The organism is Sphingopyxis sp. CR5, from assembly GCF_059693785.1.
In genome coordinates, this window is sequence record NZ_JCATIE010000006.1 from 1 (window position 1) to 57248 (window position 57248).

At 65.5% G+C, this 57248-nt stretch carries 50 protein-coding genes and 3 tRNA genes (1 of these 53 running past the window's edge); 29 read left to right on the top strand and 24 right to left on the bottom strand.

The window, feature by feature from the left end; all coding sequences use genetic code 11:
- Window positions 1-278: 278 nt before the first annotated feature.
- Window positions 279-2624: a hypothetical protein gene (locus AC58D2_RS10305; protein WP_497389973.1), complete on the bottom strand. Its 2346-nt coding sequence runs from the start codon at window positions 2622-2624 to the stop codon at window positions 279-281.
- A 68-nt stretch (window positions 2625-2692) separates the two neighbouring features.
- Between AC58D2_RS10305 and AC58D2_RS10310 the strand changes: the two genes are divergently transcribed.
- Together AC58D2_RS10310 and AC58D2_RS10315 are read left to right on the top strand one after the other, a co-directional pair.
- The gene (locus AC58D2_RS10310; RefSeq protein WP_497389975.1) at window positions 2693-2998 is read left to right on the top strand and encodes an Hpt domain-containing protein; all 306 of its coding nucleotides are present in this window, start codon (window positions 2693-2695) and stop codon (window positions 2996-2998) included.
- 171 nt (window positions 2999-3169) lie between these two features.
- Window positions 3170-4456: a tetratricopeptide repeat protein gene (locus AC58D2_RS10315; RefSeq protein ID WP_497389977.1), complete on the top strand. Its 1287-nt coding sequence runs from the start codon at window positions 3170-3172 to the stop codon at window positions 4454-4456.
- A 75-nt stretch (window positions 4457-4531) separates the two neighbouring features.
- Here the strand turns inward: AC58D2_RS10315 and AC58D2_RS10320 are convergent, their stop codons facing one another.
- A complete protein-coding gene (locus AC58D2_RS10320) occupies window positions 4532-5005 on the bottom strand; it encodes an Lrp/AsnC family transcriptional regulator (RefSeq protein ID WP_497389979.1) in 474 nt (157 codons plus the stop codon).
- A gap of 167 nt (window positions 5006-5172) precedes the next feature.
- On the opposite strand from AC58D2_RS10320, the gene AC58D2_RS10325 reads away from it, so the two are divergent.
- The 8 genes from AC58D2_RS10325 (at window position 5173) to AC58D2_RS10360 (ending at window position 12305) form a co-directional block, all read left to right on the top strand.
- Window positions 5173-6849: a histidine kinase dimerization/phospho-acceptor domain-containing protein gene (locus tag AC58D2_RS10325; RefSeq protein ID WP_497389981.1), complete on the top strand. Its 1677-nt coding sequence runs from the start codon at window positions 5173-5175 to the stop codon at window positions 6847-6849.
- 4 nt (window positions 6850-6853) lie between these two features.
- Window positions 6854-7879 (top strand): polysaccharide deacetylase family protein, encoded by a 1026-nt coding sequence (locus tag AC58D2_RS10330; RefSeq protein WP_497389983.1) that lies wholly within the window; start codon window positions 6854-6856, stop codon window positions 7877-7879.
- Between the two features lie 51 nt (window positions 7880-7930).
- A tRNA-Ile gene (locus AC58D2_RS10335) sits at window positions 7931-8006 on the top strand.
- A 67-nt stretch (window positions 8007-8073) separates the two neighbouring features.
- Window positions 8074-9549, top strand: coding sequence for a M20 family peptidase (locus tag AC58D2_RS10340; protein WP_497389985.1), 1476 nt, complete (start codon window positions 8074-8076; stop codon window positions 9547-9549).
- 62 nt (window positions 9550-9611) lie between these two features.
- Window positions 9612-9688: transfer RNA gene (locus AC58D2_RS10345), tRNA-Pro, on the top strand.
- 91 nt (window positions 9689-9779) lie between these two features.
- Complete coding sequence (locus AC58D2_RS10350) at window positions 9780-11639, top strand: CshA/CshB family fibrillar adhesin-related protein (protein WP_497389987.1); 1860 nt, start codon at window positions 9780-9782, stop codon at window positions 11637-11639.
- Window positions 11640-11763: 124 nt separating this feature from the next.
- Window positions 11764-12135, top strand: a complete 372-nt coding sequence (locus AC58D2_RS10355) for a PRC-barrel domain-containing protein (RefSeq protein ID WP_497389989.1) — start codon at window positions 11764-11766, stop codon at window positions 12133-12135.
- 2 nt (window positions 12136-12137) lie between these two features.
- A complete protein-coding gene (locus tag AC58D2_RS10360; RefSeq protein ID WP_497389991.1) occupies window positions 12138-12305 on the top strand; it encodes a hypothetical protein in 168 nt (55 codons plus the stop codon).
- 89 nt (window positions 12306-12394) lie between these two features.
- Here AC58D2_RS10360 and AC58D2_RS10365 read toward each other — a convergent pair whose 3' ends face one another.
- A complete protein-coding gene (locus tag AC58D2_RS10365; RefSeq protein WP_497389993.1) occupies window positions 12395-12673 on the bottom strand; it encodes a hypothetical protein in 279 nt (92 codons plus the stop codon).
- Between the two features lie 146 nt (window positions 12674-12819).
- A complete protein-coding gene (locus AC58D2_RS10370) occupies window positions 12820-14193 on the bottom strand; it encodes a M20/M25/M40 family metallo-hydrolase (protein ID WP_497389995.1) in 1374 nt (457 codons plus the stop codon).
- Window positions 14194-14338: 145 nt separating this feature from the next.
- On the opposite strand from AC58D2_RS10370, the gene ettA reads away from it, so the two are divergent.
- Entirely contained in the window at window positions 14339-16018 is a 1680-nt protein-coding gene (gene ettA / locus AC58D2_RS10375) for an energy-dependent translational throttle protein EttA (RefSeq protein ID WP_497389997.1), read from the top strand.
- Between the two features lie 5 nt (window positions 16019-16023).
- A complete protein-coding gene (locus tag AC58D2_RS10380) occupies window positions 16024-16488 on the top strand; it encodes a PaaI family thioesterase (protein ID WP_497389999.1) in 465 nt (154 codons plus the stop codon).
- Between the two features lie 4 nt (window positions 16489-16492).
- On the opposite strand, the gene AC58D2_RS10385 is transcribed toward AC58D2_RS10380, so the two are convergent.
- From AC58D2_RS10385 to AC58D2_RS10400, 4 genes are read right to left on the bottom strand one after another with little or no spacing between them, the layout of a single operon-like run.
- Entirely contained in the window at window positions 16493-17833 is a 1341-nt protein-coding gene (locus AC58D2_RS10385) for a chloride channel protein (protein WP_497390001.1), read from the bottom strand.
- 60 nt (window positions 17834-17893) lie between these two features.
- Window positions 17894-18592 carry an NYN domain-containing protein gene (locus AC58D2_RS10390; protein WP_497390003.1) on the bottom strand — a complete coding sequence of 233 codons (699 nt, stop codon included), beginning with the start codon at window positions 18590-18592 and terminating at the stop codon, window positions 17894-17896.
- Window positions 18585-20018 carry a sodium/proline symporter PutP gene (gene putP / locus AC58D2_RS10395; protein WP_497390005.1) on the bottom strand — a complete coding sequence of 478 codons (1434 nt, stop codon included), beginning with the start codon at window positions 20016-20018 and terminating at the stop codon, window positions 18585-18587. The genes AC58D2_RS10390 and putP overlap by 8 nt, the downstream gene beginning before the upstream one ends.
- Window positions 20019-20067: 49 nt before the next feature.
- Window positions 20068-20706, bottom strand: a complete 639-nt coding sequence (locus tag AC58D2_RS10400; protein ID WP_497390007.1) for a carbonic anhydrase — start codon at window positions 20704-20706, stop codon at window positions 20068-20070.
- Window positions 20707-20768: 62 nt separating this feature from the next.
- Here AC58D2_RS10400 and lipA point away from each other — a divergent pair, with 62 nt between their 5' ends.
- Together lipA and AC58D2_RS10410 are read left to right on the top strand one after the other, a co-directional pair.
- Window positions 20769-21704 carry a lipoyl synthase gene (gene lipA / locus AC58D2_RS10405; RefSeq protein WP_497390009.1) on the top strand — a complete coding sequence of 312 codons (936 nt, stop codon included), beginning with the start codon at window positions 20769-20771 and terminating at the stop codon, window positions 21702-21704.
- 2 nt (window positions 21705-21706) lie between these two features.
- Entirely contained in the window at window positions 21707-22186 is a 480-nt protein-coding gene (locus tag AC58D2_RS10410; RefSeq protein ID WP_497390011.1) for a type II toxin-antitoxin system RatA family toxin, read from the top strand.
- Here the strand turns inward: AC58D2_RS10410 and AC58D2_RS10415 are convergent.
- Entirely contained in the window at window positions 22129-22692 is a 564-nt protein-coding gene (locus AC58D2_RS10415) for a CinA family protein (protein WP_497390013.1), read from the bottom strand. The two genes, AC58D2_RS10410 and AC58D2_RS10415, sit on opposite strands and share 58 nt — an antisense overlap.
- Window positions 22689-23867, bottom strand: a complete 1179-nt coding sequence (locus tag AC58D2_RS10420; protein WP_497390015.1) for a bifunctional 2-C-methyl-D-erythritol 4-phosphate cytidylyltransferase/2-C-methyl-D-erythritol 2,4-cyclodiphosphate synthase — start codon at window positions 23865-23867, stop codon at window positions 22689-22691. The genes AC58D2_RS10415 and AC58D2_RS10420 overlap by 4 nt, the downstream gene beginning before the upstream one ends.
- Window positions 23868-23965: 98 nt before the next feature.
- Here AC58D2_RS10420 and dusB point away from each other — a divergent pair, with 98 nt between their 5' ends.
- The 7 genes from dusB (at window position 23966) to hflX (ending at window position 33208) form a co-directional block, all read left to right on the top strand.
- Window positions 23966-24964 (top strand): tRNA dihydrouridine synthase DusB, encoded by a 999-nt coding sequence (gene dusB, locus AC58D2_RS10425; protein WP_497390017.1) that lies wholly within the window; start codon window positions 23966-23968, stop codon window positions 24962-24964.
- Window positions 24961-26055 carry a two-component system sensor histidine kinase NtrB gene (locus AC58D2_RS10430; RefSeq protein WP_497390019.1) on the top strand — a complete coding sequence of 365 codons (1095 nt, stop codon included), beginning with the start codon at window positions 24961-24963 and terminating at the stop codon, window positions 26053-26055. The genes dusB and AC58D2_RS10430 overlap by 4 nt, the downstream gene beginning before the upstream one ends.
- Entirely contained in the window at window positions 26052-27470 is a 1419-nt protein-coding gene (gene ntrC / locus AC58D2_RS10435; RefSeq protein WP_497390021.1) for a nitrogen regulation protein NR(I), read from the top strand. Before AC58D2_RS10430 ends, ntrC begins: the two co-directional genes overlap by 4 nt.
- Before the next feature lie 121 nt (window positions 27471-27591).
- Entirely contained in the window at window positions 27592-29877 is a 2286-nt protein-coding gene (locus AC58D2_RS10440) for a sensor histidine kinase (protein ID WP_497390023.1), read from the top strand.
- Window positions 29867-31246 (top strand): nitrogen assimilation response regulator NtrX, encoded by a 1380-nt coding sequence (gene ntrX / locus AC58D2_RS10445; RefSeq protein WP_497390025.1) that lies wholly within the window; start codon window positions 29867-29869, stop codon window positions 31244-31246. The genes AC58D2_RS10440 and ntrX overlap by 11 nt, the downstream gene beginning before the upstream one ends.
- Before the next feature lie 115 nt (window positions 31247-31361).
- Window positions 31362-31859 carry an RNA chaperone Hfq gene (gene hfq, locus AC58D2_RS10450; RefSeq protein ID WP_497390027.1) on the top strand — a complete coding sequence of 166 codons (498 nt, stop codon included), beginning with the start codon at window positions 31362-31364 and terminating at the stop codon, window positions 31857-31859.
- Window positions 31860-31867: 8 nt separating this feature from the next.
- A complete protein-coding gene (gene hflX, locus AC58D2_RS10455; protein ID WP_497390029.1) occupies window positions 31868-33208 on the top strand; it encodes a GTPase HflX in 1341 nt (446 codons plus the stop codon).
- On the opposite strand, the gene mazG is transcribed toward hflX, so the two are convergent.
- The 10 genes from mazG to AC58D2_RS10505 all read right to left on the bottom strand — a co-directional run bounded on the left by mazG (window position 33186) and on the right by AC58D2_RS10505 (window position 42418).
- The gene (gene mazG, locus AC58D2_RS10460; RefSeq protein WP_497390031.1) at window positions 33186-33911 is read right to left on the bottom strand and encodes a nucleoside triphosphate pyrophosphohydrolase; all 726 of its coding nucleotides are present in this window, start codon (window positions 33909-33911) and stop codon (window positions 33186-33188) included. The two genes, hflX and mazG, sit on opposite strands and share 23 nt — an antisense overlap.
- A gap of 120 nt (window positions 33912-34031) precedes the next feature.
- The gene (locus tag AC58D2_RS10465) at window positions 34032-34208 is read right to left on the bottom strand and encodes a hypothetical protein (RefSeq protein WP_497390033.1); all 177 of its coding nucleotides are present in this window, start codon (window positions 34206-34208) and stop codon (window positions 34032-34034) included.
- The gene (locus tag AC58D2_RS10470; protein ID WP_497390035.1) at window positions 34205-34972 is read right to left on the bottom strand and encodes an MBL fold metallo-hydrolase; all 768 of its coding nucleotides are present in this window, start codon (window positions 34970-34972) and stop codon (window positions 34205-34207) included. The genes AC58D2_RS10465 and AC58D2_RS10470 overlap by 4 nt, the downstream gene beginning before the upstream one ends.
- A gap of 13 nt (window positions 34973-34985) precedes the next feature.
- Window positions 34986-35762, bottom strand: coding sequence for a TatD family hydrolase (locus AC58D2_RS10475; RefSeq protein ID WP_497390037.1), 777 nt, complete (start codon window positions 35760-35762; stop codon window positions 34986-34988).
- Between the two features lie 79 nt (window positions 35763-35841).
- Window positions 35842-37422 (bottom strand): methionine--tRNA ligase, encoded by a 1581-nt coding sequence (gene metG / locus AC58D2_RS10480; protein WP_497390039.1) that lies wholly within the window; start codon window positions 37420-37422, stop codon window positions 35842-35844.
- Window positions 37423-37460: 38 nt separating this feature from the next.
- The gene (locus tag AC58D2_RS10485) at window positions 37461-38450 is read right to left on the bottom strand and encodes a DNA polymerase III subunit delta' (protein ID WP_497390041.1); all 990 of its coding nucleotides are present in this window, start codon (window positions 38448-38450) and stop codon (window positions 37461-37463) included.
- Window positions 38438-39067 carry a dTMP kinase gene (gene tmk, locus AC58D2_RS10490; protein ID WP_497390043.1) on the bottom strand — a complete coding sequence of 210 codons (630 nt, stop codon included), beginning with the start codon at window positions 39065-39067 and terminating at the stop codon, window positions 38438-38440. Before tmk ends, AC58D2_RS10485 begins: the two co-directional genes overlap by 13 nt.
- The gene (locus AC58D2_RS10495; protein WP_497390045.1) at window positions 39061-40284 is read right to left on the bottom strand and encodes a D-alanyl-D-alanine carboxypeptidase family protein; all 1224 of its coding nucleotides are present in this window, start codon (window positions 40282-40284) and stop codon (window positions 39061-39063) included. Before AC58D2_RS10495 ends, tmk begins: the two co-directional genes overlap by 7 nt.
- A gap of 39 nt (window positions 40285-40323) precedes the next feature.
- On the bottom strand, window positions 40324-41376 hold the full coding sequence (locus AC58D2_RS10500; RefSeq protein WP_497390047.1) for a septal ring lytic transglycosylase RlpA family protein: 1053 nt from the start codon (window positions 41374-41376) through the stop codon (window positions 40324-40326).
- Window positions 41360-42418: a lytic murein transglycosylase gene (locus tag AC58D2_RS10505; protein WP_497390049.1), complete on the bottom strand. Its 1059-nt coding sequence runs from the start codon at window positions 42416-42418 to the stop codon at window positions 41360-41362. The genes AC58D2_RS10500 and AC58D2_RS10505 overlap by 17 nt, the downstream gene beginning before the upstream one ends.
- 153 nt (window positions 42419-42571) lie before the next feature.
- Between AC58D2_RS10505 and AC58D2_RS10510 the strand changes: the two genes are divergently transcribed.
- The 7 genes from AC58D2_RS10510 (at window position 42572) to AC58D2_RS10540 (ending at window position 51841) form a co-directional block, all read left to right on the top strand.
- Window positions 42572-42661 (top strand) — tRNA-Ser (locus tag AC58D2_RS10510).
- Between the two features lie 13 nt (window positions 42662-42674).
- Window positions 42675-43571: a hypothetical protein gene (locus AC58D2_RS10515; protein ID WP_497390051.1), complete on the top strand. Its 897-nt coding sequence runs from the start codon at window positions 42675-42677 to the stop codon at window positions 43569-43571.
- A gap of 78 nt (window positions 43572-43649) precedes the next feature.
- Window positions 43650-46859 (top strand): autotransporter outer membrane beta-barrel domain-containing protein, encoded by a 3210-nt coding sequence (locus tag AC58D2_RS10520; protein ID WP_497390053.1) that lies wholly within the window; start codon window positions 43650-43652, stop codon window positions 46857-46859.
- Window positions 46860-47045: 186 nt separating this feature from the next.
- Window positions 47046-47815, top strand: a protein-coding gene (locus AC58D2_RS10525; RefSeq protein ID WP_497390055.1) for an IS5 family transposase whose coding sequence is annotated in 2 segments (ribosomal slippage) — window positions 47046-47360 and window positions 47363-47815 — 768 coding nt in all. Because the reading frame shifts where the segments join, the coding sequence is not laid out codon by codon here.
- 196 nt (window positions 47816-48011) lie between these two features.
- Complete coding sequence (locus tag AC58D2_RS10530) at window positions 48012-48533, top strand: RNA polymerase sigma factor (protein ID WP_497390057.1); 522 nt, start codon at window positions 48012-48014, stop codon at window positions 48531-48533.
- On the top strand, window positions 48523-49440 hold the full coding sequence (locus AC58D2_RS10535; protein WP_497390059.1) for a FecR family protein: 918 nt from the start codon (window positions 48523-48525) through the stop codon (window positions 49438-49440). The genes AC58D2_RS10530 and AC58D2_RS10535 overlap by 11 nt, the downstream gene beginning before the upstream one ends.
- Before the next feature lies 1 nt (window position 49441).
- Window positions 49442-51841: a TonB-dependent receptor gene (locus AC58D2_RS10540; RefSeq protein ID WP_497390061.1), complete on the top strand. Its 2400-nt coding sequence runs from the start codon at window positions 49442-49444 to the stop codon at window positions 51839-51841.
- Between the two features lie 333 nt (window positions 51842-52174).
- Here the strand turns inward: AC58D2_RS10540 and AC58D2_RS10545 are convergent, their stop codons facing one another.
- Window positions 52175-53314: an acyl-CoA dehydrogenase family protein gene (locus tag AC58D2_RS10545; RefSeq protein ID WP_497390063.1), complete on the bottom strand. Its 1140-nt coding sequence runs from the start codon at window positions 53312-53314 to the stop codon at window positions 52175-52177.
- A gap of 98 nt (window positions 53315-53412) precedes the next feature.
- Window positions 53413-54606: an acyl-CoA dehydrogenase family protein gene (locus AC58D2_RS10550; protein ID WP_497390065.1), complete on the bottom strand. Its 1194-nt coding sequence runs from the start codon at window positions 54604-54606 to the stop codon at window positions 53413-53415.
- Window positions 54607-54781: 175 nt separating this feature from the next.
- Between AC58D2_RS10550 and AC58D2_RS10555 the strand changes: the two genes are divergently transcribed.
- On the top strand, window positions 54782-55858 hold the full coding sequence (locus tag AC58D2_RS10555; RefSeq protein WP_497390067.1) for an MBL fold metallo-hydrolase: 1077 nt from the start codon (window positions 54782-54784) through the stop codon (window positions 55856-55858).
- Here AC58D2_RS10555 and AC58D2_RS10560 read toward each other — a convergent pair.
- Both AC58D2_RS10560 and AC58D2_RS10565 read right to left on the bottom strand, forming a co-directional pair.
- Entirely contained in the window at window positions 55855-56709 is an 855-nt protein-coding gene (locus AC58D2_RS10560) for a PAS domain-containing protein (protein ID WP_497390069.1), read from the bottom strand. The two genes, AC58D2_RS10555 and AC58D2_RS10560, sit on opposite strands and share 4 nt — an antisense overlap.
- A gap of 144 nt (window positions 56710-56853) precedes the next feature.
- Window positions 56854-57248, bottom strand: partial view of a pilus assembly protein TadG-related protein gene (locus AC58D2_RS10565; RefSeq protein ID WP_497390071.1) — the 3' end only. It continues 1231 nt past the right edge of the window; only the last 395 of its 1626 coding nucleotides appear in the window; the start codon falls outside the window, past its right edge; it ends in the stop codon at window positions 56854-56856.

Sequence of the window (57248 nt, forward strand, 5' to 3'; positions counted from 1 at the left end):
TAGCGGCCCGATCACTTCCCATTCTTCGTCTGTAACGCCAATCCGCTCGCCCAAGGCAGCCTCCAAAAGCCAGCCTTGAATCAAGGTCCGAGTCCACAGTCAAGCTTTGTCCACGAAGCCTAGTTAACGTCCGCAATCGGTCGTTCACGGGCATTCGTCATCCCGGACTTGATCCGGGATCCATTCTTCCAACGTTGCGCCTAGTGGACCCCGGATCAAGTCCCGGGTGACGAGGAAGGAAAGTCCCCTTCGGTCGCAAACCCCCGCGAGCTGCACCATCACCCCCGCAGGCGGTCGATCGCCTGGGCGAGTGCGACGTAGAGCTTGCCGATGTCCGAGGAGAGCAGGGTAACGCTGATCGCCGAGCCGTCGCGTGCGCCGATGAGCAGGCGCAGCATCGCCTCGAAATCGTGGATGAACTGGTTCACCGCGGCGTGGAAGCCGTCGTCGTTCTGATAGAGGCGCAGGATTTCCTTCGCCTCGCTGTTTTCGACCAGCTTGACGGCGCGGCGCGCAAAGACGCCGCGATCGCCCTTCAGATACGCATCCCAGGCGGTGTCGCTGACTTCGCTGGACAGGATTTTGGTGACATCGATCGCAGTCGATTTGAGGGCTTCGGTCAGCAGGCCGACCTGCTTGGCAAGCGAATCGCGATCCGACGCGGCGATCGCCTGTTCCGCTTCGACCGCCCGCTGTTCGACGCTCGCGCTGGTATCCATGATCGTGATGAGCTGGCGCATCAGTCGGTCGGCAGCACCGTTTGCCGCCTCGACCGCGCGTTGCGATGCGTTTTCGATCGCCGCGAGCTGGGTCATCACCTCGGTCTTGAACGCCGCGTCGACGGCTTCGCCGGCGGTCGCCTCCATCGCCTCGCGCGCACCCGCGACGAGGGCATCGAGCGTCTTGCGCGCGTCGGCGGCAGCGGCTTCGGCGGTCGAGCGCACCTCGTCGAGGGTCGCGGCCATCCGCGCGCCGCCCTGTTCGGCGAAGCTGTCCGCACCGCTGTGCAGCCTGGCGAGCGCGGCGTCGGCTTCGCCGAGCGCAGCGTTGATCCGGTCGACCAGCGCCTGCTGACGCTCGCCGTGAGCGGCCATCTGCTCCTCATTGGCGTGGAGCGTCGATTTCACGGCGTTGACGTGCGACAGGGTCGACTGCGCGACAAGTTCGGACGCTTCGAGCATCGGCTTCATCTGCGAAAGCGCGGTCTGAGTCGTCTTGCCATGCGCCACCATGCGATCGAGCGCATGGGGCAGGGTCTCGTCGAGTTCGCGGGTCACCGCATCGAGCGCGAGCAACAGCGATTCGGCATGGCCGATCAGTTGGTGCGCAGCGCCGTTGCCCTTTGTCACCTCGTCCATGAATGTCGCAAGCTGCGCCTTGGTGTCGGCGATCGCCCGGCCGATGACGCCGGTGCTTGCCGACACGCTGATGTCGAGAAGCTCCAGCTGTTCGCGCACACGTCCGGCATCTTCGCCAATGCGGGCCGTCAGTGCGGCGCTGGCTTCGCTGTGACGGGCGATGTCCGCACCGATCGCGTCCCCGGCATCGCACGCCGCTGCGAGGCGCGCGTCGAGCTCGGCGGTCGCGGCCTCGACGCCCTCGCGAAATGCCTGCCAGCCTGCCGTGCTGCGTTCGGACAGTGCTTCCACCGTCGCGGAGAGATCGTCGCGTATGGTCGCCGCGGAACCCGTGATCTGCGCCAGTGCCTTGCCGTGCGCCCCGGTGACCTGGGCCGACGCCGCCAGCAATTCGTTTTCGGCATCCTTGCTCTGCGCGCGCAGCCCTCCGATAGCCTCGTCGAGTGCCGCCGCCGAATCCTGACCCACCTGTGCGGCCTTCGCCGCCTCTTCGGCAAGTGCGGCCAGCCGCGCTTCGAGGTTGGCGCCCTGCTGGTGCGCCACAAGGCCTGCCTCGCGGAAATTGACCGCGAGCCGCTGGGCGACATCGTCGATCCGCGGCAGGCCGGCGAGCAAGCCGTCCATGCGCTGCATCGCCACGTCGCCAGAGCGAGCGAGCTGGTCGTGCGCGTTCGCGATCACCGAAGCATTACTGGCCAGCTTGTCGCTGCTTTCGTGCAGCCGCGCCACGGTGTCGAGCCCGAGTTGCTGAACCGTGCCGGCCTGATCGGACAATTGCCTCTGCGCATCGGCCAGATGCGCCGCCAGACCGCGGATCGAATCGTTGAGCGCCGCATTCTCGGCCCGGAGCGCCGCCGCGACCCGGGCGAAGCGCGCCTGCTCCGACCGGCTCGAGCGCAGCCACACCATCCAGACCATCCCGAGCAAGGTCAACGGCATGGTGATCGTCGCCATGAGCGCCGGCCATTCGTCAAGCGGCAGGGTTCTGGCAAATCCCTGCGTTGTTGTCGCGAGTGCGAAGGCGGTCCAGCCGATCGCGACAAGCACGAGCAGAACTGCGGGAAGCTGGTCGCGCAGCGTCGGCCGCGAATCCTCGTCCGGAGCCACCGGGGCATCGGCCGCATCGAGCGCCGACATGTCGAGCCAGTCGCGTTCGGACTCGGCCCGTGCCTCCGGTTCGACGCCATCACCCGGCGCCGACACGTCCGTTTCCTGGTTCGTCGCGGAATCCCGCCACAGACCGACGATCTTCTTATGCCCCGTCATAATCGCATATTAGCAGCAAATGGCGACCATGAAACGGAAACTTAACCACAGCATGACAAGGCTGTGGAATGTCGTTCGATAGCGGCCCCCTCGACCGGTACCTGACCGCCGCCGTCGGTAACGACCCGGCGGCCGCGCTTGATTTGCGCGGCGCCTTTACGGGGGGAGCGCGCGAACTGGCCGACCTGATGCGCCGGTCGCGCTGCGACGCCAACTGGAATATGGCGGCGTTGCGCCTGAAAAGCCTGTCGGCGACCTTTGGAATTGTCGCGCTGATCGAATTGTCGGAAGAGGCGATGAACGGGGTGCCCGGCGACCCCGCGGTCCTGCGCCGCATTCACGCGGCGATCGACGCGATCGACGGAAACGCCTGATCTTCGGCGACGACGAACCGGGTTCAAATCCCGTTCAGCCGCCGCTGTCCATAAGGATAACGACGAAGGCCGTCTTGCCTTGGCAACGCTAGCCGTTTAGCCGCGTTATCGAAACGCGGCCGCGGGTTGCGCATGTCCGGGCAGGGCGGCCGATTCAAAGGAGAGATTTGCATGGTCAACCGTTTTCGCTCGATGCCCGCCACGGCTATGGCCGCGCTGCTGGGCTGCGCGCTGATGACGACCGCGGCGGCCCCGGCGGCTGCCAAGGAAAAACAGAAGAAGGAAGAATCGCAGGGCGCGCAGATTTCGCCCAGCAAGGGCTTCGCCCCCTCGTTCAAGGGGTTGAACGAAGCGTTGAGCAAGAAGGATGCGGCAGCACTGCAAGCCGCGCTTGCCGAAGCGCAGCCCAAGGCGACGACCGAGGACGATAAATATCTCGTCGGCTTCTTCACATTGCAGCTCGGCATCCTGAACAAGGACAAGGCGTTGCAGGAGCAGGGGCTCGACACGGCGCTGGCGACCGGGAAGGTGCCAGCGAGCGAAGCGCCGGTCTATAACCTTTTCTCGGGCCAGTTCGCTTATGAGAAAAAGGATTATGCCAAGGCGGCTCAACGCTTCGAAGCCGCGAAGGCCGCCGGGTCGACCGAGCCCAACCTGCCGCTGCTGCTGGTCAACAGCTATGTGAGCGGCGGCCAGGTCGACAAGGGCGTGGCGCTCGCAAAGGAAGAGATCAACCGCATGCTTGCGGCGGGGCAGCAGCCTCCCGAACAATTGTTTGTGACGCCTGCGCGTGCTTTGCAGGAAGCCAAGCGCACGAACGAAATGCTCGATCTGTTGGCGCTCCGCGTCCAGGCGTATCCGAACGCGGCGACCTGGAACCAGACACTTCGCCTGGTGCTGGGAACGACCGGCGGAAACAAGGCGATGTCGCTCGACGTCTTTCGCTTGATGCGGGCGACCAATGCGCTCCTCGAGCGTAGCGAATACGCCGAATATGCCCAGCTGGCGACCGAAGCGGCGTTGCCGGGCGAGGCGGTTTCGGCGATCGAAGCCGGCAAGCGGGCGAAAGTCATTCCCGCCACCGACACCGCTCTCAACGAAGTACTGAAGGCGCAGACCGATCGGGCCGGCGACGAGGAATCGACCATCGGAGCCTATGCGAAGAAGCCTTCGACGCTGTCGAATCCCAAGGTCGCGGGCGCGACCGGCGATGCGCTCGCCGGCTATGGCCGCTATGCCGACGCAATCCCGTTGTATCAGGCGGCGGCGAACGGGGGTGCGGACAAGGAGATGTGGACCTATCGCATGGCCGTCGCGCAAGCGATGTCGGGCGATGCCGCTTCGGCAAAGACGACCTTTGGCCAGATCACGGGACCGTATCAACTGCTCGCGAAATTCTGGCTGGCCAAGCTGAATGCCGCGCCCGCTGCGGCGCCGCAGCCGGCAACCGCCAGTTGATCCGGCTTCACTCGATGTACGAAAATGAGGCGCCGGCCTTGCGGTCGGCGCCTCTTTCCTGATCGACGGCCGCGGTCAGAGTTCGACGGGAATTCCCGCAACCTGCTTCGCGGTGCGAATCGTCAGAGATGTCTTCACGCTGGTGACGTTCGGCGCCGACGTCAGGTGCGCGGTCAGGAACGACTGAAAGCTCTGAAGATCGCGCGCGACGACCTTTAACAGAAAGTCTATTTCGCCGTTGAGCATGTAGCATTCACGCACTTCGGGCAGGTGTCCGACATAGTCCTCGAACGCCTTCAGGTCGGCTTCGGCCTGACTGCGCAGGCTGACCATCGCAAAGACGGTGATGCCATAGCCGAGCTTCGCCGCGTCGAGGTCGGCATGATAGGCGCGGATCACCCCCGATTCTTCGAGGGCGCGAACCCGGCGCAGACAGGGAGGGGCGGTCAGCCCCACCATCTGCGCCAGTTCAACGTTGGTAATCCGCCCGTTTTTCTGCAGCTCGTCCAGGATCTGCAAATCGATCTGATCGAATTTTTGGCTCGCCATTTTGTAACTTCCGCTTTCCAAGCATTGAACGACCATAATATTATTTCAGCCGATTGCAATTGTCCCACAATGCGACGCGATGGTTAAGGTGCTTTCCTGCCGCCGCGATTCACGCTAGCCGGTAATGAAATGCTAACCAATGAAGACGGGTGTGGGGCCGGTGCCAGGTGACTGCTGACACGATGATCGCGACGATCCTGCGCCAGGCGCCCGCCGATGGGCGGGCCAGCATCGCCGCGTGGCGACAACTCTCCGATATTCTGGCGCAGCGCGGGAATCAACTGGCGGATTCGGATATCCGGCGCGCACTCCATGCGCTCGCCGTGCTGCGGACCAAGGTTCCCGAAGCGGTTCGCGGCGATTGCGCGCGGGCGATCGCGCGGCATTGCCGTTTTGCGCCCCTCGTCGCCTTTTATGCCAACGACGTGCCGAGCGTATCGGCCGCGATGCTCCGCGAGGCGCGGCTCGCGGACGCCGACTGGCTGGCCCTGTTGCCTGCGACGGGCCCGATCGCGCGCTCGATCCTGGCGGGGCGCGGCAATTTGTCGCCGATGCTGCAAAGGGCCCTTGCTGCACTGGGAAGCGCTTCCGTCGCGTTGCCGCATTCCTCGCACGGTCGGGACGAGGTGGCCATCGAGCCCGACCGTCCGGAGGCGCTTTCCGCCGTTCACCGGTCTTCCGCGGCTGAGCAGGTGCCGGCCGGGTCGAGCCAGATCAGCGAGCTCGTCCGCCGGATCGGCCAATTCCAGTCGACTCGCAACCAGCCGCCTTCCGACGCAAGCGCCGCGCCGGTCAGCAAGGCATTCCTGTTCGAAACGGGCCCGGACGGCATCGTTCACTGGGTCGACGGAATCGCGCGCGGGGCGATTATCGGCCTGTCCATCGCCGATGCGGCGATCGGCGGCGAACCCGGCGTCGACGGCGTTGCGGCGGGCGCCTTTCGGCAGCGCGCCGAAATCCTGAATGCTCGCATGACCATCGAAGGCATGGCGAGCGAAGCCGGCGAATGGCGCTTTTCGGCCTTGCCCTGGTTCGACCCGGCGAGCGGCCAGTTCCGCGGCTATCGTGCGAGCGCGCGGCGACCGTCGCGGAACGAAATACCCTATGGGCACCCGGCATCGAGCGATGCCGGCGATTCGATCCGCCAGCTCATCCACGAATTGCGGAGCCCGCTCAATGCGATCTCGGGCTTTGGGCAGATCATTTCGGGTCAGATGTTCGGGCCTGTCAGCCAGTCCTATCGCACGATGGCCGAAACGATCGTCGCCGACGCCGCGGCGATCCAGGCGATCATCGATGACCTTGACACCGCGACGAAGGATGATGCGAAGCTGGCGGAGGACATGCCTTCCGACGTCTCCGACCTTGGCGTCATCATGGCCCAGGTCGAGGGCGATCTGGCCGAACTGGTGGAGGACCAGCAGATCGACCTGACGATCGCCCGGGTGGGTGGTCCGTTCCGCGCCGTCGCGAGCGAAACCGATGCCCGACGGATGATTGGCCGGTTGCTGACCGCTCTGGTCGACATTTGCGAGCCCGGCGCGGCGCTGGTCGGCCAGCTGGTTACCGAAAACGCGCACGACGACATGCTGCAATTGCGGATCGTCCGTCCCGCGGCGATTCGCTTCGCCAGCGCTGCGGATCTGCTCGATCCGGGCTACAGCCCCGACGGCGAGGCGCCGGGGGCCGCGGTGCTCAGCCTCGGTTTTTCGTTGCGGCTCGTCGACAGGCTGGCGCGCGGGGCGGGCGGTCGGCTCGATATCGGGCATAACGCCTTGACCTTGCACTTGCGCTCGGCCAACCCGAAGGCCGATGCCGACCGGGAGGTCCGGCAGGGCGACTAAGGCCGTGAAGGGGGATGGCGTGCAGGCGGCGGGCAATCTGTTCGACTTTCCCGCGGCAGCGGACTGGATCCGCCTGTCCGACGACGAGGCGCCGCGTTTTTGGGTGACGGTCGACACCGAAGAGGATTTCGACTGGTCGGCGCCGTTCACGCGCGATGGCTTTCGCCTCGATTCGGTCCCTGCGCTTGCAGCATGCCAAGCCTATTTCGAAAAGGCGGCCGTCCGCCCGATCTATCTGGTCGACTGGCCGATCGTCGCCGACGATCGCGCCCACGCCATCCTGGGTGATGCGCAGGCCGGCGGACGCTGCGACGTGGGTGCGCAGCTCCACCCCTGGGTGACGCCGCCTCACGAAGAGGCAGTGAACGACCGCAACAGCTACACCGGCAATCTGCCGATCGCGTTGCAGCGCGCGAAGATGACGGCGCTGCGCGACGCGATCCGCGATCGTTTCGGGTTGGCGCCAACCGTCTATCGCGCCGGACGCTATGGCCTCGGCCCGCAAAGCGCAGCGATGCTCGCCGAACTCGGCTTTCGGTGCGATACATCGGTGCGCTCGGGGTTCGACTATCGCGCCGGGCACGGCCCCGACTATCGCGCCGCCCCGCTCTATCCCTGGCGCGTGTCGACCGCCGCCGGCAATTTGCTCGAAATGCCCGTCACCACGGTATTCGGGGGGCTGCTCGGGCAGGCCGGGCAGGGGCTATACCATCGCTTGACGCGCGAGGGGACGCGCGCCCGTGCTCTGCTCGCGCGGCTTGGGCTTGTCGAGCGCATCGCACTGACTCCCGAGGGCATCCCCGCCGAGCGGGCGTGCCGGGCGATCGATATCGCGGTCGACATGCGGCTTCCCGTGCTGAACTTTTCCTTTCATTCGCCATCGCTACGACCGGGGAACACGCCCTATGTACGCAGCGCGGCCGATCTGGACCGTTTCTATCGCTGGTGGGATGTCGTGCTCGATCATCTGGCGCGGCGCGGTGTGGAACCGACCGACGCCGCCGCCGTTGTCGCGCTGGCCGATCGCTGAACCTCCTTGCCAATAGGGCGCCCGCTCCGCTATCGCCGCCCGGCCCCTAGGGGGCCTGTAGCTCAATGGTTAGAGCTGGCCGCTCATAACGGCTAGGTTGCGGGTTCGAGTCCTGCCGGGCCCACCATTTTCCTTGCCAACATCGCTGTAAGTTGGTCCAAAGGCCCAAGCGGGAAAACCGAAAGAGAGGGGACATGGCGAAGACGCGCGCAATTCTGCTGGGAGGACTGGCGATCGTCGCGGTTGCCGCGGGCGCGGTTGCGGTCGAAACGGCGACCTTTGCTCCCCGCGATGTCGCGGACGGCAGCGACGTCACGCTCGCTGCCGCGCCGGCCTATAGCCTGGACGATGCGGTCCGGCATCTGAGCGCGGCGGCGCAAATTCCGACGATTTCGCATCAGGATGCGACTGACAATCAGCTCGCCGAGTGGGACCGGCTGCACGCGTGGCTGGCCGCGGCCTATCCGGCCGCGCACAAGGCGATGACGCGCACGATATTGCCGAACCGCACGCTCCTCTATCATTGGGCGGGGAGCGACGCGACGCTCGCACCGATCATCGTGATGGCGCATCAGGACGTCGTTCCGGTCACCGAGGGAACCGAAGGCGACTGGAAATATCCGCCCTTTTCGGGGCGGATCGCCGAAAATGCGGTGTGGGGTCGCGGTACCGTCGACGACAAGGGATCGCTGGTCGGCCTGTTCGAGGCGCTGGAGGCATTGGCAAATGCGGGCTTCCAGCCCAGGCGCGGCATCTATCTGGTGTCGGGCCATGACGAGGAGGCGGGCGGATCGGGCGCCATTGCCGCCGCCGCCAGGCTGAAGGCCGACGGCGTAAAGGCGATTTTCGCGATCGACGAAGGCAGCCTGGTTCTGACCGATACGCCCGTCATCGATGGCCCTGCGATCATGATCGGGATCGGCGAAAAGGGGTACGGCACGCTGAAGGTGACGGCGGCCGCGCCCGGGGGTCACAGTTCGATGCCGCCCGCCGAAACCGGCGTGACCACGCTGGCAAAGGCGGTGCTCGCAATCGCCGATAATCCGTTCCCGCTGGAGATCCGCGGTCCGGGTGCCTCGATGCTCGAGGCGCTGGCAGCCAAAAAAGGCGGTACGACCAAGATGGCGGTCGCCAATCGCTGGCTTTTCGCGCCATTACTCAAGCGCCAGATCGCGGCGTCGCCCTCGACCGCGGCGGCTTTCCATACGACCATCGCGCCGACGATGCTGGAGGGCAGCCCAAAGGAAAACGTCCTGCCGCAATCGGCAAACGCGCTGATCAACTATCGGATCGCACCGTGGAACAGCTCGGCCGACGTCCTGGCGCGAGCGCGGGAGGCGGTGGGCGATCTGAAAGTCGAGCTGTCGTGGGTCAAGCCCCCGCGCGAGCCCTCGCGCATCTCGTCGACCAGCTCCGAGGGCTGGAAGTGGATCGCCGCCGCAGCGCGCGCCGATGCTCCCGGCGCGACGCTTACTCCCACGCTCGTCGTCGCAGGTACCGACAGTCGAAGCATGGAGCCGGTGTCGAAGGACGTTTACCGATTCATGCCGATGCACCTGTCGCTCAAGGAAGCCGGCATGATCCACGGAACCAACGAGCATATGGCGGTCGACAGCTTCAAGCGGATGATCGATTTCTACGCGCGGCTGATCCGCACCTCGACACAATAGCGTTGTCGTCCCAAAGCGGGGATAGACTTCGCGCGCCAGACTGATAAAGGCGCGCGCAGGGTCGGGGAGTAGCGCAGCCCGGTAGCGCGCCTGCTTTGGGAGCAGGATGTCGCAGGTTCGAATCCTGTCTCCCCGACCAATTTCGCCTGTCCCGATATGGGACAGGCTTAACTCCCCGCTAAGCAATTGCGATTATTGGGTTCGGCAAAGGGACCAAGGCGATTGCAGCGATGGCGGGGATTGGCTGGAAAAACTGGCTTTGGGCGTTGGGCCTGTTGGTTGCGCTGTTCTGCGGTGCGGCTCCGGCTCACGCGGCCAACTGCTATTATGCAACGGCGCAGGGTGCCACCGGTCCGGCCGATTGGCAGACTTATTGCTGGCTGGACCTGTCGGCCTATAACGACGCGACCGCGCGCTCTTCGGATGGGCAGAGCTTTTCCTTCACCTTGACCGACGGCACGGTAATGAGCTTTCAGTTGAAGGTGTCTGGAGCCACGGCGACGTCCGCGGCGGCGCCGTCCTGGTCGGGCGCCGCGGTCGGCAACACGGCCTTCACCGGTATCGCAGGACGTCCGGTCCTCTATCAGACCGCTGGCGGCACCACGACGGTCACCATCAGCAGCATCACGCTGACGCCGCCGACGTCGGGAACGATCAGCCAATACATGTTCGTCGGGGCCGATGGTGAATCGTCGAACGGCGGAGAAAGCCTGAGGTTTCAGACCAACGGCGGCGGCTGGCAGATCCTCGATACGGTGGGACCCGTGAGCGGATCGACGTACCCGACGGTTTCGGGCGCCGGAACGACGAGCTTTACCGAAACCGGGGTCAACGGGACGGTTGGGGCCTATATCGTCGGCTCGACCTCTCCGACCCAGGTTACGACGACGCTGGTCGGTAGCGGCCTTCAGGGCGCGATGTTCGCGGTGCGCTTCGCATCGATCCGGCTGACCACTCAAATCGCGCCCACCCGGGTCTCGGTGGCCGACCAGTTCGCCTTTTCGATCCGGTCGACGGGTACGGGGACCGCACTTGCCACGGGCGCCACGAGCGGAACCGGCAACGGCCCGTTCACCGCGGCCGCGCTGTCAAGTTCAGCGGCCTTGCCGCTGACGCTCGTGCAGTCGATGGCGAGCGGCAGCGGCAACAGCCTGGCGCACTATCGCTCGGTGCTGAGTTGCTCCAACGGCAACAGCGGGTCCGGCACCCCGCTTCCGACCGGCGTCGTAACGACCACCTATAATTTCGGCGCGCTGCAATTCGGCGATGCGGTCAGTTGTACCTTCACCGAAACACCCTTTCCCCATCTGCAACTTGTGAAGGCGCTCGCGGCGTCGGGGCGGCAATTTGCCGGCGATCAGTTCACGGTCCAGATCGATCAGGGTGGGACAGTGGTGGCGACGGCGACGACCACGGGAACGGGGGCGGCGGTCGCGAACGGATCGACCGGACAGGTTCAGCTTGCAGCGGGAGAGACCTTCAACCTCGGCGAAGCGGCGGCGGGCACGACGCTCCTCGATCAATACATCGCCACCATGGCCTGCACGAACGCATCCGGGTCTTCGACGGTTCTGCCAACGATCCCCGGTGGCGGCGTGACGCCGCAGATGGGCGACGTCATCACCTGTACGATCACCAACAGCAAACGGGGTCCCAATGCTGCGCTGACGATCGTCAAGACATCGGCTCTCGTGTCGGATCCAGTGAATGGCGCCAGCAATCCCAAGGCGATTCCCGGTGCCATCGTGCGATACAGCTTTGCGGTGCAGAACAGTGGCCCGACGGCCGTCGACAACAATAGCGTGCTGATCGTCGACACGCTGCCGCCGGGGATCGTGGTAGGCAGCGCCGCGACGCCGATCTTTGTGCAGGGTACGCCGACGAGCGCGCTGACCTTTAACAGCGGCACCGACATCCGCTACTCGAACGCAGCGACGCGTCCGACCAGCTTTTCGGGTTGCAGCTACACCCCGGTAGCCGCTTATGACCCCGCGATACGCCATATTTGCCTGCGCCCGCGCGGCGCCATGGCCGGATCGACGGGAACGCCGACGAATTTCGTCCTCAGCTTTCAGGCAAGGATCGACTGACGATCCGCGCAGCCGTGCCGGCCCCGCGACCGGTCGAGGAACATCGGCGATGCTGGCTCGTTGGTTGGAAAGGTGGCGGTGCCACCCTGTGTCGCCGCCCTCATCCAGCAAAGGAGAAGGAGCCATGACCGACACACTCGACAGACCGCAAACGCACCGCCTGATCGCGTCCGACAAAGTCGAAGGGACCGCAGTCTATAACCCCGAAAATGAAAAACTGGGCACCATCGTCAACATCATGATCGAAAAGCGCTCGGGCAAAAGCGAATATGCCGTGCTCGAATTCGGGGGCCTGTTCGGCCTCGGCAGCGATCATTACCCGATCCCTTGGGACATGCTGACCTATGACGTCGACAAAGGCGGATATGTCGTCAATCTGACGAAAGCGCAGATCGAGGGTGCACCGCGTCACGAGCGTGAGAAAACGCCCGAATATACCGATGACTACGGCCGGACGATCTATGGCTATTACGGCCTCAGCTATCCGATGCTTTGATCATGGCGCGGCCAGATACACATCCGGATAATCAGACGGACCATCGCGCGCGCGACGTTCGCGGCGGGGAGATCATTCTGACGTCGCGGGCGCGCCGGTTCGTCTTTCTCGGCGGGCTTGTAGCCTTCGCGATCCTCGCGCTTCTCGCCGCGATCCTCGCGCCACATTGACGTGCGGTACCGGACCAAAAGAAAAAGGCGGCCTTCCCGAAGGAAGACCGCCTCTTTTCGGTTCGGTCAATGCCCCGAAGGGCCGTGACTTACTTCGTTTCTTCAGCCGGAGCGGCAGCGGCGTCGGCCGGAGCAGCAGCGTCAGCAGCCGGAGCAGCGTCGGTCGCAGCAGCGTCGGCGGCGGTTGCAGCAGCTTCCGCACCTTCGGCAGCGGCGTCAGCGCCGGCAGCAGCAGCGTCGGCACCAGCTTCCATGGTCGCGTCAGCGGCCGGAGCTTCGGTGGTGGTGGCTTCGTCAGCAGCCTTTTCACCGCAAGCGGCGAGGGCGAACATGCTGGCAGCAACGGCGATAGCAGCAAACTTCTTCATGATGTGTGGGCTCCCTAAAATGCCTTTCCGCGCTTGGGAAATTTCCCGCGGCGCGAGCGGCGGGATTTAGACGTTCCGCGTGAATCGTCAACAAAAATAATTGAGATGTCACGCGAGCGCGCAAAACGGCGTTTTCCGGTTAAGTGCTATGGTAACTCGCTGTCGGAGCTGTTCGCGAGAATCGCCAAGGTCGCGCTCCAGACCACGACATTCTGACGCAATTGCGCAGGATCGATCTTGTCGAGCGTGTCGTCTGGGGTATGGTGAATGTCGAAATAGCGCGTTCCATCCTGCCCCAGGTCGACCGCCGGGACACCCGCCTGAATCAATGCCCCGACATCGGCGCCGCCATGCGCCTCGTCGCGGCCCGTTGCGACCCCGAAAGGTGCGACCGCGGCCCTGATCCGCTTTTCAAGGTCGGCTGCGCTTTCGGGCAGCTTGAATTCGACACGCCAGATGCGATCGGCGCCAAAATCCGATTCCATTGCAACGGCGTGCGCTTCCTTGCCATGCGCATCGAAATAGGCCTGCCCGCCGAAAACGCCCACCTCTTCGGCGCCGGCCCAGAGCAGGCGGATGGAGCGACGCGGCCGCCCGGCCTCCATCACATGCTTCGCGGCCGCGGTGATGATTCCGCAGCCCGACGCGTCGTCGATTGCCCCCGTGCCGAGGTCCCAGCTATCGAGGTGGCATGCGACGATCACCGGGCTCGCACCCGGATCGCTGCCCGGGACCTCCGCTATGACGTTGCCAGATGCCTGCTCGCCTATCGACTTGGGGGTCAGGAGGAGTTTCATCGTGAGCGGACGAGCGCTGCGCTGGCGCTGCCGAACAAGCTGGTCGGCATCGGGGTTCGAGATCGCGCCGGCCGGAATCGGATTTACGCCGGCTTCGAAATTCGTCACCCCGGCGTGCGGGTTGCGATGGCCGTCGGTGCCGATCGAGCGGATAACGATCGCGGCGGCGCCTTTTTTCGCCGCAACATTCGGCCCGACGAAGCGTCCGCGGCCATAGAAGCCATAGCCGCTGCCGTCCTGCGTCGGTTTCATCTGGTTGTCGATAAAGACGATCTTGCCCTTCACCGCTGCGTCGGGGGCCGCGGCGAGGGCGTCGAAGCTCGCGAAATAGGCGACTTCGCCCTCCAGTCCCTCGGGACCGGTCGAGCCGCTGTTGCCGAGCGCGGTGATCGCCAGTTTTTGCGGCACGAACGGACCGGTCAGCCACGCCATTTCCTCGCCGCGCTGCCACACCGGCATAGTATAGGATTCCTCGCGGACTTTCGCGAACCCCATAGCCTTCAGTTTGGCGACCGCCCATTTGCGGGCGGCGGCTTCGCGCTCGGTTCCGGCGGGGCGCGGTCCAATCTCGGTCGTCAGCCCTTCGGCAATTTCCCACGCGGGGTCGGCACCCTTTTGGGCAAGGTCCACCGCGGTCGGAGCCTGATAGGCCAGGGCGCCGGTAGCGGCGAGGGCGGCGGCCGCGAGGCCGGCGAAGCGGGCGGGAGCATAGATGTTTCTCATGGCCGCAGTCCTAGCGATAACGGCGCATGGGGAGCAAGCGTCGATTGCCAAGTGCGCGCCCATTCGCTAACCGGCGCTCGATTCAACGTCTCCCCGCCGCCGCCCGCCAGAGGGCGCGGCTTCACCCGGATTTCGGAGCATTTCGATGGCGGCCCAATATAGTTTCGTGATGAAGGGTCTCTCCAAGACCTATCCCGGCGCGCAGAAGCCGGTGCTGAACAACATCAGCCTGCAATTCTACCCCGACGCGAAGATCGGCATCGTCGGCCCGAACGGTACGGGTAAATCGACGCTAATGAAGATCATGGCGGGCATCGACAAGGATTTCACCGGCGAAGCCTGGCCGGGCGAGGGGATTACTGTGGGCTATCTGCCGCAGGAGCCAGAGCTCGATCCGACCAAGACGGTGAAGGAAAATGTCATGGACGGCGTGCGCGACGTCGCGGACATGATGGACCGGTTCAACGAGATCAGCGCGCTGATGGCCGACCCGCCCGAGGATGCCGATTTCGACACCCTGATGGCGGAGATGGGCGAGCTTCAGGAAAAGATCGATGCGGTCGACGGCTGGACGCTCGACAACCAACTCGAAATAGCGATGGAAGCGCTGCGCTGCCCGCCCGGCGACTGGAGCGTCGAGAACCTGTCGGGCGGCGAAAAGCGTCGCATCGCGCTCACCCGCCTGCTTCTTGAAAAGCCGTCGATCCTGCTGCTCGACGAGCCGACCAACCACCTCGACGCCGAAAGCGTCGCCTGGCTCGAAAAGCATCTCGTCGACTATCCGGGTAACGTCATCCTCGTCACCCACGATCGCTATTTCCTCGACAATGTCGTGAACTGGATCCTGGAACTCGATCGCAGCCGCTACTTCGTATATGAGGGCAATTATTCGACCTATCTGGAAAAGAAGGGCAAGCGGCTCGAACAGGAAGCGCGCGAGGACGCCGGCCGCCAAAAGGCTATCAAGGACGAGCTTGAGTGGATTCGGCAGTCGCCGAAAGCGCGTCAGGCGAAATCGAAGGCACGCATCAAGAGCTTCGACCAGCTCGTCGAGGCGCAGGAAAGCCGCGCCCCCGGCAAGGCGCAGATCGTCATCCAGGTTCCCGAACGCCTTGGCGGCAAGGTGATCGAGGTCGAGAATGTCTCGAAGGCCTATGGCGACAAGCTGCTGTTCGAGGACCTGTCCTTTACCCTGCCGCCGGGCGGCATTGTCGGGGTGATCGGTCCGAACGGCGCGGGTAAGTCGACGCTGTTCCGCCTGCTGACCGGGCAGGAGCAGCCCGACGGGGGTTCGATCGCCTTGGGCGATACGGTGCGCCTGGGATATGTCGACCAGAGCCGCGACGCGCTCGACCCCAACAAGAATGTCTGGGAGGAAATCTCTGGCGGCCACGACATGATGACCGTTGGCAAGCACGAGATGCAGACGCGCGCTTATGTCGGCGCGTTCAACTTCAAGGGCGTCGACCAGCAGAAGAAGGTCGGCATGTTGTCGGGCGGCGAGCGCAACCGCGTCCATATGGCGAAGATGCTGAAAGCCGGCGGCAACGTCCTCCTGCTCGACGAGCCTACCAACGACCTCGATACCGAAACGCTGGCGGCGCTCGAGGAGGCGCTGGAGAATTTCGCAGGCTGCGCCGTGGTGATCAGCCACGACCGCTTCTTCCTCGACCGGCTTGCGACGCACATTCTGGCGTTCGAGGGCGATAGCCACGTCGAATGGTTCGAAGGCAATTTCGAAGCCTATGAGGAGGACAAGATCCGCCGCCTCGGCGACGAGGCGACGCGTCCGCACCGGACCTCCTATAAAAAGCTCACCCGGTAACCCCGATGAGCGAGGGGAACGGCGCGCCGCCCACCGAGCAGCCGGTTTCGTCGAGCGCGCTCCGCCTGGATGCGGAGGCGCTGAACGACTTCATGGCCGACGCCTTTCCCAATTCGGCGCCGGGATCGCGCGGGCGCGTCGTATCGGTCGAACCGGGCCGCCTCGTCGCCAGGCAGGAGCCCGCCGAGACCATGTTACGGCCCGGCGGCCTGATTTCGGGGCCGACCCAGATGGGGCTAGCCGACATGGCGGCCTATGCGCTCGTCCTCGCACATATCGGGCCGGTCGCGATGGCGGTCACGAGTGCGCTCAACTATCAGTTCCTGCGCCCGTGCCTGCCCGAACCGCTCAATGCAGAGGCTACGCTGCTACGCCTTGGTAAGCGGCTCGCGGTGATGGACGTGCGACTTTATACCGACGATGCGAGCCGTCCCGTCGGGCAGGCAAACGTCACTTACGCCATCCCGTAACCGGTCAGGGGACCGCCACCGCCGGCGGCTTGCCCTTTTGCGGCATCATCCGCCGGGCGAGGCCGTGATAGAGACGCGTCGGGCAAACTTGCGCGCTCGTCCAGTCGGCGATGAGGGCGGTCAGGAACAGGGGCAGGATAACGCCGCGCGCCGCGGTCGCCTCGATCAGAATGATGACGGCGGTCAGCGGTGCCCGGACGACGCCGACGAAATAGGCGACCATGCCCATCATCACCACCGCTCCGACCGGGCTTTCCGGAAAAATCGGGGTCAGCAGGTTGCCGAAGCCCGCGCCGACCGCGAGCGAGGGCGCAAAGATGCCGCCCGGTGCGCCGCTGAGTGTCGAGGCGAGGGCGGCGGCGAACTTCGCGGGGAAGAACCACAGTTTGCCGTGATTGCCTTCGACCAGGAATTTGGTCACGTCATAGCCCGTGCCCCATGTGGCACCCTTGGTCACCACCCCGACCACCGCGACGACGAGACCGCAGCCGGCGGCAAAGAGGATCGGCCGCTTGGCGACCCGGCGTGCCCAGTCGGCGGTCTTGTCGCTCGCGGCGAGAACGATACGGGCGAACAATCCGCCCGCGAGCCCGCCACCAAGACCCGCAATCGGCGCGATGAGCAGCGTGTCGCTGACCGGCAGCGTGTCGCGCATGACGCCGAAATAGACATAGTCGCCCGCCAGCGCGAGGCTGACGAGGCCCGAGATCATCACCGCGCCCATCGTCAGAACCGCGACGCGCTGTTCATAGGCGGAGGCCAGCTCTTCGATCGCAAAGGCGATCCCGGCAAGCGGCGTGTTGAACGCCGCCGCCACCCCCGCAGCGCCCCCCGCGATATAGACGCCGGCGGTGATCCGGACCTTGAGCAGGCGATGTATGGCGACCATGATCGCCGCGCTTACCTGTACCGTCGGCCCCTCGCGCCCGACCGACCCGCCGACCGCCAGCGTCGTCAACGTCAATCCGAGTTTGGCAAAGGCGGTGCGCAGCGACACCAGCGGGCCATTCGATTCCTGTTCGGGCCGACGCCCCGCCGCGATGATCTGTGGAATACCCGAGCCGCGCGATTCGGGTGAAAAGCGGTTGGCGGCCCAGACGACGAAGGCGAAGCCGGCCGGTGTGAGGAGGATCGGCAGCCACCAGACCTGATGCGCGATATGGAAGATCAGTTTTTGCGCCTCGTCGCCCGCCTTGGCGAATGCGAGCGCAACGAAGCCGAGCAAGAGCGCCCCGCCCACCATCGCGGCGCGGCGCCAGATGTCGACCACCTCGGTCCGCGCTCGGCGCTGCGCGCGCAGCTGCCACAGGCGCGCCCAGCGCGGCAGTTTCGGCTTGATCGGCATGCGCGCCCTGTGGACCGCACGGAGGCGGAGCGCAACCCCGCACGCGGCTAAAAGCTGTGGCTAACGCACCCTTTTGATGCGCAAGGGACCGCCCTCGACGCGCTCGGTCACGAAATTGGGGATGTCGGCGATCATATCCGACAATCGGCTGTAGCCATAGTTGCGGACGTCGAAGCTGGACCGGTTGCCCGCGATCTGTCCGACCTCTCCGAGCAGCGCGAAGCCGCTATCGTCGCGCTTGGCCGTCTTCCAGGCATTGCCCAGCAATTCGATCACGTCGGGGGCTATGGTCTTTTTGGCCGACGCTTTCCGGTCGGTTCCCGGGGCCTCGATCAGCGCGTCGACGTCGATAAAGCGCGTGCAGGCGCCTTGGAAGCCCTCCGGCGTCTTGGCGCTGCCAAAGCCGTAAACCGGGATGCCATCCTGTCGGACGCGCATGGCGAGCGGCATGAAGTCGCTGTCGCTCGACATGATCCCGAGCCCGTCGAGCCGGCCGCGATAGAGCAGGTCCATCGCATCGATCGTCAGCTTCATATCGGTGGCATTCTTGCCTTTGGTCAGGTCGAACTGCTGCTGCGGCTCTATCCCGAAGCGATGGAGCTGGTCGACCCACCCCTTCAGCGCGGGTTTGCGCCAATTGCCGTAGGCGCGGCGGATATTCACCGTTCCGAGTTCGGCGAGTGCTGTGAGCACCGGGTCGAGTCCCGTCGGACGCGCATTGTCAGCGTCGATCAACAGGGCGACATTACCGTCAGCCATCGGGCATCTCCTTGGATAGCGGGGCGGCAAGGCTCACCGCGACGATCGCAATCATGGCCGCCGCGAAGCCGGGAACCAGTTCATAGAGCGTTGCGCTCCATCCGGCCTGAATCCAGAGTATGACGACGAGAGCCCCGACGATCATCCCGGCCAGGGCTCCGTTCCGGTTCATCCGTGGCCACATCAGCGACAGCAGGATCACCGGGCCGAACGCGGCACCGAAGCCGGCCCAGGCATTGGAAACGAGGCTCAATACGCTGCCGTCGGGATTCTGCGCAAGGATCATCGCGACCGCTGCCACCGCGATCACCGAAAGGCGTCCTACCGTCACGATTTCGGTTTCGCCGGCATCGCGGCGCACGAACAGGCGGTAGAAATCCTCGGTCAGCGACGATCCGGTCACCAGAAGCTGCGCCGAAATCGTGCTCATGATGGCGGCGAGGATGGCCGAAAGCAGGAAACCGAGCGCGAGTGGGTGAAGCAGGACCTGTCCCAGCAGGATGAACACGGTTTCGGGATCGTCGATCGGCGTCGCATGGGCGGCGAACCAGGCGCGCCCGACCAGTCCGACCGCAATCGCTCCGATCAGCGAAATCAGCATCCAGGACAGGCCGATGAACCGCGCGGTCGGGATGTCTTTCACCGACCGGATCGCCATGAAGCGCACGATGATGTGCGGTTGCCCAAAGTAGCCGAGACCCCACGCCGCGGCCGATATGACCGCGAGCAGGCTGGTGCCTCCGAACAGGCTCAGCATGTCGGGATCGATATCGCGCAGGATGTCGCAGATGCTTGCGCTCTGGCCGAAATGCGTCAGGGCGACTAGGGGAACGGCAATCAGTGCGATCATCATAATCGTGCCCTGAACGAAATCGGTCAGGCTGACCGCCAGGAACCCGCCGAGCACGACATAGGCGACCACCACCGATGCGGTTACCCAAAGCCCTGTCTGATAGGAGAGGCCAAAGGCGGATTCGAAGAGCTTGCCGCCCGCGACGAGGCCCGACGCGCTGTATACGGCAAAGAAGACGACGATCACCAGGCTGGCGACGACGCGCAGCACATGGCTGCGATCGGCGAAGCGATTGCCGAGGAATTCGGGAATGGTCAGCGCGCCGTATCGCTCGGTCTGTTCGCGCAGCCGCGGCGCGACGAGCACCCAGTTCGCCCATGCGCCCAGGAACAGCCCGATGCCGATCCAGCTTTCGGCAAGCCCCGAGACATAGATGGCGCCGGGAAGGCCCAGCATCAGCCACCCCGACATATCCGACGCGCCCGCCGCAAGCGCCGTCACCGCGGGGCCGAGACTCCGTCCGCTGAGCAGATATTCGCTGCTGTCGGAGGTCGATTTGCGCCAGGCATAAAGGCCGATGCCGAGCATCAGCGCAAAATAGGCGCCGATGGCGAATAGGGTCGCGTTGGTCATGACCGGAGGGTGTAGCGCGTTTCGAAACGAAAGAAAGGGAGGAGGGCGTTCAGGCCGGAGCGAACGTCCCCTTTCCTTCGTCGAGCACATGCAGAACACCGTCGCTGATCGCAAAGAAAGCGCCCCGCAGCTTCAGCGTTCCGCGCTTCTCGCGCTCCTGGATGCACGGAAAGGTCCGCAGATTGGCGAGGCTGACCTTGACCCCGGCCATCTCCATCGCGCGACCGGCATCGCGGTTGTCGATGTCCGTGTGGGCGGCGCGAACCTCTGTGCTCGCATCGTCGAGCAATGCGATCCAGTCGGCGATAAAGCCGCCGCGGCCAGGCTCTGCGCCCTCCATCGTCCGGTGCAGCGCGGCATGGCAACCGCCGCACAGGCCGTGGCCCATCACGACGATTTCCTCGACGTTCAGGAACTGCACCGCGAATTCGAGCGCCGCCGAGACGCCGTGGCGTCCGGGAGTCGTCTCGAACGGCGGAACGAGCGCGGCAACGTTTCGGACGACGAAAATCTCGCCAGGATTGGTGTCGAAAATCTGCGCGGGTTCGACGCGGCTGTCGGAGCAGGCGATGACCATCACCTTGGGCGATTGCCCTTCGGCGAGCTCGTCCCAACGTTCGCGTTGTTCCTTCCAGCCTGTCGCGCGAAAGCGGCGATAGCCATCGACCAGTTCTGCAAAGCGAGTCATGCCAGCCCTTTAGCAGAAGATGGATGGTTGAGAAGAGGCGCCCGCGCGCCTATGTGGTCGCCATGAACGCACCCGTCCAACCGCTTTCGCAGCCCTCGCAGCGCGCCCGCAAACCCGACTGGATCCGCGTGAAGGCGCCGACCAGCCCCGGCTATGCCGAGACGCGCAAGCTGATGCGCGATTTGAACCTCAATACCGTGTGCGAGGAAGCGGCGTGCCCCAACATCGGCGAATGCTGGACCAAGAAGCATGCGACGGTGATGATCCTCGGCGACACCTGCACGCGCGCCTGCGCCTTCTGCAACGTCAAGACCGGCATGCCGCGCGCCGTCGACCCGCTCGAACCCGAACATGTCGCGGTCGCGGCGGCGAAGATGGGGCTGACGCATATCGTCATCACCTCGGTCGATCGCGACGACCTGCCCGATGGCGGCGCCCGCCAATTCGTTCGCGTGATCGAGGCGCTGCGCCGCGAAACGCCGCAGACCACGATCGAGATCCTGACCCCCGATTTTCGCAACAAGCCGGAGGATGCCGTCGCTTCGATCGTCGACGCCCGGCCCGATGTCTACAACCACAATCTCGAAACGGTGCCGCGGCTCTATCCGACGATCCGTCCCGGCGCGCGCTATTATGCCTCGCTGCGCCTGCTCGAACAGGTGAAGCGCCGAGATCCGTCGATCTTCACCAAGTCTGGCATCATGCTCGGCCTCGGTGAAGAGCGGATGGAAGTGCACCAGGTGATGGACGACATGCGCAGCGCCGACATCGACTTCATGACGATGGGCCAATATCTCCAGCCGACGCCGAAGCATACGAAGGTCATCGACTTCGTGACGCCGCAGGCGTTCGACGCCTATGCCCAGATTGCTCGGGCGAAGGGCTTCCTCCAGGTTGCCTCGTCGCCGCTGACGCGGTCGAGCTATCATGCCGGCGACGACTTCGCGGCGATGCGAGCGGCGCGCGAGGCGAAGCTCGCTCGCGCGGCCGCCGACTGACCTTGCCACGGCATCACGAAACGCGCGAACTTCCCTACAGCGCGGACCAGATGTTCGCGCTTGTCACCGACATTGCGCGCTACCCCGATTTCCTGCCGTGGGTCGTCGCGCTGCGTGTCAGGAGTGATGACGAAACCGAGGCGTTGGCCGACATGATCGTCGGGTTCAAGGGGCTGCGAGAGAGCTTTTCGTGCCGGGTCGAAAAACAAAAACCGACGCGGGTCGACGTCCATTATATCGACGGACCGATGCGCCACCTCGACAATGAATGGCATTTCACGCCAGCCGAAGGCGGCGGCTGCCGCGTCGATTTCATGGTCGATTTCTCGTTTCGCAACCGCCTGTTCGAAACGCTCGCGGGACAAATGTTCGACAAGGCCCTGCGCCGCATGATTGCGGCGTTCGAAGAGCGCGCGGCCGTGCTTTACGGGGCGGGCAACTCGGTATCTTCGGACGGGCGCAACGAGTCCTTCTCGGGCTGAAGCAGCTCGAGGGCGAACAGCGTGGCGGCGTGGCGGATCGCGGCGCGATCGTTCGACTCGAACTGGATACGCTGAGTGAAATAATCGTCCGGGTCCTGGCCGCGCAGCGCGCGGGCGAAGACGACGAGACCGACGGGCTTTTTTTCCGATCCACCGCCGGGGCCGGCGATCCCGGTAATCGCGACCGCGACATCGGCGTCGCTTTTAGTCAGCGCGCCGGCCGCCATTGCCCACGCGGTCGCGAGCGCGACTTCGCCGAAGGTGTCGAGAATTTCGGTGCTGACATCGAGCTGCGACTGCTTGGCTTCACGCGAATAGGTGATGAAGCCCGCCGAAAACACATCGCTGCTGCCCGGGATGTCGGTGAGCGCCGTGCATACCATGCCGCCCGTGCAGCTTTCGGCAATCGCGACGCGACGTCCAGCGGCGCGATTCGCGGTCAGGGCTGCCGTGGCGGCGGCTTCACGCGCAGCGAGGCGCGATTCGAGGTCGGGGTGCAAACTCATGTCTCCGGAAGTTGTAACGTAGCGACGGCCTGGGCGGCGATGCCTTCGCGGCGACCGGTAAAACCCAACCGTTCGGTGGTTGTTGCCTTCACACTAATGCGTGCCACCGGAATCGCAAGGATTTCGGCGATGCGGCCGCGCATCCTGTCCCGATACGGGCCGATTTTGGGCGCTTCGGCGACCAGGGTGAGGTCGAGGTGATCGATGCGACCTCCGGCGTCGGCAACGCGCCGACCGGCGAATTCCAGGAAGCGCCACGACGCCGCGCCGCGCCACTCCGGATCGTTAGGCGGGAAATGCGTTCCGATGTCGCCGTCGGCAAGCGCACCGAGGATCGCATCGGTCAGGGCGTGGAGCGCGACGTCGGCGTCGCTATGACCTTCAAGCCCATGACTATGCGCGATTTCCAGTCCGCCAAGCCACAGGGGCTTGCCCGCAACCAATCGATGAACGTCATATCCCATGCCGACCGCTGTGCGCATCATCGTCTCCGTTCGCAACAGGCCCGAAAGGATCGCGACGTCGGCCGCATAGGTCAGCTTGTGCAGCCGTTCGTCCCCGTCGACCGCCGCTACCGGCCCGCCGAGTCGCCGCACGAGTTGGGCATCGTCGGTCGCCGCTTCGGCGGACGCGGCGGCGTGCGCACGGCGTAACGTGCCAAGCCGGAACGCCTGCGGCGTCTGCACGCGCGCCACACTGCTCCGGTCGACGATTTCACCGGCCTCTCGCCCATCCTGCCGTACCAGCGTATCGGGGACGGGCAGGGTCGGGATTGCGGCATCGCTGGTATCGAGCGCGCTCAGCAGCCGGTCGATTACCGCTGCCGACACGCCGGGCCTCGCGGCGTCGTGGATCAGGACGCGTGTTTCGTCGGGTCGGTCGGCAAGCGCGATGAGGGCGCTCGCCACCGATTGCTGGCGCTCGCTTCCCGGGCGTGCCGAAATCCAGTCCGAGGGCAGCGGCGTGATGGCTGCCATGACGTCATCGCTCGCGACCAGCACGCCGCTTGCGATCGCGGGATGCGCCGCTAAGGCGTCGAGGCTCCATTGAAGCACCGGCTTGCCGCCCAGCGATGCAAGCTGCTTGGGCCCGCCAAGAGCCGCACGCGCACCGACGCCGCCGGCCAGCACGACGGCAACGGCCTGCAATGCGGAAGGGGGCGTGGAGTCGGTCATATCCCGCGCCGGGTAGCGCAGCATCGGCTTGCGGGAAAGCCATAGAGCGTGTAGGGCGCTGCTTAAATTTTAGGCAGTTTTGACGAAAGTTCCCCCCAATGGCGCCGCTTCGGCCCATCCAAATCGGCAATATAACGATCGCGGATCCGGTTATCCTTGCGCCGATGACCGGCGTCACCGACCGGCCCTTCCGGACGCTCGTCCGCCGTTATGGCTCGGGGCTCAACGTGACCGAAATGATCGCGAGCCAGGCCGCGATCCGCGAGACGCGCCAGTCGATCCAGAAGGCCGCATGGGATCCGGTCGAGGAACCGGTGTCGATGCAGCTTGTCGGCTGCACCCCCTATGAAATGGGCGAGGCGGCGAAATTGAACGAGGATCGCGGCGCGGCGATCATCGATATCAACATGGGCTGTCCGGTCCGCAAGGTGACGAACGGCGATGCCGGCTCGGCCCTGATGCGCGACCCGACGCTCGCTGCGGCGCTGATCAAATCCTGCGTCGACGCCGTGTCGGTGCCGGTGACCGTCAAGATGCGGATGGGATGGGACCATGACAGCCTGAATGCCCCCGAACTCGCGCATATCGCAGAGGATCTGGGCGCGAAGCTGGTGACCGTGCACGGTCGCACCCGCAACCAGATGTACCGCGGAACGGCCGACTGGGCCTTCGTTCGCAACGTCAAGGACGCGGTGTCGATCCCGGTGATCGTGAACGGGGACATCTGTTCGAGCGACGACGCTCGGACCGCGCTCGATCAGAGCGGCGCCGACGGGGTGATGATCGGCCGCGGCGCCTATGGGCGCCCGTGGCTGCTTGGACAGGTCATGGCGGCTCTGCGCGGCGAAGCCGAAAGGCCCGACCCGGGAATCGACGAACAATATGAAATTATCACAACGCACTACCGCGCGATGCTCGACCATTATGGTGAGATGACCGGCGTCAACATGGCGCGCAAGCATCTCGGTTGGTACGTCAAGGGACTGCCGGGTTCGGCCGAGTTTCGCAACAAGGTGAACCAGATCCCCGACAGCAAAGGCGTTCTCGACGCGCTCGAAGGCTTTTACGGTCCCTTCCTTAGCAGGGCCGCCGCGTGACCGCCCATACGTCGAGTATTCCGACGTTCGACCATGACGAGTTGATCCATTCGCATCCGGTGGCCACGCTGTTGCTCGACCGTGGCGGGGTGGTGCTTTTCGTCAACGCAGCCGCCGAACAGCTTTGCAACGTCAGCCGGTCGGCGATGGTCGGGCGCGTCGTCTATGACGTCATCCGCATGGACCGCAGCTATCGCCAGCGACTGAACGATCCGTCGACCCCGGCGCTGTTCGCGCATCGCGCCGAAATCGCGGTCGGCGGGCGCAAAGCCATTTTCGTCGATATGCAGATGGTGCCCTATGGTCAGAACGGCCATCGCATTCTTGCGCTCGTTCCTTCGCAGAGCGAGGCCGAATTGCTCGGCGGCTCGCTCAGCCGCTCGGGGCGCGCGGCGGGCGCGGCCGCGTCGATGCTGGCGCACGAAATCAAGAATCCGCTCGCCGGGATCAAGGGCGCGGCCCAGTTGCTCGCGCGCAAGGTCGACACGGGCGGCGAGCGTTTCACGACGCTGATCTGCGCCGAGGTCGACCGCATCACCAACCTGATCGACCAGATGGAGCATTTTTCCCGCGGGCAACCGCTCGCCTGTTCGGCGATCAACCTCTACCCGCCGATCCACCAGGCGATGGAGGCCGTGCGCGCCCGGCAATTCGACAGCGTCCGCTTCGTCGAGGATTTCGACCCTTCGCTGCCCTTGGTGCTCGGCAACCATGACGCCATGGTCCAGATCCTGCTGAACCTCGTCACCAATGCGTGCGAGGCGCTCGGCGCGCATGACGACGGCACGGTTCGCGTCGCCACGGCCTATCGTCATGGGCTGTCGATCGACAACGGCGACGGGCGCGGGCGCATCGCGCTGCCGATCGAGTTGAGCGTCAGCGACAACGGCCCGGGCGTCCCCGCCGACATTCGCGGCGACCTGTTCGATCCCTTCGTGACGACGAAGCGCGAGGGCAGGGGGCTGGGCCTTGCTCTCGTTGCAAAGCTCGCTCGCGACATGGGCGGGACCGTCCAGCACATGCGCGACGGCGACTGGACGCGCTTCCGCGTCCATTTGCCCACGGCCGGACAAAAGGCGGCAGGCTCGTGACGGCCGACAAGACGATCCTGCTGGTCGAGGACGACCCGGCCATCGCGCTGATCATCCGCGAGACATTATCGACCGAATGCGGTCAGTTCGCGTCGGTCGGCAGCATCGCCGAGCGCAACGCCTGGCTCGCCGACCATCGCCCCGACCTGATCATCACCGATGTCGTGCTGCCCGACGGCGACGGCATCGATTCGCTTCCCGGCGTCGGGGTCGATCCGCTGACCCCGGTCATCGTCCTGTCGGCGCAGAACACGCTCGACACCGCGGTGCGCGCGACGGGGATCGGCAGCTACGATTATCTGCCCAAGCCTTTCGATCTCGACGAGTTGACCGCCAGCGTGCGCGCGGCGCTTCAGCGGCGCACCCTCCCGAGCGCGGGGATCGATCCCGCGCCCGAAGACAGCCACGGGCTCGTCGGTCGCGCGCCCGCGATGCAGGCAGTCTACCGCACGATCGCGCGGCTCGCCACCAATGACCTTGCGGTGCTCATCCTGGGTGAATCGGGGACCGGCAAGGAAGTTGTCGCGCGCGCGATCCATGCGACGGGGCTCCGGCGCAGTGGACCGTTCGTGGCGATCAACATGGCCGCCATCCCCCGCGAACTGATCGAAGCCGAATTGTTCGGGCATGAAAAGGGCGCCTTTACCGGCGCCACGAACCGCAGCGCCGGACGCTTCGAGCAGGCGGCGGGCGGCACGCTCTTCCTCGACGAAATCGGCGATATGCCGCTGGAGGCACAGACGCGGTTGCTGCGCGTCCTGCAAAGCAACGAATATTCGACCGTTGGCGGCAGCCAGGCGCTGAAAGCCGACGTCCGCGTCGTTGCCGCGACCCACCGCGACATGCGTACCCTGGTCGCCGACGGGCGCTTCCGCGAGGACCTCTTCTATCGGCTCAACGTCATCCCGGTGACGTTGCCGCCGCTGCGCGACCGGCGCAGCGACATTCCGGCTCTCGTACGGCATTTCATCGATGCGGGGCGACATTCGGGCCTGCCCGACCGCCAGTTCGCGCCGGCGGCGATGCAACTGCTCGAACGGCACGACTGGCCGGGCAATGTCCGCGAACTCGGCAACGTCGTCCAGCGCCTCGCGGTGCTCTCGCGCGATACGGTGGTCGCCCCGCGCGACGTCGAGGCGGTGCTCCATGAAAGCGGCGAGGGGGCTTCGCTTGCGGCGCCCGCCGACCTGATCGCCCGCGCGATCGACGACTGGGCGCGCGAAGAGCTTGCCCGCGGCGACAGCGACGGCGAAATCCACGCGCGGCTCGAGGCGATCGTCGAAACCGCGCTGCTTCGCCGCACCCTGCGCGAAGTGCGCGGCAACCAGCTCGAGGCGGCGCGGCGGCTCGGCATCAATCGCAACACGCTGCGCAAGCGGCTCGGCCAGCTCGAAATCGATCCCTCGCAGCCCTGATTCAGGATCACGCTCCATTACAAACCGCGCGTGGAGGTCCTTGCGACTGAGCGCGCGCAATTCCTGTTGAAGCGCATATTGTGTGTTTTCTATGCAACAGCTTTGTCGTATCGAAGCAACAATGGCGCAATCGGCTCCTTTGATTCCTCCCGACGATATCGACCGCCAGCCGTCGCGCGCATGGCGCTTTGCCGCACCCGAATATTATACGCTCGCGCTGATGCTCAGCATCGGCATCGCGACCTATATCTTCGTCACCGGCGATGCGCAGAGCGAACGGTTGCTGACCCCGGCGCTCGTCGCGGCGATCATGATCGTCAATCTGGTGCCCGCGATGGCGCTGATCGTGCTGATCGGCAGCCGCATCGCGCGCAGTCGCGCCGAGCGGACGATGGGCGGCGGCAATGGCCGGCTGCACGTCCGGCTCGTCGCGCTCTTTTCGCTGCTCGCGGCGGTGCCGACGTTGCTCGTCGTCATCTTCGCGTCGCTGTTGTTCCAATATGGCGTCGATTTCTGGTTCTCGGATCGCTCGCGCGGCATGTTCGAAAATGCCGCGAGCCTGGCCGAAGGCTATTATCAGGAAAATCAGCGCGAGGTGGGCGACAACACGGCGGTGATGGCCAAGGATCTGGGCGACAAGCTCGTGCAGGTTCCGATCGATAGCAAAGAGTTCGTCAACTATTACTATCTTCAGGTTCTCTCGCGAAACCTGAATGAATCGGCGATCATCGAGGTTGGCGACGACGGTATTCCCCGGACCGCCGCGATGATCGACCCTGATGGGCGGGATGCCAAAAGCCGGCTTTCCAATGAGGTCGTATCGCGGCTCGATGCGGGCGAGGACGTGGTCGTCGTGCGGCGATCCGACCGGATCGAGGCGACGACCCGGTTGCCGGGAACGAGCCGTGCCTATCTGTTCGCATCGCGCGATTTCAACGTGCCGGGCTTTCAGCAGTCGCAGCGCGCCAATACGGTGCTCGCCGATTACAACAGCCTGTTCGAACGCTCGCAGCAATTGCAGGTTCGCTTCAACGGAGCCCTCTATCTCGGCTCGCTGTTGCTCCTTGCGCTGGCGGTCATCGCCGCGATCGTCGTCGCCGACCGGATCGTGCGTCCCTTGGGCACGCTGATCGGCGCCACCCGGACGGCGGCGGGGGGCGATTTGTCGGTCCGCGTGCCCTTGCCCGCGCGCGACGACGAAATCGCCGTCCTCACCAACGCTTTCAATCGCATGACGGAACAGTTGCAGGGCCAGACGAGCGCGCTAGTCAGCGCCAACAAGCAACTCGAAACACGGCGCAGCTTTATCGAGGCGGTGCTCAGCGGCGTCACCTCGGCCGTGGTGTCGGTCGGTCCCGACCGCCGGATCCTACTCGCGAACGCAGCGGCCGAGCGGCTGATCGGGAACGAGGGTGAGAGCCTGACGGGTCGATCGCTCGTCGACGTCGCTCCCGAACTCGTCGCGGTGATCGACGGCGACGAGCATGAAGCGATCGTGCAACTCGCCCGGCGCGATGCCGAGCCCGCGACCCTCGCCGCGAAAGCGGTGGCGCAGGGCGATGGTTTCGTGTTGAGCTTTGAGGACATCACGCAGCAATTGCTCGACCAGCGCCGCGCCGCCTGGTCCGATGTCGCGCGGCGCATCGCGCACGAGATCAAGAACCCGCTGACCCCGATCCAGCTCGCGGCGGAACGCTTGCAGCGCCGTTTCGGCGACAAGGTGCAGGGCGACGAAGCGACCTTCCGCAAGCTGACCGACACGGTCATTCGCCAGGTTCACGACATGCGCCGGATGGTCGACGAGTTTTCGAGCTTCGCGCGAATGCCGAAGCCGACCTTCGGTGTCGAGGATGTCCGCGACATATTGAAGCAGGCGGTTTTCCTCTTCGAGGTGGCAAAGCCCGACATCCTGTTCAGCATCAAGGCGCCGAACGAGATCGAGCCGCTCGTCTGCGACCGCCGCCTGCTGTCCCAGGCGCTGACGAATATCGTCAAAAATGCCGTGGAAGCGATTGAGGAAAGGTCGAAAAAGTCGGGCGACACGACGGGCGGCCATATCGCCGCATCGCTCGACATCGGCGCGCAGGGCGAGGTGCGGATTCAGGTCGTCGACGACGGCATCGGCCTTCCCGAGGCGCGCGATGCGATCGCCGAGCCCTATATGACGACGCGGCAGGGCGGGACGGGGCTGGGGCTCGCGATCGTGCTCAAGATCGTCGAACAACATTATGGCGAGCTGGAATTTACCGACAATCCGGCGGGGCGGGGGACATGCGTGACGCTGACCCTGCATCCCGAACGGCTCCGGCCGCTCGCCGGCAAGGGCGGGGAGGGCGAAGCAGGGCAGGCGGAATCGGTCCCGGGCCGCATCCGGAACCGGCAGGATAGAGAAGATCATGGCGCTTGATATTTTGATCGTCGACGACGAACGCGACATTTGCGACCTGGTGGCCGGAGTCATGGAGGACGAAGGCTATGAGGCGCGCACCGCGATGGACAGCGATGCGGCGCTCGACGCGATCCGCCAACGGCGCCCGTCGCTCGCGCTCGTCGATGTCTGGCTCCAGGGGTCGCGGCTCGATGGCCTTGGCCTTGTGGAAGCGATCAAGGCGTTCGACCCGACGCTGCCGATCATCGTGATTTCGGGGCACGGCGGTCTCGACACCGCGGTCGCGGCGATCCGCCGCGGCGCCTTCGACTTCATCGAAAAGCCGTTCGAGGCCGAACGCCTCATCCATCTCGTTGCGCGCGCAACCGAGAATGAGCGGCTGAAATTCGAATATGAGCAATTGCGCGAAAGAGCTGGCCCCGCAGAGGAATTGACCGGCAACAGCAGCGCGATCAACAATGTTCGCGCGACATTGAAGCGCGTCGCCGGTACCGGAAGCCGCGTCCTCATCACCGGGGCGCCGGGGGTCGGCAAGGAAGTCGCGGCGCGCGTGCTGCACGGCTGGAGCGGGCGGCAGACCGCGCCATTCCGGGTCATATCGTCGGCGCGCATGGATCCCGAAACGGTGGAAGCCGAATTGTTCGGTACCGAAAGCGACGATGGAGCGATCCGAGTCGGTTTGCTCGAACAGGCGCATGGCGGCACCCTGTTTCTCGACGAAGTCGCCGACATGCCTCTGACGACGCAGGGAAAGATATTGCGCGTGCTCACCGACCAGAGCTTCACGCGGGTCGGCGGCCGCACGATGATTCGCGTCGATGTCCGGATCATCTCGGGCTCCGCGCGCGACCTGACCGCCGAGATCGCCGAGGGGCGCTTCCGCGAGGACCTCTATTATCGCCTCAATGTCGTTCCCGTTCATATCCCGCCGCTGCGCGAGCGACGCGACGACATCGCAAGCCTATGCGACCATTTCGTGCGCCGCTATGCCGCCGATCGCCGTGTTCCTCCGCCCGAAATGAGCGCCGAAGCGATGGCGTCCCTCCAGGCGCACGATTGGCCCGGCAACGTCCGCGAATTGCGGAACGTGATCGAGCGGGTGATGATCCTGGCGCCGAGCGATCGGCTGGCGCAGATCGATGCGGACATGCTTCCTTCGGAACTCGTGCGCGGCGGCACCGACATCCTGCCCGGATCGGAATCGATCACCGCCATTCCGCTCAAGGAAGCCCGGGAGAATTTCGAGCGCGAATATCTGCGCATCCAGATCAACCGCTTTTCGGGCAACATCTCGCGCACCGCGACCTTTATCGGAATGGAACGCTCGGCGCTGCACCGCAAGCTGAAGCTGTTGGGATTGACCGACAATCCTTCCGACGATGGGTGACGGCTTCGCACTGGACCTTGGGTCCACTTTGCCGCATATTGCATGTCGCCAAGATGAAACGGCGGTCCGATAAACGGACCCCCAGCGGCAACGCCGCCAAGAACAGGAGGCCAAAGTGTCCGATAAAAACCAGAATCTCCAGGATCTCTTCCTCAACGCCCTGCGCCGCAGCAAGACCCCCGTGACGATGTTCCTCGTCAAGGGTGTGAAGCTGCAGGGGATTATCACCTGGTTCGACAATTTCTCGCTGCTGCTCCGCCGCGACGGCCAGTCGCAGCTCGTTTACAAGCATGCGATTTCCACGATCATGCCGTCGCACGATTTCGACCTTGCCGCGCTCGGCGACGATGTGCGCGCGGCGCCCGCCAGCAAGGGCAAGGCGTTGCAGGACGTCTTCCTCAACGCCGTCCGGCGGTCCGAGGAATCGGTGACGATGTTCCTCGTCAATGGCGTGATGCTTCAAGGCGATATCGTCGCCTTCGACCTTTTCTGCATGCTGCTCGAACGCGAACGGCAGGTCCAGCTTGTCTACAAGCATGCGATCTCGACGGTTCAGCCCAATGGTCCGGTCAATCTGGCCGACAATGGCGATGACGAGGCGGACGACGCCTGACGACCGGGATGGACGATAGCATCGGTGAGGTGACGCGCGGTGCGCGCGCGATACTGATCGTGCCCGAGTGGCGCGGGCAGGGGCTTTCGCGCGATCTCGACGCGCGCGTCGGCGAAGCCACAGGGCTGGCGGTCGCGATCGGGATCGAGGTCGTTGCGGTGCATCCGCTGCGACTGCGCCAGACGCGCGCCGCGACGCTGATCGGGGTCGGGCAGCTTGAGGCGATCAAGCCCGATGTTGCCGAAAGTGCCGCGCAGCTCGTCATCGTCGATGCGCCGCTGACCGCGATCCAACAGCGCAACCTGGAAACCGAACTGGGTGCGAAGGTGATCGACCGAACGGGCTTGATCCTTGAAATATTTGGAGAAAGAGCGGCCACGGCCGAAGGGCGGCTGCAGGTCGAGCTCGCCCATCTCGACTATCAGGCGGGGCGGCTGGTGCGCAGCTGGACCCATCTGGAACGCCAGCGCGGCGGCTTCGGCTTTCTGGGCGGGCCGGGCGAGACCCAGATCGAGGCCGACCGCCGGATGATCCGCGACCGCATGGCGCGCATCCGCCGCCAGCTCGACGATGCGCGGCGAACCCGGCAATTGCAGCGCGCCAAGCGGCAAAGGGCGCCGTGGCCGGTGGTCGCGCTGGTCGGCTATACCAACGCCGGAAAATCGACGTTTTTCAACCGCCTGACCGGAAGTGCCGTCATGGCGGAAGACATGTTGTTCGCGACACTGGACCCAACGATGCGCGAAATCCGCCTGCCCGGCATCGACAAGGCGATCCTGTCGGACACGGTGGGGTTCGTATCCGACCTGCCGACCGAACTTGTCGCCGCCTTTCGCGCCACGCTGGAAGAGGTCACGACCGCCGACCTGATCGTCCATGTCCGCGACATCGTCCACCCGGACAGCGAGGCGCAATATGACGATGTCCGGACGATCCTGACCTCGCTGGGCGTCGTCGAGGGGGAAGGGGAGGACGGCGAACCGGCCCGACCGATCCCGCAGATCGAGATATGGAACAAGATCGATACCGCCGATCCCGAACGCCGTGCCGCGATCCTGGACATGGCGGCGCGACGGCCTGACGTCGCGGTGATTTCGGCCGAAACCGGCGAAGGGGTCGAAGCGGCGCGGACGCTGATGGCGGCCGAACTCACGGCGCGCCACGAAACGCTGCGCATCGCGCTGCGCTTCGACCAGGGCGAAGCGATGGCGTGGCTCCACGCCCGCGGCGAAGTGCTTGCCGACGAGGCAGAGGAGGGCGGTCACAGGTTGACCGTGCGGCTCGACCCCGCCGACCGGGCGCGGTTCGAACGGCTGTGGCCCGACGCTAGTTTCGTTCCGCCCGCTTGACCGCCTGCCAGTGCGCCTCCTGGGCATCGAGCGACAGCCCCTCGAGGCTGCCGCCGGCGCGGTCTTCCATGGACGCGAAACGTCGCGCGAATTTCAGATTGGCATCGCGCAGCGCGCCTTCGGCATCGACGCCGAGCTTGCGCGCGTAGTTGACGACCGCGAACAACAGATCGCCGACTTCCTCGTGGCGCGCCGCATCGCCGTCCGCATCGGCGACCTCAGCCAGCTCCTCGGCAATCTTGTCGCGCGGGCCTTCGGTGTCGGGCCAGTCGAAGCCGACGCGCGCGGCACGTCCCTGCAACTTCTGTGCGCGCAGCAATGCCGGCAGCGACAGCGCGACACCCGACAAGGCGCCCCGAGGCCCTTCGGCGGCGCGCTCGTCGGCCTTGATCGATTCCCATTGCCGGCGCACGTCGTCGGTGCGGACGTCGCCGAAGATGTGCGGGTGGCGCCGCTCCATCTTGTCCGAAATCGCGTTGGCGACATCGTCGAAACCGAAGAGCCGCTTGTCGGTAGCAATTTGCGCGTGAAAAACGACCTGAAGCAGCAGGTCGCCGAGTTCGTCGCAGATCGCTGCGGGGTCGCCGCCGGCGATTGCGTCGGCAACCTCGTAGGCTTCCTCGATCGTATAGGGTGCGATCGTGTCGAAATCCTGCGCCAGATCCCATTCGCAACCGCCGTCGGGATTGCGCAACCGGCGCATGATCGCGAGCAATCGGTCGATGGGGGATTGGGAGGAGCCGGAGCCGTCCGCAGACATATGATTATCCGATAATATATATTATGTTAAATAGAAGCCGGAGCGCTATCTGCAAGGCCCCCCTCACGTTACCGCTTGCCAGGTCCGGATCACCAGGAACAGCAGCGCGAAGATCGCGGCCCACGCGAGCCCCATCTTCAGCCAGTCCTTCATCGGCAATCGCCGGGCGACCAGCGCGCTCAATACGAGGGTGAACGCCATTGCGAACCAGAGGATGTCGGCGCCCGTGCCCATCGTCATAGCTGCACCTCCAGCCCGTCATACCCCGGCTCGACGCCCGGCGGCAATTCGCCGGCCAGATCGTCATAGTCCATCGTATTGTCCATATGCGTGATGATAGCATGCGGATGGCCGACCTTCGCAAGCGCCTCGAGCGTCATCGCCAGATGCGGATGCGTCGGATGCGGATAGCGGCGCAGCGCGTCGATAACGAAGAGATCGACGCCCTGGAAGAAATCGACCATTTCCTCCGTAAAACGAGAAAAGTCAGTGGCATAGCCAATCTTGTGCGCGCCGTCGCTGAAGACGAGTCCGGAGGCCTGGATCGGGCCGTGCGGCATGTCGATCGCCGAAACCTCGATCGGACCGATCGATTGCTGGTCCTGCAGTTCGACGGGGTCGATCGAAGCCGGGTAGCCGGCATTGCCGGCGAAGGCGTAGGTAAAGCGCCATTTCAACGTCTCGATTACATGCTCGCGGGCATAGGCCGGCACAGGAGACCCGCGGCGCAGGTGCATGATCTGCCGCAAATCGTCGAGCCCATGACAATGATCGGCGTGTTCGTGCGTCCAGATGACCGCGTCGACTTCGCCGACCCCGGCGTCGAGCAATTGCAGCCGCATATCGGGACTGGTGTCGACAAGCAACCGATAGCCGCCGAGCGAGACCAGGATCGACGCGCGGCTGCGCAGGTTGCGGGGGTTGTCCGGATCGCAGGCGCCCCAGTCGTTGCCTATCCGCGGCACCCCCGACGAGGTGCCGCACCCGAGAATCCGTACCTTCATGCGGCGCGTGACGTCATGGCTGCGCCTTGCTGAAAAGACGGTAGAAATTTTCGGACGTTGCGGCGCCAAGCGTGTCGCGGTCCTCGCCGCGCAAGTCGGCCAGAAAAGCCAGAGTGTCGGCCACGAACGCCGGTTCGCCGGTCTTGCCGCGGTGCGGAACGGGGGCGAGGAAGGGGGAATCGGTTTCGATCAGCAGCCGGTCCTGCGGCAACCACCGGGCGGTCGCCTGCAAATCGGCCGCGTTCTTGAACGTCACAATCCCCGAAATCGAGATATAGAGACCGAGGTCGAGCGCCCGGCGCGCGAAATCGTCGCTCGCGGTGAAGCAGTGGATGACGCCCGGATAGGCCGCCTGCCCCATTTCCTCCCCGAGCAGCGCCAGCGTGTCGGCCTCTGCATCGCGCGTATGGACGATGATGGGCAGGCCGGTTTCCTGGGACGCGTGGATATGGCGCCGGAAACTGTCCTGCTGTCGCCGACGGTCGCTCTTGTCGTAATAATAGTCGAGCCCGGTTTCGCCGATGCCGACCACGCGCGGATGCGCGGCGCGGCGGACGAGCTTCGCGGTATCAACGTCGGGATGCTGGTCGGCGTCGTGCGGGTGGATGCCGACGCTGGCCCAGACGTCGCCGTTGGTTTCGGCGGCGGCGAGAACCTCGTCCCATTCGCTCTCGCGCGTGGCGATGTTGAGCATCGCGGTGACGCCGCGGGCACGGGCGCGTTCGAGCACGTCACCCTGTTGTTCGGCGAGCCCCTTGTAGTTGAGATGGCAATGCGAATCGACGAGCATCAGGCTGATTTCCCATGCCTATCATTGCGGGAAGCGAATGACTTCGCTCCGCTCGCAATGATATTTGTCCCGAGGGCGATCATTCCCCTTCCCCTTCGCCCGCCGGAAGCTCGAGCCGGGGAAAGATCGGCACGGGCTGGCCGACGGCGAAGCCGCTGTCGGCGAGGTTCGCAAACCAGTCGGCGTCGGCGAGCGCCGCGAAATCGCGCGCGTCGGGCGCGATGCCCATCTGGTCGAGCAGCTTGTCCGCCGCGTCGGGTACGACCGGGCGGATCGCGATCGCAAGCGCGCGCACGGCCTGGAACAAGGTCATCAACACCGCGCGCATCCGATCGGGATCGGTCTTGCGAAGCGCCCATGGCGCCTGCGTATCGACATATTGGTTGCACGCGAAAACCGCGCGGATCCAGTCTTCGATCCCGACCGAGAAAGCGAGCTGCTCGAATTCGCGCGGCTGTCGCACACACGCCATGTCCAGGACATCGCCAATCAGCGAGACATCATCCTGAGACGCCTGATAATCGGCACTCAATTCACCGCCCAAATTCTTGAAAATCATCGACAAGCTACGCTGCGCCAGATTGCCGAAGCTGTTGGCAAGATCGGCGTTGGCGGACCGGACGATCGCGTCGGCCGAATAGCTGCCGTCCTGACCGAAGCTGACTTCGCGCAGCAGATAATAGCGCAGCGCGTCGACCCCGAACTGCTCGGCGAGCGCCATCGGGTCGACGACGTTGCCAAGCGACTTCGACATCTTCTCGCCGCGGTTCAGAAGGAAACCGTGGCCAAAGACCTGCCTGGGCAGCGGCAGATCGGCACTCATCAGGAACGCCGGCCAGTAAACGGTATGGAAACGAACGATATCCTTACCTATCATATGGATGTCGGCGGGCCAGAAGCGCGCGAAATCGCTGTCCGCATCGGGGTAGCCCAACCCCGAAAGATAGGTGGTGAGCGCGTCGACCCAGACATACATCACATGGCCCGGCGAATCCGGCACCGGAACGCCCCAGTCGAAACTGGTGCGCGATACGCTGAGGTCCTTGAGCCCACCCTCGACGAAGCGCAGCACTTCGTTGCGGCGGCTTTCGGGACGGATGAAGTCGGGATTGTCGCGGTAGAGCGCGAGCAGCCGGTCCTGATAGGCCGACAGGCGAAAGAACCAGCTTTCCTCGACCGTCCATTCGACCGGCGTCCCCTGCGGCGAGAGTTTCGTTTCCCCTTCCCCCTCGACGAGTTCGTCTTCGTCGTAAAAGGCCTCGTCGCGGACCGAGTACCAGCCTTCATAACGGTCGAGATAGAGATCGCCCTTCGCCGCCATCGCGCGCCAGATCGCCTGCGAAGCGGCGTGGTGCGCGGGGTCGGAGGTGCGCATGAACCGGTCATAGCTGATATTCAGCTTGCCATACATCTCCCGGAAATATCCCGACATTTCGTCGGCCAGGTCGATCGTCGCGCGTCCCTGGTCGCGCGCGGTCTGATACATTTTCAAGCCATGTTCGTCGGTCCCCGTGACCATGCGGACGTCGCGGCCGCGCGCGCGCTGGAAGCGGGCCATCGCGTCGGTCGCGATCGCTTCATAGGCGTGGCCGATGTGCGGGCGGCCATTGGGATAGCTGATCGCGGTGGTGATGTAGAAGGGGGTCTTATCCGTGGACATGCGCGCGCCTTAGCCGCTGGGGACCGCGAGGGAAAGCGTCAGCGTGCGCGCGCCGCCTCGCGCGGGGCCAGTTCGGCAAGGCAGTTGCCGATTTCGAACCCGACCATCGCGCCGTCATAGGATCCGCGCACCGCATCGCGCACCGTACGCTGCACCCGGTCCCATTGCGCGAGCACCGGGGCGATGTCGGCCAGCGGACGATCGCGCGCGATTCGCGACAGTAGACCCGGGACGATATCGATCACGAGTTCGAGTTTCGCCCGGTTGCTCGTCCCGCCGACCTCTTTCGCGAGCGCTTCGCGAAGCCGGTTGTCGGGGTCGCCGCTGGTAGCGATCGCCAGCAACTTCTTTTCCATGACCGCGACATCGCTGTCGATCAGGGCCAGCGCCTTGCCGGGGACGCCGCCCGAAGCGGCGACGATGGCGCGCTGCTCACCGACCTCCAGCATCGCGCGCATTTCGTGCAGCCACGCCGCCATGACGTCACGTTCAACGGGTTGAAAACGCAGCGTTCTGCACCGCGAGCGGATCGTCGGAAGCAGGCGTCCCGGCGAATGGCTGACGAGCAGGAACAGCGTTCTGGCGGGCGGTTCCTCGAGCGTCTTGAGCAGGGCGTTGGCGCCATCGGTCTCGAGGTCGTCGACCGCGTCGATGATCACCACGCGCCATTCGCCGAGCGACAGCGACAGGTGCAATTTGCGGATCATGCCGCGCACCTGGTCGATCGTGATATTGCGCGCCAGGTCCTTGCTCTTTTCCTTCACCTGTCGTTCGAGGCGGAGGATTTCGGGATGGTTGCCTGCCTCGACGAGCTTCGCCGCTACCGGATCGCCGGGGTCGTCGAGCGACAGGGCTTCCCCCTCCCCGCCGCGACCGTGCGTGACGAGGAAGCGCGCCGCGCGCGTCGCGAACGCCGCCTTGCCCATTCCCTGTGGACCGGCAAGCAGCCACGCATGATGCAGGCGCCCACCCTGCCACGCTTCGGCAAAGGCCTTTTCGGCGTCATGGTGCCCGATCATGGCAGCCATGCCGCCAGCTCGGCGAGGATCGCGGCGGTTACCGCGGCCGCGGGCGCGCCGGCGTCGATCACGCGCCAGCGCGCGGGCTCGGCGGCGGCGATTTCGGCGAAGCGCGCGGCGAGGCGCGCCTGGTAATCGGCGGGCTTGCTCCCCATCCGGTCGGCCGCCGCGCCATCGCGCCGCGCGAGCCGCCGTGCCGCCTCGTCCGCGCCGAGGGTGAGCAGGAAGGTGCGGTCGGGGAGCAACCCCTGCGACCCGAAACCGTGCAGCGCCATGATGTCGGCATCGGTGATGCCGCCGCCGCCGCCCTGATAGGCGCGGCTGGAATCGACGAAGCGGTCGCACAGCACCCACGCGCCGCGAGCGAGCGCGGGACGGATCGTTCGCGCGACATGGTCGGCGCGCGCGGCGGCAAAGAGCAGGGCCTCGCTGCGCGAATCCCAGCGGTCGGCCGCGCCCTCCATCAGCAGGGTCCGGATCGCTTCGGCGCCGGCGCTGCCGCCGGGTTCGCGGGTGGCGACGACTTCGACCCCGCGATCGGCCAGCGCGGCCGCGAGCGCGCCGATCTGCGTCGACTTGCCCGCCCCCTCCCCGCCTTCGAGGGTGATGAAGCGGCCCGTCACCATCCGGTGAGCCGATAGAAGCCGGTACGCGCGCGGTCCCACCAGCCATCGCTTTGTGCCACGGCGTTCGCGGCGAGCAGCGGCGTCACCTGCGGTGGCAGGCCGTCGGGGGTTACGACCAGTTCGGCGATGCGCGCATTGCGGGCAACCGGCGCGGCGATCGGGACCCGCGCGCGCATCGCCGCGCGATAGCCGCCGGTGAATCCCTTCGGCACGGTCATCCGCACCGGGAGGGCCGCCTCGGCCGCCACCGTCGGGCGTTCGCCTTCGCCGACGTCGAGCCGCCCGACCGTCGCATGCTCCGGCACGATCTCGCGCCCTTCCCACGCGTCGAACCCCCATTGCATCAGCCGCGCCGCCTCTTCGCGCCGGGCCTTTTCGCTGTCCATCCCCGCGACGACGAGGATCAGCCGCCGCCCTCCGCGCTTCGCCGAGCCCAGGAAGCAATAGCCTGCCTCGCTGGTATGGCCGGTCTTCAGCCCGTCGGCGCCGTCGACCCGCCCCAGGATCGGATTGCGGTTGGGCTGGACGATCGGCGTCCCGTCGGGCGCGGTGCCATGCCGGAGCCGCGGAATCGAGAAATAGCGCGCATAGCCGCCGGGATGATCGCGGATCAGCCGGTCGGCGAGCGTGATCAGATCGGCGGCGCTCACCTTGGTCACGCCGCCGTCGGGCCAACCATTCGGGGTTCCGAACCGGCTTGACGTCATACCAAGCATGGATGCCATCGCATTCATTCGCTTGACGAAAGCCTCTTCACTCCCGTCGATCCCGACCGCCAGAACCGCGGCGGCGTCATTGCCCGAAACGGTGATCAGACCCTTCAGCAATTCATCGACCGACACTTTCTCGCCGGCGCGCAGGAACATCGTCGAGCCGCCGTTGCTGCCGTTCCATTTGTCATAGGTGCCTTGTTCGACCGTGAAGAGCTTGTCGCGCGACAATTTGCCGCTGTCGATCAGGTCTAGCACGATATAGGCGGTCATCACCTTTGCCATCGACGCCGGCGCGAACCGCTTGCCCGCGCCACGTTCGAACAGGATCGCCCCCGAATCGAGGTCCTTGAGCATCGCGATCGGGGCCTTGGTCGTATAGAGGGGCCGGCTGACCGTCGATGCGGACGCGCTCGCGCCGTTTGCCGTCGCCGCGGGCATCGCCGTCAGCAAGCCCGCCGTGACGGCCAGCGCCGCGCTGCCCTTCGCTATGATATCCCACCGCATGACCGGCGTTTAGAATGCCGGCCCCGCGATGGAAAGGGGTCAGGGTCGATTGCGGACGAGCGCGTCGCGAAAGCCGCCGGCCTTCGCCTTCGCCAGTGCGGCCTGCGCGTCGGCCTGGCTGGCGAACGGACCCATCGTCACGCGCCAATATTTACCCGCCTGAGCGACCGAGCCGCCCAGCGCCCTGGCGGTTTCGTCGGCATTGGCCTTGCTGCCGAACATCGCGACCTGGACGGTATAGCGACCCGACGCAGGAGTCGGCGCGGCGGGCGCGGCAGCCGTGGGTTTGGGGGCCGCCGAAGCGGTCGGCGGCGCTTTTTCCCCCTCGACGACGAACCGGTCGCTGCCCGGCTTTACACGCTCGGGCGGCGGCGCGGACTTGACGGGCGAGGCCGGCGCTTCGGCCGTCTTCGCCGGCGGGGCGTCGGGCGTTGCAGGCTTGGCGGTCGCCGGTGCCGGCTTTGCCACCCCGGCGGCGATCGCCGCGGGCGACGGCAGTCCGCTCAGCTTGCTGCGCAGGATCGCGAGCAGCGAGTCGGGGGTCGGCAGCCGTTCGGGCACCGGATCGCCCGCGCGAAGCTGCGCGCGCTCGGCCACGGGCGGATGGACCCGGCGTACGCGGACCCCGGTCGCCCCGCCCTTGAGCCCCAGCTGCGCGGCCGCAGCGGGCGTCAGGTCGATCAACCGGTCGGTCGCCATCGGCCCCCGGTCGTTGACGCGAACGAGGATGGTGCGCCCGGTATCGAGCGCGGTGACCTCGACATAGCTTGGCAGGGGCAGCGTCTTGTGCGCGGCGGCGATCGCCGCCGGATCGAAACGCTCGCCGTTGGCGGTCGCCTTGTCGCCCGTGCCCTCGCCGTAAACGGTCGCGTAGCCGACCTCGTCATAGTCCGAGATATCGGCGGGAGTATAGGTGGTGTCGCCAACCTTGTAGGGCTTGCCGATCGTCACCGGCGTATCAGGGACCAGCGTGTCGTCAGCGGTCGCCGGCGACGTTATCGGGGCGCTTGAGCGGGCGCCCCCCATCATGCCGCATCCCGACAACAGGGCCAGCCCGGCCACCGCGACACTCGTTCTACCGATCGATTTCATCCGCCAATACCCCCACGGACAGTGCGTAAAAATTGGAACAATTATAGTCCAATATCGCACGATAGTTACCGGTGAGCAAATAAGCGGTATTCCCGGGGCCATCGGGTTCGAGCAAGGTCGCCTGGATCGCCCCGTCGGGCCAGCGGTCGTTCAGCGGCTGGAATCCGTCGGCGCGCCACTCGGCCATCGAGCGCCAGCGGCTGTGCCGCTCGAACACGCGCGAACAGCGTGTTGGCACCAGCTTGTTCGCGAAACGGTTCCGGTCGAAGCCCGCCGGCACGCGCACCGGGATGCCCCACGGCTGCCCCGGACGCCAACCGGCGTTGCGCAGATAGGCGCCGATCGATTCGACCGCGTCGGCCTCGCTCGACCAGATGCGCGCGACGCCGTCGCCGTCGCCGTCCTCGGCGACGCGCAGATAGACCGAAGGCAGGAATTGCGGATAGCCGAAGGCCCCCGCCCAGCTTCCCTTCAGCACGGTGCGCGGAACGCCCTGTTCGACCATTTCCAGCGTCGCGAGGAATTCGGGCTCGAACAGGCTGCGCCGCCGCCCCTCATAGGCGAGCGTCGCGAGCGCTTCGGGAAGGTCGAATCCCCCGGTCACCGCGCCATAAGCGGTTTCATGCCCGAAGATCGCGATCATGATGCTCGGCGGAACCCCGGTGCGCGTCTCGATCCGCGACAGCAGCGGCAACAGCCGGTCGTGGACGCGGCGGCCGCCGTTGATCCGCGCCGCGTCGACATGCTTCGCCTTATAGGGCGCAAAGGGCGGGATCGGGGTGTTCGGATTGGGCGGACTGCCCAGATTGTCGCGGTCGAGCGCGACGACGCGGCTGTTATATTGCAGCCCCGCGGTCACCCGGTCGAACGTCGCGCGCGACACGCCGCGCGCCTGCGCCTTGGGCCACAGCGACTGCACATAGGCGTCGAACGAGGCATTGCCGCTTCCCTGTGCGTGGAGCGGCGCCGACGCGCTCAACATCCAGGCCGAGAGCATCGCCGCCCCCAGGCCCAAAACACGTCCGAATCTGAAAGGCTTCATCCACGTCATCCCTTCCCCATAGGCAAAGACTGACACAGATGCACCCGCCTTGAACAGAGGCGCTCGCGACGGCCCGAGTCAAAGCCGCGCCGTACCGAACCGGCGATGTTTGGACTTGCCGCGCGGCGCCCGCACGCTATGGCGGCGCGCAGAGGACAGGTGGCCGAGTGGTTTAAGGCAGCGGTCTTGAAAACCGCCGTGGGTTCACGCTCACCGTGGGTTCGAATCCCACCCTGTCCGCCAGTCGGGAGGGCGCGTGAGCTTTCAGCCTTTCGGTTATCGGTTTGACGTTAAATCCCGGTATCGTCCGGGCGACGTCAAGGCTGCAATCCGCGCGAGAAAGAAGGGTTGGTTCCACCCGGCCACTGGCGCACGAGGATGGATTCTCGGGCCTTTTCTATGCCTGTGGCTGAATATGTTCGATCGTCACGGTCCGATGCTGATCGGCAGAATCACGGGCGATACCCTGGGATCGCGGATCAGCGGGCGCGCCGGATCGGATTTGAACGGTGTTGCCATGCTGGCCCTGCTGGCCCCCTTCCTGGCATTCGTGCTGTTCAAAGGCTGGTCGTCGGGCCAGATGTCGGGGCCGGGGTCGCTTCTCGTCTTTGGATGCACCTTGCTTCTTATCCCGATAGCTCTCTGGATACACCATTCCGATCGCAAGCAGGCCGAGCCCTTGGTGCGCTTCCTGCGGGACGCAATATCCCCGGACGGAACCGTTCTGAGGAGCCGATCAAAGGCGACGGAGATCGAACTTGGTCTCGCGCTCAAGATTTCCGGTAAAGAACATCCCGGTCCGGTCACGACCGAGACGGTCCATGATGCGTTGCTCGATTCCGGGACGTATGATTTCGTGATTCTGAGACGCGCCTCTGAAGACTATATCCAGTCCGGGTCACGCGACGGCAGATACCTGATCGAGAGGCGAGCCGGGGATCACCTTCATCACTATCGGGCCGCGCGGCCCGGCGCGCCTGTTCAATCGACGACCCGCGACGAGTTTCCTTATGATTTCGAGGAGACGCTTGCGGCCTTCATTGCCTATGCGTCCGAGGCGCCGATGCCGGCCTGCATCCGCTGGCACCGGATCGAGATGCCGCCAGGCGAAGCTGGAGGCGGCGACTTACCCACGGGGTCTGCCCCGAAATAAATTCCAAGGCCGCGCTGGCCCCGTTCCGTCTTGCGATTGTCCCGGGAGGACGTCCCGATCGATCACAAGAGGAATTTCATGCGCAAGACCCTGCTGGCTTCGACCTGCCTCGCCGCGATGGCGGCCCTGCCCGTTCATGCCGAAACCACGATCAGCACCGCGACGACGACGCCGGTCAAGACCTCGACGGTAAAGTCGGGGGCGCCCGACGACATCAAGATCACCAAGGACGGGTCGGTGAAACCGACCGGCGGCACCGCGGTCACGGTCGACAGCGACAACAAGGTCGTGAATGACGGCACGATCCAGATCGGCAATGCGAACGGCGCCACCGGCATCTTTGCCGAAGCCGGCACGACCGGATCGATCACGAACGGCGCGACCGGCAAGATCGTCATCGACGAAAGCTATGAAGGCGAAGATATCGACAATGACGGCGACAAGGACGGGCCGTTCGCGGTCGGCAACGGACGCACGGGGATCGGCACCGGCGGCGCCTTTACGGGCAATATCGTCAACGACGGCGCGATCACGGTCGAAGGCAATGATTCGGCGGGCATCCGCCTTGGCGGCACGCTGACCGGCGAGTTCACCAACAATGGGACGGTCTCGGTGCTCGGCGACAATGCGCTTGGCATCGGACTGCAAGACGTCACCGGCGACGTCCGGCTGGCGGGCAAGGTTGCCGCGATCGGCGAGAATGCGATGGCGGCGCAGCTGACCGGTGACATCGCCGGCGCGCTCGAGATCCAGGGTGAATATGTCGCGAGCGGCTATCGGTTCACCACCCCGCCGTCGGACCCGTCGAAGCTCGATGCCGACGACTTGCTGCAAGGCGGTCCCGCGATCTCGATCGAGGGGGATGTCGATGGCGGCATCATCCTGGCGGTCGCGCCGAAAGTATCCGACGACGATGACGACGACACCGATTCAGACGACGACGGCATCCCCGACGCAAAGGAGGGATCGGCGGTCGTCCGCTCCTTTGGATCGGCCCCGGCGCTGCGCATCGGATCGGCCGACCGCGATATCGCGATCGGCGCGGTCGCCGGCACCGGCACCGACTTTGGCCTGATCATCGACGGGACCGTCGTCGGCAACGGGCTTTACGCGGGCAAGGACGCGACGGGCCTGCAGATCGGCGGGCTTGGCGGCACGGTCGACATTTCGGGCGGGGTCAAGGTCGGCGGCGCGGTCAACGCGATCTCGAAGGACGCATCGGCGACGGCCATCCTGATCGGCGCGGGCGCGACGGTTCCCGAGGTGCGCGTCTCGGGCAAGGTGGAAGCGACGACCGGGGGCGAAGGCGCCGGCGACGTCGCGACCGCCATACTGGTCGAAGCCGGCAGCGACGTTTCGACGATCCGCAACAGCGGGACGGTGAACGCGAAGAGCGGAGGCAAGGATGCGACCGCGCGCGCGATCGTCGACCTGTCGGGCAATGTCGACCTGGTCGAAAACAGCGGCACGATCAGCGCGACGGGCACCAAGGACGGCGGCGACACGATCGCGATCGACCTGTCGGCCAACGGCAGCGGCGCGACGATCAAGCAGGTCGCGGTCGCCGAAGGCAAGACTGCGCCGTCGATCACCGGCGACATTCGCTTCGGCGGCGGCAACGACGTTTTCGACATCGCCGACGGCAAGGTGACGGGGAACACGGTATTCGGCGCCGGTGATAACCAGATGACACTGTCGGGCGACGCGATCTATGCCGGCGATGCCGCCTTTGGGGCCGGCGACGATGCCCTGTCGCTTTCGGGCAGCGCGCGCTTCGTCGGACTGGCCGATTTCGGCGGCGGGTCCGACACGCTGACGATCGGCGATTCGGCGGTGTTTTCGGGTACGCTCGCCAATTCGTCGGGGCTGGACGTCGCGGTGAACGGCGGGGCGTTCGACGTCGGCGGCGCTGCGACGATTTCGTCGCTGTCGGTGACCGACGAAGGCATATTGGCGGTGACGCTCGATGGCGGCGACGATGGCACCGCGCTGACCGTGACGGGCAATGCCAGCTTTGGCGAGGATACCAAGCTGGCGCTGAAGCTCACCAGCATCGACGAAGCCGAGGGCGAGCATATCGTCGTCACCGCCGGGTCGCTGACCGGCGCCGACAATCTGACCACCGAGACGACGCTCCTCCCCTATCTGTTCAAGGGCGAACTCAGTTCCACGGGCACGCAGCTGATCGTCGACGTCGCGCGCAAGAGCGTCGGCGAGCTCGAGCTCAACCGGTCGGAGGCAGGCGCCTTCAACGCGGTCGTCGATGCGCTGGGTGCCGACGAGGAGATCGAGGCGGTGTTCCTCGACATCACGGGCCGCGACGCCTTTCGCGCGCAGATGCAGCAGATGCTGCCCGAGCATGAAGGCGGCGTGTTCGAAACCGTGACGACCGGATCGCGGACGCTGGCCCGCTATCTCCAGGATCCCAACGCGCCTTATCAGGACGAGGGCAAGTGGGGCTATTGGATCAACCAGGCCGTGTGGGGCACGTCGAAGAGCCTTGGCGATACCGCGAGCTATGACGTGTCGGGATGGGGCATTTCGGCGGGAGCCGAGATCGAGACCGGCGCGGGCAACTTCGGCGGCACGATCGCCTATCTGCGCGGCAAGGACGGCAATGGCATCAACGACAACGAGGTGACGACCAACCAGTTCGAAGGCGCGCTCCACTGGCGTCTGCGCTCGAACGGCTGGATGGCCAACGCGCGCGTCGCGGGCGCGCCGATCAAGATGAAGGGCACCCGCGTCTTCCGCGCCGACACCGGCGCCGAAACGCTTGAAAAGACGATGCGCGGCAAATGGGACGGAACGCTCTGGTCGGCGTCGGGTGCGATCGCGCACGACGGCCGCCTTGGCGGCCTGACCTTCCGCCCGGCGGTCGCGGTCGACTATTACAAGCTGAAGGAGGACGGCTACACCGAAACGGGAGGCGGCGATGCGCTCGACCTCACGGTTGCCGACCGATCGAGCGACGAGCTTGCGGTGACGGGCACCGTCACCATGGGGCTCGAGTTCGGGGGGCGCGACGAATATGACGGCTGGACGTGCTTCGAACTGGAGGCGGGCCGGCGCGAGATCGTCGGCGGCTCGCTTGGCGCGACCGTCGCGTCGTTCAAGGACGGCGATCCCTTCACCCTTGTTCCCGAAGAACGCAAGAGCGGCTGGGTCGGTCGCCTGCGCGGGATTGCGGGCAATTCGGCCTTTCAGGTCGGCGGCGAAATCTCCGCGGAGGAACAACAAAACCATGTTGGATGGGCCTTCCGCGCGAGCCTGAAGGTCGGCCTGTAAGGCCGGGCTTCGTGCAGGACGCCGGCCCAATGCCCCCCGGGCCGGCTCCTGCCCTACCGCAAGGGGGAAGCGCCTCCTCACCCTGCTTCCCCCTTGCCTAGGGTCAGGACCCTAGGTCACATACCCATAAACAGGATAGCCATGCGCGGTAGTTTCTGATTCAGTGTTCCCGGAAGGGAGACGCTGATGGCGCGCTTTGATCTGACGGATTTCGAGTGGTCGGTGATCCAGCCCTTGCTGCCGACGAAGGTTCGCGGGGTGAAGCGGGTCGATGACCGGCGAGTTCTGAACGGGATATTCTGGCGGCTGCGGACTGGTGCGCCATGGGCGGATATTCCCTTGCGCTACGGCCCCTACACGACCTGCGTGAACCGCTTCAACCGTTGGCGCAAGGCGGGTGTATGGAAGCGGATATTGGACGCTGTGTCAGAGGCTTACGCGGGCGATATCCAGATGATCGATAGTTCGTCGATCCGCGTCCATCAGCACGCTGCCAATGCCCAAAAAAAGATGGCCGATCCCGTTGCATGGGTCGCTCGCGCGGCGGCTTGACGACCAAGATCCACGCCATGGTCGATGCCCAAGGCCTGCCGATCAACCTCGTCTTGAGCGAGGGGCAAGCCTATGACGGACACAGCGCACATCGGATGCTCGACACGCTCATGCCCGGCTCGATCCTACTCGCCGACCGCGCCTATGATGCCGACAAGTTGCGCGCAGCCATCACCAACAAAGGCGCTTTCGCCAATATTCCGCCCATGCCCCAGCGTGTTCGGAAACCAGCGTTCAGCCCATTCCTCTACCGATACCGCAACTTGATCGAGCGCTTCTTCAACAAACTCAAGCATTTCAGAGCCGTGGCAACACGATATGACAAGCGCGATGATAACTTCCTCGCCTCTGTCCAACTCGCCTCAATCAGGATTTGGTTGCGGCATAATGAGTCGGTGACCTAGGGATCCGATGGACACCGACATGATCGCTCTTGCCCCTCCCCTCCGCCCCTCTGCCCTCGCGGCGGAGGGGTTCGCCCCGGCGGCGCGGTTGCATGGCGCGGCAATCGCGTTATATGACGGCGGCTTCAGGGGGCCGTATCGGGCCGGCGTCGCCGGTGCCGCAGGACATGTAACGGCACTTAGAACCAGATATTCCATGACCGAGGCGACCGACCGGACCGACGCCGCACAGGGCATCGAGGGCATATTGCTCGCCAACCGCGCGCGCATCGTGCGCTTCCTCGAGGTGCGCGGCGCGGGCGATGCCGCCGAGGATCTGTTCCAGGACCTGTGGATGCGCCTGACCGAAAAGGCCGCCGGGCCGATCGCCGACCCGCTCGCCTATGCCATGCGCGCGGCGAACAATCTGATGCTCGACCGGTACCGTTCGGCACGCCAGAGCGCGCTGCGCGACAAGGCGTGGGGCGAAGCCGCCGCGGTGCAGACGCCGTCGGCCGAAAGCGCCCTCATATCGCGCGAGCAACTCGCGATGGTCGAACGCACGATCGCGGCGACCGGCGAACGGCCCGCGCGCATCTTTCGCCGTTTCCGGGTCGACGGCCTGCTTCAGCGCGATATAGCCGCCGAGATGGGGATCAGCCTGAGCACCGTCGAAGCCGACCTGCGCAAGGTCTATGCCGCGCTCGCGGCGCTGCGGAGGCAGTTCGATGCCGGCTGATCCGACGATCGTCGATGCGCAGGCGGCCGACTGGCTGGTCCGCCAGCGCGACCCGGCCTTTACCGACTGGGACGGTTTTGCCGACTGGCTTGCCGAAGACCCGGCGCACGCCGACGCCTATGGCGCGATTGCCAGCCTGGACGTCGACCTCGCCGCCCTGCCTCCCGCGGGTCAGCCCGCCCCCGTCCGCGTCGCCGAACCGCCCCGTCGCCGCCCGTCGCGCCGCCTGTGGCTGGCCGCCGCGCTCGTCGCCGCGATCAGCCTTTCGACCTTTGGCCTGTTCAACGACATGCGGCAGATCGAGACCGCCGCGGGCGAACATCGCAGCATCGAGCTTGCCGACGGTTCGCGGATCGAGATCAACGGCGCGTCGGCCATCACGCTCGACGACGATCGCCCGCGGTTCGCGCGCCTCGATCGCGGCGAAGCGATGTTCCACATCGTCCACCGCGACGATGCGCCGTTCCTCGTCGAAGCCGGCGACGCGCGGATCGTCGACCTGGGCACGGCATTCAACGTCGTGCGCGGTGAAGGGCGGACGGCAGTCGCGGTATCCGAGGGACTGGTTGCCTATAACCCGGCGCGCGAAAACGTCCGGCTCGCGGCGGGCAAGGGGCTGGAGGCACGCGACGGCGCCGCACCCGAGGTGCACGATGTCGACGTCGCCACCGTCGGCGGGTGGCGTACCGGGCTGCTCGTCTACAACGGCGCGCCGCTGCCCCAGGTCGCGGACGACCTGCGCCGCACCGCCGGGATGGACGTCCGCATCGCCCCCAATGCCGAAACCTTGTCGTTCCGGGGCGCGCTCGTCATCGACAGGGACCGCGCGCGCACGGTCGCCGACCTCGCCGCCCTGTCGGGGACGCGCGCCGAGCAGCAGGGCGACGGCTGGGTGCTGATGCGCTGACATGACTCGCCCGATCGCGCCTTTCCTTGTCGCTGCCGCGGCGATCGCCCTGCCCGCGCAGGCCGCGGCGGAGGAAGATCAGGCGTTCGATGTGCCGAAGGGCACGCTGTCGGCGGCGCTGCCGGTGCTCAGCCGCCAGGCGCGAATCAGCATCAGTGTCGCCGACGCCGAGCTGTGGAATAGCCGCGTTCGCTCCGTGCGCGGCCGCATGGCGCCCGGCGAAGCGATCCGGCGCATGCTCGCCGGCACCCCGGCCCGCGCGGTGCGCGTCAGCGGCACGAGCTGGCGGATCGAACGACGCCCGGCCCATCGCGTCGCGCCGCGTTCGACCTCGCCGCCGCGTGCCTCGCCGGCGCCGCCCGCGGCACCGAAGCACGTCGTCGCCCGGCCCGAGGACGAGATTATCGTCACCGCGTCGAAAGCCGATACCCCCTATTCGCACTATGCAGGCGTCGCCACCTCGCTGGATGGCGGCGATTTGGCGTTTGGCGGCGAACGCGGCACCGAATCGATCCTGTCGCGCATGGCGACCGTGTCCTCGACGCATCTCGGCGCCGGGCGCAACAAGCTGTTCATCCGCGGTATCGCCGATTCGAGTTTCACCGGACCGACGCAGGCGACCGTCGGGCAATATCTGGGCGATATCCGCCTGAGCTATAACGCCCCCGACCCCGACCTCAGGCTGTATGACGTCGACAATGTCGAGGTGCTCGAAGGGCCGCAAGGCACACTCTATGGTGCGGGTTCGCTTGGCGGCATCATTCGCGTCGTGCCGAACGCCCCCGATCCCGATGCGATCGAGCTTCAGGCGATCGCCGGCGCGTCGATCACCCAGCATGGCGACCCCGGCGGCGACATCGGCGCGATCGCCAACCTGCCCGTCGGCGACGACGGACATGCGTTGCGCCTGGTCGGTTATATGCTGACCGAGGGCGGCTATATCGACAATCCGCTGCGCGGACAGAATGACGTCAACCGCGTTAACACCCGTGGCGGACGCGCCACTTTCCGCTTCGATGCGGGCGGCGGCTGGACGATCGAGCTGGGCGGCGTCTATCAGAAGATCACGTCCGAAGACGCGCAATATGCGGACAAGGATGCCCCGCCGCTCACCCGCTATTCGATGGTCGAGCAAAATGCGCGGGCGCGCTACGGCATGGGAACGTTCGTCGTCGCGAAGGAATGGGACGGCCTGCGCCTGCAATCGTCGAACGCCTTTATCGATCATCATCTGTTCGAACGCTTCGACGCCGGCAAGGCCGGGGACACCCCGCAACTGCTCGATCAGTATAATGCAACGCGCATGATCGTCAGCGAGACGCGCCTGTCGCGCCCCTTTCACCGCGGGTTCGGCTGGGTCGTCGGCGCCAGCTTCGTCGACAATCGCACCCGCCAGCGCCGCGAATACGGGCAGGCGATGTTCCAGGCCCCGCTTACCGGCGTGACCAACCGCATCACCGAATTCACCGGCTATGGCGAAGCGACGGTCGAGAACGTGCCCGGCCTCGTCGCCGCGGGCGGGGTGCGCGTCTCGCACGCGCGTCTCGGCGGCAGCGGCGAAGATGTGCCTTTCGCGCTCGCATACGCCAACCGCGCGGTCACCGCGCACCGGACCGAAACCGACCTCCTCCCCTCCTTCTCGCTGCTCGCGACGCCGCTCCGCAACCTGACGGTCTATGCGCGCTATCAGGAGGGATTCCGTCCCGGCGGCCTGGCGATCGACAGCGATTTCGTGCGCCGCTATCGCAACGACCAGGTCCGCACCTGGGAAGGCGGCGTGCGCGTCGGCGAGCGCGGCAAGACGCCGTTCGACGCCTATGTATCGCTCTCTTACAGCCGCTGGCGCGACATCCAGGCCGATTTCATCGACGCGAGCGGTTTCCCCAGCACCGCGAATATCGGCGACGGGCGGATCACCAGCATTTCGGGCGCGCTCGCGGTTCGGCCGACACGGCAAGTGTCGTTCGAACTGGGGGCGGTGTACAACGAGAGCAGGGTCGACGACCTGTCCCCCCAGATCGCGCTGATTGCGATGGCGGCGCCCGCGCGACTCGGCCGCATTCCCAATGTCGCCAGTCATGCGGTGCGCGGCGCGGTCAGCTATTGGACGATCGTCGGCGACGGCGAGGAATTCCGCGTCAACGGCTGGGCCAACTATGTCGGCCCGTCGCGGCTGGGCATCGGCCCGGTGCTCGGCGAAGGTCAGGGCGACTATGTCGATACGGGGCTCGCGATGCGCCTCGGCAACGAACGACGCGGCCTGACGCTGACGCTGACCAACCTGTTCGACTCGCGCGGCAACCGCTTCGCGCTCGGCACCCCCTTCGTCGAAGGCAGCGCCGGCTTCCTGACCCCGCTAAGGCCCCGGACGCTGCGGCTGGCGCTCGACGTCGCTTATTAGCGTCGAGAATAGCCTCTCGCCCGCCGGGTCGTCCGCTTTAAGGTGGGTGGCCGACTGCTTTTAAGCCCCTCCCCTTCAGGGGAGGGGTTGGGGTGGGGGCCAGCGGCCGTGCGCGAGGTGCCAAGCCCCACCCCACTACGACTAGGCAGCAAGCTGCCAAGTCTTCGTTGCCCCTCCCCTGAAGGGGAGGGGCTTGCGTCTTCGGCTTTTGGCCGAAGTCGAGACTCCGTCGGCGATCGCCCAACCCCGACAGGCATCTCGACTTCGCACGATGCGAATGGGGAGGGGCGCGGTGTGCGCTCCTCCCCGGCAATCGGCGGCGCGGGCTGCGGGTCAGTCGGCCAGCGTCAGCCGCTCGAAGCGTTCGATATGATAGTCGGCGCTGCCGAACTGGCCTTCGATCATCGTCGCGCGCTTGAAATAATGACCGATGGCGAGTTCCTGCGTGATGCCGATGCCGCCGTGGGTCTGGATCGCGTTCTGGCCGACGAATTTGGCGCCGCGCGACACCTTGTTCTTCGCCGCCGACACCGCCGCCATGCGGTCGTTCGCCGGCAAGTCGAGCTTGAGCGTGCCCATGATCGTCATCGAGCGCGCCTGCTCGACCTCCATGAACATGTCGACCATGCGGTGCTGGAGCACCTGGAATTTCGAGATCGGGATGCCGAACTGCTTGCGCTGCCGGGTATATTCGAGCGTGCCTTCATGCAGTTTTTGCATCACACCGGTCGCCTCCGCGCAGATCGCGACGGTCGCTTCGTCGACCACCTGTTCGATCAGGCCGATCCCCTCGCCTTCGCCGCCGAGCAGCGCGTCGCCCGGGATCGCGACATTTTCGAAGTAGATTTCGGACGCGCGATTGCCATCGACAGTCGGATAGTCGCGGCGCACGATGCCGGGAAGTTTCGCATCGATCAGGAACAGCGAAACCCCGTCGCGATCGCGCTGGCCGCCACCGGTGCGGGCGGTGACGAGCAGGTGGGTCGCCCACGGCGCGGCATAGACGACGCCCTTGTGGCCGTTCAGTACATAGCCCGCGCCGTCCTTCCTTGCGGTCGTGGTCAGGTTGGCGAGGTCGTAGCGTCCCTGCGGCTCGGCATAGGCGAAGGCGATGATCGCATTGCCCGCGATGATTTCGGGGATCATCGCGTCGGCCTGCGCCCCGCCGACGGCCTTCAAGGCGCCGCCGCCGATCACGACGGTCGGCAGATAGGGTTCGATACCGAGCACCTTGCCCAGCTCTTCCATGATGATGGCATTTTCGAGCGCGCCGCCGCCAAGGCCGCCATGCTCTTCGGCAAACGGGGCGCCGAGCATCCCGAGCTCCTGCGCGAGCGCGGTCCAGATCGCGGGATCGCGGCCCTCGTCGCCATTGATGAACTTCTGGCGCGTTTCGAAGTCATAGGTATCGGCCAGAAAGCGCGACAGCGTGTCGCGGATCATGTCCTGCGTTTCGGTGTAGGTGAAATCCATTATCTTTGTTCCCTAATTTCACCGTCACCCCGGCTAAGGTCGGGGTCTCAAGGTCGAGGTGTTGAGATTCCGGCCTCCGCCGGAATGACGTCAATATTTTAGAGGCCGAGCACCATCTTGGCGATGATGTTGCGCTGGATCTCGTTCGATCCGCCATAAATGGTCGTTTTGCGCATGTTGAAATAGGTCGGCGCCGCGCGGTGCGCGTAGTCGGGACCGATCGGATGTTCGTTGTCGCCCTCTCCGAAGCCGCGGAAATAGGGCGCGCCATAATGGCCGACCGCTTCGAGCGTCAGTTCGGTCAGCCGCTGCTGGATTTCGCTGCCCTTGATCTTGAGCAGGCTCGATTCGGGGCCCGGCCCCTTGCCGGCGTTCGGGCCGGCGAGGCCGCGCAATTCGGTGAATTCGAGCGCGGTCAGGTCGACCTCGAGCTCGGCGACCTTGCGCTTGAAGAAGGGGTTCTGGAGCAGCGGCCCGTCGCCGTCGAGTTCGGTGCGCGCGATTTGCTTCACCTTTTCGATCCCGCGCTTCGATGCCGCGACGCCGGCGATGCCGGTGCGTTCGTGCGCGAGGAGGAATTTGGCGCAGGTCCAGCCCTTATTCTCTTCGTAAACGCGCTGATCGACGGGGACGCGGACGTCCTCCAGCCAGACTTCGTTGACTTCATGCTCGCCGCCGAGCGTGATGATCGGGCGCACGGTGATGCCGGGCGATTTCATGTCGATCAAAAGGAAGCTGATGCCTTCCTGCTGCTTCGCATCCTTGTCGGTGCGGACGAGGAAGAAGCCCCAATCGGCGTGCTGCGCCATCGTCGTCCACGTCTTTTGCCCGTTGACAACATAATGGTCGCCATCGCGCACCGCGGTGGTCCGCAGGCTCGCGAGGTCCGACCCGGCGCCGGGCTCCGAATAGCCCTGGCACCACCAATCCTCGCCCGACAGGATGCGCGGCAGGAAACGCGCCTTTTGCTCGGGAGTGCCAAAGGTGTAGATCACCGGCCCGACCATCGACAGGCCGAAGGGCAGCAGGCGGATGCAGTCGGCCCGCGCGGTTTCCTCCGAAAAGATGAAACGCTGCGTCGGGGTCCAGCCGGTGCCGCCATATTCGACCGGCCACGCGGGGGCGACCCAGCCCTTTTTGTAGAGAATCCGGTGCCAGGCGAGGAAATCCTCCTTGCCGAGTTCGTCGCCCTCGTCCTGCTTGCCGCGTAGCTCGGCGGGATAGTTTTCGGCGATGAAGTCGCGCACTTCCTTCTGGAAGGCGAGATCTTCGGGGCTGAACTCCATGTCCATCTTGATTCTCCCTTGGGCAATGGCGCCCTTATAGAAAGCGCTCACCTTTACGTAAACGGAAAGTTGCGAGCCGCAACCTTCACATGTGTGAACATCGTCAAGTTGCGCCGAACGAGCGGGCTTGTCCAGCGCCCTTCCCCGGCGCATGGTGGAAAAAACGGGTGGGGGATGACCAATGACCAAGGGCAGGCGCCTGGCGCTGTTCGTGCTGTCGATTGCCGCAATCGCGGTGGCGGCGGCGTTTCTGTTACAGCGGCCGATCGGGCTGTGGCTGTTCGACCGTGCCGTCGAACGCAACGTCACGCGCGACCGGCTGGCGAGCTTGCCCGACGGGTTGCACGTCGCGCTCTGCGGCACCGGGTCGCCGCTGCCCAACCGCGAGCGCGCCGGAGCCTGCACCGTGGTCATTGCGGGCAAGGCCATGTTCGTCGTCGACGCCGGCGAGGGCGGCGCGCGCAACATTTCGCTGATGGGCCTTCCCAACGCGAAGATAGGCGGGCTGTTCCTGACCCATTATCATTCGGATCATATCGACGGGATGGGGCCGATGATGCTGCTGCGCTGGACCGCGAGCGGCAACAAGACCCCACTCCCCGTCCGCGGACCGCCGGGGGTCGAAGCGGTGATCGCGGGGTTCGATGCGGCCTATGCGCTCGACAACGGTTATCGCACCGCGCATCACGGCGCCGCGATCGCGCCGCCCGCCGCCGCCGGGGCGATTGCCCTGCCCTTTGCCATGCCCGCCGCGCCGACGGAGGTCTATGATGCGAACGGCCTGACGGTGACCGCCTTTCCGGTCGACCATCGCCCGGTCCAGCCCGCGGTCGGCTATCGCTTCGACTATAAGGGGCGCAGCGTCGTGATCAGCGGCGACACCGCGGCATCGACATCGCTCGAGCGCGCCGCGAAGGGGGCCGACCTGCTGGTGCACGAAGCATTGCAGCCGCAGATGGTGCAAATGCTCTCCGACCGGCTGAAGGCCGCCGGGCGGGTGCAGACGGGGCAGATCATGCACGATATCCTGGACTATCATGCCAGCCCGGCGCAGGCCGCCGACAGCGCCCGGCGCGCCGGGGTGAAGATGCTGGTGCTCAGCCACATCGTTCCGCCCCTGCCGTCGCGCTATTTCGATGCCGCCTTTCTCGACGGGGCGCGGAGCCACTTCGACGGGCCGCTGATCGTGGGGCAGGACGGCGATTATTTCTCACTTCGGGCGGGCGGCAGCGACATCGAGCGCGGAAGCTGGTTCTAGCGCCGCGTTACGAGGACGGTCGCGCCTTCGCTGGCATAAGCCGATCGCCGTTCGACCATCGCGAGATGCACCGGGAGCGCCCCGCCCTCGCGCGTGATCAATTCGGATGCGATCCGCATCGGCGCGCCGGTACGGAACAGCGTTTCGATCGCGTCGGCAAAGGGCTGGCGCGCGCCACTCGTGAGCAGCGCCGAAAAACGGACACGCCGCATCGCGGTTTCTTCGGCGCCGATCATGGTTGCGAGCGCCGGGTTGGCGGCCTCGACCCGCTCGCGAACCGACAGGCGCGCGACGCCGATGCCGCCGTCGATCTCTATGGCGTCGGCCAGCGCGCGCCGGCTGTCCTGTTCGTCCTGCGCATCCCAAATATCGCTGGTATCGCGCATCACGATCGCCCCGCCGACGGGAAGCGGGACAAGGTCGATGCGCAGCCAGCAGCGCGGCCGTATCAGACCCGGCACCTCCCCCGAAAAGCGTTCGCGATGGTCGAGCATCCGCTGGAGATGGGCCTGGATCATCGATCTGTCGAGCGCCGGCAGGATGTCGTCCAGCGCACCGCCGACAAGCTCTCCGGCAGCGCGCTCGAGCAGGTCGGCCGCCGCTGGATTGACCGCCCGCACCCGCCGCCGCAGATCGATCAGGATGATCGCATCGCGCAGCGATTCGAGCAGCGCGGCCTGCGAGGCGAGGAGCGGGTCGCCGCCTTCGCCTCCGCCCGCGCCGAGCCGGCGGTAATCGGCGAGCGAAATCAGCACATGCGCATCCTTTCCGTGATGCGTGACGACGACCGGCTTGCGCGCCGCTTGCAGCCGCCAATTGCCGAAGCCGCGGATAAATTCGGCAGCGGACACGCGCTGCGCCCCTCTGGCTGGCTCCACACTCGCCTCCCGAAACGACAAGACCAGCCGATCTTGTAGGCGATCCGTCATCGCACTGGTCGCCAAGTCGGAGCGATCGGCGCGAAACCGGGTCCGGTTCCGCGCCATAGCGGACGATCAAACGAGGCGGGCGTGATCGCAGCGCAGTTCATTGACGCGCGCGTCGGCTTCGCCAAGGTGGAGTCCGAGCGCGCCGGTGACGCCTTCGAGCACCTCGTCCAGCACCGGCGCGGCGAGCCCGACCGCATTGCCGACGGTCGAGGTCAGCGGTCCGAGATTGAGCCCCAAGCCCAGGAGATTGACCTTGAGGTCGAGATCGTCGGCCAGCGAGCGGGCCGCGCCGGCGGTAAGTCCGCTGCTTTCGACCGTCTTCACCGACCCCGCCGCGATCTCTTCGCGCGAGAAGCCAAGCGGCTTTTCGGTGAGGTCCGCGAGGTCGAGCCTGGCGCGCGCGTCGACACTTGCGAGTGGCAGTTTCACGACGCGGGCGGCGTGGGGGGCGAGCGGTCTGG

Coding starts and splice junctions, on each gene's coding strand:
- AC58D2_RS10320 (WP_497389979.1), bottom strand. CDS start 5,005: ATGGCGAGCCAAAAATTCGATCAGATCGATTTGCAGATCCTGGACGAG.
- AC58D2_RS10555 (WP_497390067.1), top strand. CDS start 54,782: ATGACCAAGGGCAGGCGCCTGGCGCTGTTCGTGCTGTCGATTGCCGCA.
- AC58D2_RS10495 (WP_497390045.1), bottom strand. CDS start 40,284: ATGCGGTGGGATATCATAGCGAAGGGCAGCGCGGCGCTGGCCGTCACG.
- AC58D2_RS10350 (WP_497389987.1), top strand. CDS start 9,780: ATGGCGGGGATTGGCTGGAAAAACTGGCTTTGGGCGTTGGGCCTGTTG.
- AC58D2_RS10505 (WP_497390049.1), bottom strand. CDS start 42,418: ATGAAGCCTTTCAGATTCGGACGTGTTTTGGGCCTGGGGGCGGCGATG.
- AC58D2_RS10315 (WP_497389977.1), top strand. CDS start 3,170: ATGGTCAACCGTTTTCGCTCGATGCCCGCCACGGCTATGGCCGCGCTG.
- AC58D2_RS10340 (WP_497389985.1), top strand. CDS start 8,074: ATGGCGAAGACGCGCGCAATTCTGCTGGGAGGACTGGCGATCGTCGCG.
- AC58D2_RS10360 (WP_497389991.1), top strand. CDS start 12,138: ATGGCGCGGCCAGATACACATCCGGATAATCAGACGGACCATCGCGCG.
- metG (WP_497390039.1), bottom strand. CDS start 37,422: ATGTCCACGGATAAGACCCCCTTCTACATCACCACCGCGATCAGCTAT.
- AC58D2_RS10415 (WP_497390013.1), bottom strand. CDS start 22,692: ATGAGTTTGCACCCCGACCTCGAATCGCGCCTCGCTGCGCGTGAAGCC.
- AC58D2_RS10540 (WP_497390061.1), top strand. CDS start 49,442: ATGACTCGCCCGATCGCGCCTTTCCTTGTCGCTGCCGCGGCGATCGCC.
- AC58D2_RS10420 (WP_497390015.1), bottom strand. CDS start 23,867: ATGACCGACTCCACGCCCCCTTCCGCATTGCAGGCCGTTGCCGTCGTG.
- AC58D2_RS10470 (WP_497390035.1), bottom strand. CDS start 34,972: ATGAAGGTACGGATTCTCGGGTGCGGCACCTCGTCGGGGGTGCCGCGG.
- tmk (WP_497390043.1), bottom strand. CDS start 39,067: ATGGTGACGGGCCGCTTCATCACCCTCGAAGGCGGGGAGGGGGCGGGC.
- hflX (WP_497390029.1), top strand. CDS start 31,868: ATGGACGATAGCATCGGTGAGGTGACGCGCGGTGCGCGCGCGATACTG.
- AC58D2_RS10475 (WP_497390037.1), bottom strand. CDS start 35,762: ATGCTCGTCGATTCGCATTGCCATCTCAACTACAAGGGGCTCGCCGAA.
- AC58D2_RS10545 (WP_497390063.1), bottom strand. CDS start 53,314: ATGGATTTCACCTACACCGAAACGCAGGACATGATCCGCGACACGCTG.
- AC58D2_RS10365 (WP_497389993.1), bottom strand. CDS start 12,673: ATGAAGAAGTTTGCTGCTATCGCCGTTGCTGCCAGCATGTTCGCCCTC.
- lipA (WP_497390009.1), top strand. CDS start 20,769: ATGAACGCACCCGTCCAACCGCTTTCGCAGCCCTCGCAGCGCGCCCGC.
- AC58D2_RS10520 (WP_497390053.1), top strand. CDS start 43,650: ATGCGCAAGACCCTGCTGGCTTCGACCTGCCTCGCCGCGATGGCGGCC.
- ettA (WP_497389997.1), top strand. CDS start 14,339: ATGGCGGCCCAATATAGTTTCGTGATGAAGGGTCTCTCCAAGACCTAT.
- AC58D2_RS10485 (WP_497390041.1), bottom strand. CDS start 38,450: ATGGCTGCCATGATCGGGCACCATGACGCCGAAAAGGCCTTTGCCGAA.
- AC58D2_RS10550 (WP_497390065.1), bottom strand. CDS start 54,606: ATGGACATGGAGTTCAGCCCCGAAGATCTCGCCTTCCAGAAGGAAGTG.
- AC58D2_RS10310 (WP_497389975.1), top strand. CDS start 2,693: ATGTCGTTCGATAGCGGCCCCCTCGACCGGTACCTGACCGCCGCCGTC.
- AC58D2_RS10305 (WP_497389973.1), bottom strand. CDS start 2,624: ATGACGGGGCATAAGAAGATCGTCGGTCTGTGGCGGGATTCCGCGACG.
- AC58D2_RS10385 (WP_497390001.1), bottom strand. CDS start 17,833: ATGCCGATCAAGCCGAAACTGCCGCGCTGGGCGCGCCTGTGGCAGCTG.
- putP (WP_497390005.1), bottom strand. CDS start 20,018: ATGACCAACGCGACCCTATTCGCCATCGGCGCCTATTTTGCGCTGATG.
- AC58D2_RS10355 (WP_497389989.1), top strand. CDS start 11,764: ATGACCGACACACTCGACAGACCGCAAACGCACCGCCTGATCGCGTCC.
- AC58D2_RS10380 (WP_497389999.1), top strand. CDS start 16,024: ATGAGCGAGGGGAACGGCGCGCCGCCCACCGAGCAGCCGGTTTCGTCG.
- AC58D2_RS10400 (WP_497390007.1), bottom strand. CDS start 20,706: ATGACTCGCTTTGCAGAACTGGTCGATGGCTATCGCCGCTTTCGCGCG.
- AC58D2_RS10440 (WP_497390023.1), top strand. CDS start 27,592: ATGGCGCAATCGGCTCCTTTGATTCCTCCCGACGATATCGACCGCCAG.
- dusB (WP_497390017.1), top strand. CDS start 23,966: ATGGCGCCGCTTCGGCCCATCCAAATCGGCAATATAACGATCGCGGAT.
- AC58D2_RS10390 (WP_497390003.1), bottom strand. CDS start 18,592: ATGGCTGACGGTAATGTCGCCCTGTTGATCGACGCTGACAATGCGCGT.
- AC58D2_RS10500 (WP_497390047.1), bottom strand. CDS start 41,376: ATGAAATCGATCGGTAGAACGAGTGTCGCGGTGGCCGGGCTGGCCCTG.
- AC58D2_RS10535 (WP_497390059.1), top strand. CDS start 48,523: ATGCCGGCTGATCCGACGATCGTCGATGCGCAGGCGGCCGACTGGCTG.
- AC58D2_RS10530 (WP_497390057.1), top strand. CDS start 48,012: ATGACCGAGGCGACCGACCGGACCGACGCCGCACAGGGCATCGAGGGC.
- ntrX (WP_497390025.1), top strand. CDS start 29,867: ATGGCGCTTGATATTTTGATCGTCGACGACGAACGCGACATTTGCGAC.
- mazG (WP_497390031.1), bottom strand. CDS start 33,911: ATGCGCCGGTTGCGCAATCCCGACGGCGGTTGCGAATGGGATCTGGCG.
- AC58D2_RS10465 (WP_497390033.1), bottom strand. CDS start 34,208: ATGACGATGGGCACGGGCGCCGACATCCTCTGGTTCGCAATGGCGTTC.
- AC58D2_RS10370 (WP_497389995.1), bottom strand. CDS start 14,193: ATGAGAAACATCTATGCTCCCGCCCGCTTCGCCGGCCTCGCGGCCGCC.